This is a genomic window from Rhodococcus sp. HM1 (assembly GCF_023218075.1).
Taxonomy (GTDB): Bacteria; Actinomycetota; Actinomycetes; order Mycobacteriales; family Mycobacteriaceae; genus Rhodococcus.
Map to the genome: position 1 here is coordinate 1 of NZ_JALPTB010000034.1, position 57,671 is coordinate 57,671.

Consider the following 57,671-nt stretch of genomic DNA (forward strand, 5'->3'; position numbering starts at 1 on the left):
CGAACAGCTTGCGGATCTCGTAGAGCTCCTTGCTCGAGCACTGCAGGATGTCCGTGCCGTCGATGACGATCGATCCCTGCTCCGGGCGGAGCAGGCCGATCAGCGACTTCAGGAACACCGACTTACCTGTACCGGACGGGCCCAACAGCGCGCTGACCTCACCCGCGGGCAGCGTCAGCGTCACATCACCCCAAATTCGTTGTGAGCCGAACGACTTCGTGAGTCCTTCGACCGAGACCTCGACACCCATCGGTTCCCTCCCGTTCGCCGCTGCTTCGGCGCGTGCCGTCGGCAGCGACTGTCAGCGAATCATCATGTGTTGACACAGGTTCGGCACTCTTGCGGCCTCGCCGGGCTTCACACGGGCCGCGCGCTGGGACTCGATGTGACCAAAGTCCCGATCGCCGATAACTGTGATTCAAAATACGAATATTGTCAATCGTTGCGTCGTCGTGTCTCACCCCCGAATTCACCCCGTCTCAGGAGAACTGGACAAGTCGCCATGAAGCGGACATTTCGACGCTCTGCCGACCGCCACTAGCGGCCCAGAGTCGCCGGCTCACCCCGCGCCACCGACACCATGTCTCCGACGCTCACGACCTTCACCCGGGGCCGTCCGGCCGAGCGTCCCTCCCCTCGCTCGAACGCGTCGATGCGACGCCATCCCTGCAGGTCGATGTAGTCGGGGTGGCGGGCGCACACAAGCTCCGCAAACGCCTTACGGTCACCGACCGGCGGTGTGTGCAGGCCGTTTACGAAGTCACCGACGATCGCAGCGGCGGTCTCCGCCGAACACACCTTGTTGGATCCGATCACACCGCTCGGCCCACGCTTGAGCCATCCGGCCGTGTAGACGCCGGGAACGCGGTCGCCGGACTCCGGATCGATCGCCGCGCCTGCCGCGTTGGGAATCACCCCGCGGTCCTCGTCGAACGGCACGCCCGACTGACGCATGCCCCGGAATCCGATCGACCGGAGCACCAACCCGGTCTCGATGTTCTCGAATTCGCCGGTGGCGCCCTCGAGCGTATTCACCGCGGTTCTCAGAGACTCGACGCGTCCGTTTCCGAGTACTTCGACGGGCGATCGCAGGAACTGGAGATGGATGCGGCGCCGGCCCGGCGCGGGTTCCGTCGCGGCGTACCGCGTGAGAATGTCGGCTCGAATCCGTTCGAGCGCAGACATTTCGGCACTTCCGGTGCCGATATCGGAGGCCGTCACGTCGACGCCCGGGAGGTCGCCGAGGCCGAGCAGTTCCGGTGTGCTGAACGCCGCCGCGCCCGCTCCCCTGCGCCCGAGCACGACAACCTCCCGAATCCGGCTCGCAGCAAGCGTTTCCAGCGCGTGTGCGGCGATGTCCGTCTTCAGCAGCCGGGACACTTCCGACGTGAGAACGCGGGCGACGTCGAGCGCGACGTTGCCGTTGCCCACGACCACCGCACGCTCACACGACAGATCCACCCGCAGGTCCGCATAGTCGGGATGACCGTTGTACCAGGCGACGAACTCGCGAGCGGACATACTGCCCGCCAAGTCTTCTCCCGGCACTCCGAGTGCACGATCCCCGGTGGCGCCGTTCGCATACACGACGGCGTGGTGGTGGCGCAGAAGGTCCTCGTGCGTGAGATGACGGCCGACCTCGACGTCGAGGTAGACGTCGATGTTCCGGCGCCCCATCATCCGCGTGAACGGGCCGGCGATGCTCTTCGTGGAACTGTGGTCGGGTGCGACGCCGTAGCGGACGAGTCCACCGGGCACCGGGAGCCTCTCGATCATCGAGATCTCGACGTCGAGGCCCCGGTGCGACGTGAGTGCCTCCGCCAGGTAGCACGCCGACGGCCCGCTCCCCACGATCGCGACGCGCAGCACACCCGCCCCCGCGGACACCTTCGGCAGCTCGACGGCGGGCATCGGATCAGGCGTCGGATTGTCTTGGTAGTAGGCGGCATTCATGTCGACGAACGGCTGCATCTCGGGCGTGAGATCCTCGGGCGGCACGATCGCGTCGACCGGGCACTCGTCCAAGCAGGCGCCGCAGTCGATGCAGGCCTCGGGGTCGATGTAGAGCATCTCGGTGCGACCGCGGGTTCGCTCCTCCGGGGTCGGGTGGATGCAGTTGACCGGGCAGACCGCCACGCATCCCGCATCGTTGCAGCACGGTTGTGTCACCACGTGCGCCATCGTTGATCACTCCTCGTCACAGCTGTTGTTCTTCGTGTCCGGTCGGTCTCAGACGATGCGGCGGGCCCGCATGTCGGGGAAGACGTCTCCGATGCGGACCACGTCGCCGGTGGTCGGCGCGTGGACCATCTGTCCGCCACCGATGTAGATGCCGACGTGTCCGGGGCCGGCGGACTGCCAGTTCCCGAAGACGAGGTCGCCGGGGCGGGCCTCCGCGAGCGGAACCTCGACGCCGACGTGCCACTGCGTCTCGGACGTGCGCGGCAGCGCGATACCGGTGGCGGCGTGCATCGCGAACGACGTGAGCCCGGAGCAGTCGAAGCCGCCGCCGGACGGTCCGTTGATGTTGCCGCCACCCCACACGTACGGCAGGCCCAGGTAGCGGAAGGCGGCGTCGATGACCCTCTGACCGATGTCGTTCGCGGCGGGCAGGCCGAGTGCCCCGAAGGGTGCGAGGAGCCGCTCGAACACGGGCCGGGCGGCGAGGATCCTCGCGACGTAGGGCTTGGTCTGGTTCTCGTAGTCGGGCAGACCCGACGGCATCCCGCCCGAGCGCAGGACCGCGCCGAGCCCGGCGTTGTACGAGGCGAGCGTGAGTCCCAGGGTGTCTCCGGTGACGCGACCCTCGCTCTTCCATGCCTCGATGCGAGACCAGTTGTCGCACAGCAGGTGACCGGACGCCATCACCGGGTCGGCGACGCCCAGGACGTCGGCCTTGCCGTCGCCGTCCGCGTCCTTCCCGTAGGCGTCCCACGTGCCGGGCATGAACTGCCCCGGTCCACGCGCCCCGACCGGCGAGACCGGCGCGGTGGGGCCGTAACGGAAGCCGTTCTCGACCGAGTAGAGCGCGGCGAGTACGGGTGCGGTGACACCCTCGCAGATCGAGCCGGCCTTCTTCAGCCACGGCGCGAACACGGCGATGGCGCCGATCGGGGCGAGTGACGTGCCGGGGACGATCGCGGGAATCTGCGGGAGAACCGCGGAGGCACCCGCAGCGGGCGTACCGGTCGAGGTGCCGAAGTCGATGCCCCACGGGTTGGGTCGCGCCGCGGGGGCCGCGATCGTGGGCGCGCCGTCCGGCGCGGGCGATACGGCGACATCGGTCTCGGTGGCCGACGATTCGGGCGTGTGCGGATCGGTCACGCCGGCGAGAAGCTCCTGGGTATCGGCCACAGCCTGCCGGGCCGGGGCCTGCACCTCCACGGGCAGCGAGGCGAACGCATCGTCGAGCTGTGCGCCGAGGTCGGCCGCGCCCTGCTCGATCGACGCGGCGAGCGCGGCCGCGGGTTCCTGAACTTCCTCGGGTACATCGACGCCGAGCACTGCGGTGCTGACGGCGGAGGCCACTGCCACGATCAACGACGACGGATCCACTGTCATGGTGGGGTAACCCTCTCGGATCGATGGAGTCCACGTCGTCGATCTCCGCCTGCGGGGCGGGCTGGGATTCTCCGCTGATTCTCGTGGTCGACCGGACGTCGTGGATAACAAGATACAAAATTCGTATTTTGTTATACAATATGTGAGCTGGACCACGCAACCAATGCTGTGCCATGAAATGGGAACGGCCCGTGGACAATACGTCCACGGGCCGTTGAAATTCGAACCGGAGGTTGCGGGATTGCTAGCGCATGACCTCCACCGGAGTGGAGACGATCCCGGGCAGAAGGAGGTTGGTGAGCAGGCGCTTGTTCTCGGGACCGGTCGGATCGCCGAAGTCCATGCGTCCCACCAGAATCAACTCGACCAGAGTGATCCAGTTGCAGATCTCGATGTCGGTGATCCCCTCCCGGATCTCCCCGCGCTCGCGAGCCGCATCGATGAGCGGAGCCCACATCTCGTACGTCAATCGGGAAGCGAGACCGGAACTTCCGGCGAGCGCGGTCCGCCGGCCGGCATGCTCCGGGCTGACGATCAGGCGGATCACCATATCCCGGCGGCCCTGGTCCACGAGATACAGCAGGCCGTCGACCACCTGTTCGGCGAACGTGTCCCGATCCGAGACATATTCGCGGGCCTGCTCGAAGAGCCTGCGGGATCGGGCCTCGATCATGGAGGTCATCAGGGTGTCGCGATCACGGAAGTACCGGTAGATCGTCGGTCGCGACACACCGGTTTCCTTCGCGACGTCGTCGATCGTCGTCTTCGCGATACCGAATCTCTGGATCGCGGTTTCGGCTGCCCTGAGGATCTGCGAACGTGCAGCCTCCGGGTCCTCGCTGAGGACACCGTGACGTCGCGCCATGTGTCCTCCTCGGCCGATCGATTACCCAGTGCGCCCCGCACGATACCGCAGCCGTACCGGTCGGCACGGCGGCGGCACCGCCGTGAGCGGTCGCTCGCCTACCGGGTCCGTCTGCCCTCGGAGCCGGCAGGCGAGCGGTGGGTCAGGCGGTCGGTGTGAACCTGATGGGCAGGCGCATGCAGCCGCGGACCTGGCTGGCATGGAGGACCGGCGGATCCTCCGCGATCAGCGAGTAGTCCGGGATCCGGCGGTGGAGTTCCTCGAGCGCGATGGTCAGCTCGATGCGGGCCAGGTGGGATCCGAGGCACCGGTGCGGACCGCCTCCGAACGACAGGTGCCGGTTCGGGCGACGATCGAGGATGAGCTCGCCCGGATCGTCGAACTCCTCGGCGTCGCGATTGGCCGAGCAGAGGGTCAGGATGAGCTGATCCCCCTCCTTGATCTGCACCCCGCCGAGCTCGACGTCGCGGGTCGCGCGCCGTCCGGGAGTCACGGGTGCTTCGAAGCGCAGGATCTCCTCCACCGCGCTGGGGATGAGGGTGTCGTCCTCGATCAGGGCCTGACGCTGCGCGGGGTTGTTGTACAGGTGGATGATCGACCACGCGAGCGCGCCCTGCGTCGTGTGCAGGCCGGCGATCAGCAGCAGGAAGAACATCCGGTACAGCTCTTCGTCCGTGAGGAGCCGCTTGCCACCCTCGAGCTCCACTTCCGTGTGGATGAGCGTGGAGGTGATGTCGTCGCCCGGGTTCTCCCGACGCTCCTGCACCATCTTGTGGAAATAGCCGAACATCTCGAACCCGGCCGCGACCTGCGCCTGCTGGTTCTCCTCCGGGCTCAGCCCGGGCTTGCCCAGGAGGACGGTGTCGGTGGCCTCGGTGAACAGCGGCGCGTCCTCGAGGGGCCAGTCCATGAGCGCCAGGAACACGCGGGTGGGCAGCTCGTGAGCGAACTCCGTGATGAATTCCGCCTCGCCCTTACCCGCGAAAGCGTCGATCAGGTCGTTGGTGTGGGCGCGGATCTGCTCCTCCAGCGCCTTCATCCGGTTCGGGCTGAACAGCGGCTGCATCGCCAGGCGGTAGCCGGTGTGCTCCGGCGGATCCAGCTCGATCGGGATGAACTTGCCCATGCCACCGGGGCCGGTGACGAGGTTGTTCGGGTAGCTCGAGAAGGTCTCCGGGTCGCGGAGAATTTCGTGGATCTCCTTGTAGTGCGTGACGATCCAGTGTCCGCCGTGCGCGGTGGAGTACACGACCGGGCCCTTCGCCGCCAGCTCGGCAACCCGCTCCTGCACGGTGTCGACAGGCTGCGCGAGCGTCTGGTCGTAGATGTCGAAGTCGACGACGAGTTCGTCGGGTACCGACTTTTCGGTGGTTGTCATCAGGTGTTCCTCGGGCCGGAATCCTCAGCGGGATTCGATGGTCAGCGCTCGCTCGGGGCAGACGACGGCCGCGGCTTCCGCGGCGGGCACGTCGTCGTCGGACAGAAACTCCTTCAGGAGAACGGGATATCCCTGGTCGTCGCAGTCGATCAGCTGCGGGGAGGTCGAGTAGCACAGGCCGTGACCGGCGCAGGCCGAGCGATCGACGACGAGCTGCCGCGTCTGTTGCCGGGTATCGGACACGATCCGATCCCTCCTTTCGAAAGCCTCTGCGCGCGAAATCAGTTGGATTCGAGCGTGGGCTTCAGTTCGTCCTCGGGGAACATCATCGCGACGCGGGAGAGCGTGCCGCCGTCCGTGGCCGGCAGGGTCAGACCCGTGATGTACGCGGCGTCGTCCGAGATGAGGAACAGGGCGGCACGCGCGTTGTCGCCGAGTGACGGCGGGCGGTTGAGCTTGAGCGGGATCGGCGAGATGCCCGGATCCCAGGGGCCGGCGACCTCTTCGTAGGACTTGCCGACAACCGGAGTTCCCGCGGGCGCAAGGAAGTTCGGGGACATGCCGTGGGTGGGAGCGACGGCGTTGACGCGGATGCCGTACTTGCCGAGGTCCAGGCTCAGGCCGCGCACCAGGCCGTTGACGCCGGCCTTCGTCGCCGAGTAGAGCGCGATGCTGTGGTAGGCCGCGAAGGACGCTGCCGAGGAGGTCGCGAGAATGACACCGCCACCGTTGGCGCGGAGCGCGGGCACCGCAGCCTTGGCGGTGTACACGACGCCGCTGAGGTTCACGCCGAGGACTTCCTGCCAGTCGGCGTCGGTCAGGTCCTGGAATTCGACCTGCTCACCACCGGCGACGGACGGAACGCCGCCGCGCGAGACGATGCCCGCGTTGGCCCAGGCCACGTCGAGCTTGCCGAAGCGATCGACAGTGGCGGCGACCGCGTCGATGACCTGCTGTTCCTTGCTGACGTCGGCGGTGATCGCGATGGCCTCGCCACCCTGCTGCTCGACGAGTTCGACGGTGCCCTTGGCGCGCTCGGGGTCGATGTCGACGACGGCGATCTTGGCGCCTTCGGAGGCGAACAACTGGGAGGCCTCGCGCCCCAGTCCGGAACCCGCACCGGTGATGAGAACGACCTTGCCTTCGAGTTTCATGCGAGCTCCTCTGCTCATGGGCTGCTGGGAATTCGGTAAATACACTGGGCGGCAAGCGGTTCCGACCCTCCTGCCGTTTCAGGGCCCGGAGTGGATGCCGTCGTCCCACCTCAGCGAGGGGGCTTGCCGCGTGTGACCCAGATTACCGCCAAGCTACAGCTGACGTCAATCGAAATTTGTAAAGTGCTTTGTGAGCGATCGAAAAAAGCGGCCGGCCCCGTCCCGTGGAGGGAAGGGGCCGGCCGGGTGGTCGCGGACCGAAAGCCGCTGGGCTGCTTCGAAACCTACCGATCGACGACGGCAGAGGCCGTCACGCGGACTGCGCCACGATGCTGGGCAGCAGGAAGTTCGTGAGCATCCGCCGATTCTCGGGGTCCTCCTCCGAGCTGAAATCCATGCGCCCGACCAGGACGAGCTGGACGAGCGCGATCCACTCGCAGATCTCCTCGTCGGTCAGACCCTCCCGGATCTCGCCGCGCTCGCGCGCCTCCGCGAGCAACGGTGCCCACATCTCGTATGTGAGCCGCGCCGCCAGACCGGTGCTGCCGACCAGCGCGGTCGCGAGATCCATGTGCTCGGGGCTCACGATGAGCCGGACGATCGGATCGTGACGGCCCCGTTCGACCAGGAAGATCAGGCCGTCGACGATCTGATCGGCCAGTGTCTTCCGTTCGCGGAGATACGCGCGCGCCTTGTCGAACAACCGACGCGATCGCGCCTCGATCAGGGCCGTGATCAGTGAGTCCCGGTCGCCGAAGTAACGGTAGACCGTCGGCCTCGAAACACCCGCTTCCTTGGCGATGTCGTCCATCGTCGTCTTCGAGACGCCGTACCGCTGGAACATCGACTCGGCGGCCTTCAGGATCTGCGCGCGCGCCTCCTCCGTGTCGTCACTGAGGACGCTCCCCCTCCGTCGCGCCATTGCATTGCTCCTGAAATGTCGATTCCCGGCAGAAAAGTTTCGTTTGATGATACAAGATGCGTCACTTGTCAACGAGTCGGCGCGGGCCTGCCCGGACCACCGCACCCTGTGACACAAAGCGAAACGCCCCGGGAGGTCGACCCCCCGGGGCGTTCGCGACCCGCACAGGCGGGTTCTGTTCTCGTCGGCTACTCGAACAGATCGGGCAGTCCGTCGGACACCCTGTTCGGGAACTCGGGGTCGCGCTTGCCGAGAAACGCCTCGACCCCTTCCTTCACGTCGTCCGACGTGCCACGGACGTAGATGCCGATCGATTCGGCACGATGCGCGATCTCGGGTTCGGGTGCACCGAGCATCCGCCACATCAGCTGACGGGTCAGCGCGACCGAGACCGGCGCGGTGCCGGTCACGAGTTCGCGGGCGAGCTCGACCGCCCGGTCCAGCACCTGATCGGCCGGAACCAGCTCACGGACGAGCCCACGCTCGAGTGCTTCCTGGGCCGGCACCATCCGGCCACCCACCGTCCACTCGACCGCGGTCGAGATTCCCACCGCCCGCGGCAGGAACCACGTCGAGCAGGCTTCCGGCACGAGCCCGCGCCGCGCGAACACGAAACCGAATTTGGCTGTGTCCGCTGCGATTCGGATGTCCGCCGGCAGTGTCATGGTGACACCGACCCCGGCGGCGGGTCCGTTGATCGCCGCGATCACCGGCTTGAGCGACCGGTAGATCCGCAGCGAGACCTGTCCTCCGGTGTCCGGCGGGGCCCCTCCCGTCTCGGGATCGTCGCCGAGGACGAACGTGTCGCCACCGGCCGCGAGATCGGCGCCGGCGCAGAACGCACGTCCGGTTCCGGTCAGGACGACCGCCCGCACCGAGTCGTCCGCATCCGTCTCGTCGAAGATCGCGCCGAGCTTGTGGCACATCTCGTTGGTGAATGCGTTGAGCCGATCGGGTCGGTTCAGTCTGACGATCGCGATCTCGTCGCGACGTTCGAGGACGACGATGTCGTCGATTCCTGCTTCGGGCACTTGATTGCTTCCTTCCGGGGCCCGCGGACCTGTGTAGGTCAGCGCACCTTGTCGAAACGCTCCGACACGTCCTTGTACTCGGACCGGATCGCGGTCTTCGACAGCTTGCCGCTGGGGAGCCGCGGCAGCGGCTCGTCGCGGATCACGACGTAACGCGGAACCTTGTAATCGGCCATCAACCGGTCGCAGTGTTCGATGATCGTCGCCTCGTCGACACCGTCGCCGACGGTCACGATCGCTGCCGGGGTCTCGCCGAACCGCTCGTCGGACGCCGCGATCACCGCGACCTCCTGGACACCGGGGATCTCGCCGATGACGCGCTCGATCTCGACGGGCGAGACGTTGATGCCGCCGGTGATGATGAGGTCCTTGAGACGATCGACGAACTTGACGCGTCCCTCGGCGTCGAGGGTGCCGAGGTCGCCGCTATGCAGCCAGCCGTCGCGCAGCGCGGACGCGGTGGACTCCTCGTCGTTCCAGTACCCGGGGGTCACGCCGGGACCGCGCAGCAGGATTTCGCCTTCCTCGCCCGGGTCGGCGTCGGTGCCGTCGTCACGGACGACCTTCAGTTCGGTGAAGATCGAGCCGGAGCCGCACGAGTCCGGGTGATCGAACGCCTCGGCGACGAGCGTCGCGGTCGCGACACCACCGGCTTCGGTCATGCCGTAGATCTGGCGCAACGCGACGCCCTTGTCGGCCCAGCGCTTCAGCAGCGCCGGCGCGACCGCGGCGCCACCGACGATCGCGGTGCGCAGCGAGGACAGGTCGGCCTTCTCGAATTCGGGTGCCCGCGAGATCGCCTCGAAGATGAGCGGCACACCGAAGATCGCCTGCACCTTGTGTTCGCCGAGGAGCGTGGCCGCCCGTCCCGGATCAAGTTCCTTCTCGATCACGAGGGTGCCGCCGAGGACGGTCGTCATGATCAGGCCCCACACCAGACCCGGGGTGAACACGAGCGGAAGCACCAGCAGCGACGTGGAGCCGGGCCGGAAGCCTTCCTCGGTGAGAGTGGCCTCGAAGACGATGTTGAGCAGGGTGCGGTTGGTGCAGATGACACCCTTGGACAGCCCGGTCGAACCGCTGGTGAACAGCAGTGCCGTCGGCTCGTCGGGGTCGAGGTCGACACGGAAGTCGTCCTGCTCGCCCTCGCGGAGCGGGGTGATGTCGTCGAACGTGAGCGTGGCGAAGGTGTCGCCGAGCTCTCGGGCCTCCTCGACCGTGCCGGTGAACTCGGCCGGTCCGATGACCAGGACGGCGCCGGCATCGTCGACCACCTTGCGGAGCTCGGCGGGCTTGAAACGCGGGTTGAGCGGAACGAGCACCGCACCGGCCTTGAGCACACCGAGCGCGACGACCGGCCAGGTCAGCGAGTTCGGGCCGAGCACGCCCACCCGCTCGCCGGGCTTGATTCCGCGATCGACGACGGCGCGAGCGATGCGGCTCGACCAATCCTGGAGCTCGCGATAAGTGAGGGCTTCGCCCGCGACGATGATCGCGTTCTGCTCGCCTTTGGTCTTCGCCCACCAATGCAATGCCGAGCCGACGGTGGTAGCCATGTCTCCCTTGCCTTTCCCGTACCGAGAAGAATCCGAATCGGGTTTGTCCCCAGAAGTTTTCAGCGCGAATGAATCGAGGAGACGGGGTCCTCACGTCGCGTGTGATCCACGCTATCCGCATTTCTGTGAGACGTCAATCAAAATCTGTTACTTGCAAAGCGCGGGACGCTCGCGACGAGTCCCGCAGCCAGTGCCGTCACTCCCCCGACCACGAAGACGGCCACATACGCTCCTTCGGAGGGAATGCCGGTCTCCGCGATCGTGTTCGACGCAAGCAGCGTTCCCACCAGCGCACCGGCCAGCGAACTGCCGAACGTCCGCGCGATTGCGTTGACACCGTTCGCAACACCGGTGTCCCGCAGCGGCACGTGCTCCACGAGCATCGCCGGCAGCGCGCCGTACGCGACGCAGACGAATGCATTGAGAATCGCCACCGCCGTGATCATCTGCCAGGTATGGTCGTGGGCCAGAATCAGGAACACGAACCCGCACACGCCGACGGCACACGCCGTCGCGAGAACCCGGTCTGCACGGAACCTGCGGACCAGGAACCCGCTGATCGCGGCCGCGACGACGCCCACGACCTGCCCCGGCAGCAGATACACCAGACTCGTCACGAGGACCGACGCGCCGAACCCGTACCCCGCGTCGCCGCGGGAGACCTGCACGAACATCGCAATCGCCAAGAACTGCACGAACATCGCGATGCCCACCAGGAACGCGGCGAGGTGCGCCGGTGCCACCGCGCGAGCCGTGAGAAGGGCCGGAGCCACCAGTGGTTCGGCGCACCGTCGTTGGCGCCGGTACCAGGCGACGAGCACGAGGACACCGCCGGCGGCACAACCGAGCGTCGGTACGGACACCCAGCCCCAGGTCCCGCCCTGCGCCGGTGCCAGCAGTAGCGCGGACAGGCCGATCGCGAGCCCGAGTGCGCTCCGGACGTCGAACCCCGCTCCGGCACCGGAACCGGCGCTGCGGGGCACCACCGCCCAGGCGATGACAAGAGCGAGCAGCGCGAGCACCACCAGCAACCAGAACACGCGGCGATAGTCGTCGCCCTCTCTGTAGAGCAGTCCGGCCGCGATCATTCCCGCACCGCCCCCGACGCTCATCGTTCCGGACATGACGCCGAGCGCGGGCGTGAGCCGATGCGAGCCGAGTGCGCTGCGCAGGACGGCAACCCCGATCGGAAACAGAGCGAACGAAGTCCCCTGCAGTGCACGGCCGGCGACGAGCACGGGCAACGAGTCCCACGCAACGCACAGCAAGGACCCCACGAGCACCACGCCGAGAATCCCGAGCAGTACCTTCCGAGGCCCACGCCGGTCGGCAAGCCTCCCGAGCAGAGGGGTGGAAACGGTGGCGGCGAGGAGATTCGCCGTCACGATCCACCCGGCGGCGTTCGTACCCACCTCCAGTTGCGTCGCCATCGCCGGCATCAGCGGCACCACGGCGGTCTGCATGACCGCCGTGATCATCACGACGAAACACAGTGCAGGAATCAGCACACCGGGCGGGACGGTGGGGTTGCGTACCCCTCCCCTCGCGGTGGCGAGTCGTTGGGTCACCATAGGCCGGATCTAGAGGTCCAGGGTGAGTTTCGCTGTGCAGCTGCGGGATACGCAGATCATCATGCAGTCGTTCTCGGCCTGCTCGTCTTCGGTGAGCACCGAGTCGCGATGATCCGGCACGCCGTCCAGCACGGCGGTTTCGCACGTGCCGCACGTCCCCTCGCGGCACGAGAACGACACGTCGACACCGGCGCGGAGTACCGCGTCGAGAAGGGTCTCCGACGCGTCGACGGTGATCGTCCTGCCCGATTGCCGGAGCTCGACGTCGAACGCCTGGTCGACGGCATCGGCCGGACGCTCCTTGGCCGCGAACCGTTCGACGTGCAGGGCGATACCGGCACGGTTGCGGCACTCGTTCTCGATGGCCTGCAGGAGCGGCTCCGGCCCGCAGCAGTACACGCCGGTGCCGGCGGCCACGGCGTCGAGCTCGCCCGCCAGATCGAGGAGGCCGTATTCGTCCTGGGGACGGAGCAGGACCCGGTCGGGATACCGGGCGGCGAGGTCGTCGGCGAAGGCCATGCTCGCGCGGGTGCGCCCGCCGTACAGCAGGCGCCAGTCGGCGCCGACCGCTTCCGCGGCCCGCACCATGGGCAGCAAGGGGGTGATGCCGATTCCGCCCGCGACGAAGAGGTACGACTGCGCGGGCTCGAAGCGGAAGTTGTTGCGGGGACCGGCGATGCTGACGAGGTCGCCGATCTGCAGCGAGTCGTGGACCCACCGCGAGCCACCGCGCCCGTTCTCCTCGCGCAGGACCGCGACGGTGAGGCAGGTGTCGTCGGCCGGGTCGCCGCACAGCGAATACTGCCGGACCGTCGACTCGTCGATGATGATGTCGATGTGCGAGCCGGGATCCCATGCGGGAACGCGCCCACCGTCGGGGTCGGCGAATCGCACTGCCACGACGCCGTCCGCGACGACGTCCTTGCCGATCACCTGCATCTTGTCCTGCTCCGAGTTGCTGTGTGCGGCCATCAGTGCTCCCACTCCCCTGGACCTCGCCTACGCGCTAATCTTATGTAATTAGTTTTAGGGCGCGCAAGGCGCACCCGCGACCACACCGCACGCAGCACCGGGAGAACACCGCATGACCTCGACAGATACCGCCCACCCCGCCGACTCGGTCCTCGACCTCTTCAGGCTCGACGGGTCCGTCGCCGTCGTCACCGGCGCCGGCAGCGGCCTCGGGGCCGGCTTCGCGCGCGCCCTCGCCGAGGCCGGCGCGGACGTCGTGATCGCCGCGCGCCGGCGCGACCGCCTCGAGGCCGTCGCCCCGGCGGTGGAGGCCACCGGCCGCCGCTGCCTCGTCGTCCCCACCGACGTCACCGACCCCGAGCAGTGCACCGCACTCGCCGAAGCCACGATCGCCGAGTTCGGCCGCCTGGACATCCTGGTCAACAACGCCGGCGTCACCCATTCCGCACCCTCGACACGCGAGCGGCCCGAAGATTTCCGCGCCGTCATGGACGTGAATCTGTTCGGCGCCTACTGGGCGGCGCAGGCGTGCGGCCGCGTGATGAACCCCGGTTCGAGCATCGTGAACGTCGCGAGCATGCTCGGCCTGATCAAGTCGGTTCTCCCCCAGGCCGCCTACGCCGCGAGCAAGGCCGGTCTCATCGGCCTCACCCGGGATCTGTCCCACCAGTGGTCGCAGCGAAAAGGCATCCGCGTCAACGCGATCGCACCCGGTTTCGTCGAGACCGACCTGATCTCCGAGATGTCGTCGGATACGCTCGCGGAGTTCCTGCGCGGCTGCTCGCTCGGTCGCACCGCCACGCAGCGCGAGATCGACGCCGCTGTCGTGTTCCTCGCCAGCCGTGCCTCCGGCTACATCACCGGATCGACGCTCGCCGTCGACGGTGGCACCTCCGGACACTGATTTTCTCGGACACCGATTCCGACGACCAAGGGACGACACACCGATGACGATCTCCACCAGCACGACAAGACTTCGCGGCGACCGGGTTTCACTGGCCGCCGATCTCTGGGAACCGGCCTCCGAGCAGAAGGGCACGGTCCTGTTGCTGCACGGGGGCGGGCAGACACGGCACTCGTGGCAGCGCACCGGAATCCGCCTCGCAACTCGAGGCTGGCGGGCTTACGCCGTCGACGCGCGCGGGCACGGCGACAGCGACTGGGCCCACGACGGCGACTACAGCAGCGATGCGCACGCCCGCGACATCCGCACGATCGCCGACGAACTCGGGGAACCACCGGTACTCGTGGGTGCGTCGATGGGCGGAATGGCCTCGCTCATCGCCGCGGGAGACGACCCCGGACTCGCCCGGGCACTGGTGCTGGTGGACATCACCCCGAAATCCGAACCCGAGGGCCTGGCCAAGATCACCGGATTCATGCGGGCGGGACTCGCCGGCTTCGACAGCCTGCACGACGCGCTCGACGCGGTGATCGCGTACAACCCGCACCGGAGCCGTCCCCCGCGGCTGGAGGGACTGCGCAAGAACCTGCGTGAACGGGACGGCCGCTGGTACTGGCACTGGGACCCGCGGATGCTCGCCCACCGGACGAACCTTCCGGAAGCCGCCGCCGAGCGCGAAGCACGTGCACGGGCCGCCGCTCGCGGGGTCACGGTGCCGACCCTGCTCATTCGCGGGGCCCAGTCGGATGTGGTCAGCACCGAGGGTGCGCGCGAACTGCTCGAACTGATCCCCGGGGCACGGCACATCGACGTCGGCGGCGCGGGGCACATGGTGGGCGGCGACGACAACGACGTGCTGAGCCGGGGCCTGGTGGAGTTCCTCGAAGAGGCCGTGCTCACCGCGTGACCGCCGGGTCGACCGGAACGGATACGATTTCTTCCACCCTTCGAGCGGACCTGCCCGGAGGACCGTACTAGCCGAAAGCGAATGATGGCCCGACCGTCGAAGCCTCTCATCAGTCGCGCGTCCGCGGTGGCCGCGTCCATCGAGATCATCGACTCCGAGGGACTCGATGCGTTCAGCCTGCCGCGCCTGGCGAAGCACCTCGGGGTGCGGGCGCCGTCCCTCTACCACCATTTCGCCGACAAGTCGGAGATCCTCGCCGCGGTCGCGCAGGAGATCGCCGGCAACATCCCGCTGCCACGGCGCAAGCCCGGCCCGGGATGGCCCGAGTACTTCGTGACCCTGAGTTCGAACTTCCGCAAGTCGATCCTCAAGCATCGCAACGCCGCACCGATCCTGCTGCAGTACCTTCCCCGCGACCTGCTGATCGGCAGCTACGAGGACACCGCGCAGTTCCTGGAGAAGTCCGGGGTACCGGCCCGCCTGCACGTCCAGATTCTCGACGGCATGGAGCGGCTGACCCTCGGTGCGGTGCTGACCGAGGCCATGCGCAAGCCGAGCACGAAGAACACGATCTTCCCCCACGTCGATCCGGAATCGCAGCCGCTGTTGGCCCGGGCGCTCGCCGAGAACGAGTTCACCTCTCGCCAGTTGTTCGAGGAGATGATCCGCAGTTTCCTGTACGGGGTGATGCGCAACGAGCCGGCCGGGCAGACCGAGGAACTGACCGTGTCGGCCAACTGACGGTTTCGGCCAACTGAAGAGGGCGACAAGCACAACGACGCCCCCGCGGATCGAATCCGCGGGGGCGTCGCCTTTGTGGAGCCCTGTCAGGCAGGCATGTGGACGGTCTTGGTCTCGAAGAACTCCTCGAGGCCCTCGATGCCGCCTTCCCGGCCGAGGCCGGACTGCTTGTAGCCGCCGAACGGCAGGGTGAAGTCCATCGTCGCGGTGTTCACGCTGATGGTTCCGGTGCGGATGCGCCGCGCCACGTCGAAGCCGTGGTCGATGTCCTCGGTGTACACCGCACCCGACAGGCCGTACATCGAGTTGTTGGCGATCGCGATCGCGTCCTCCTCGTCCTCGTAGGTGATCACCGAGATGACCGGCCCGAAGACCTCTTCCTGCGCGATGCGGGAATCGGGTGCCACGTCGTCGAGCAGCGTCTGTGCGACGAAGAAGCCCTTGTCGAAGCCCTCCGGACGTCCGCCGCCGAGGACGACCTTGGCGCCTTCCTCCTTGGCGATGTCGATGTACCCGAGGACGCGGTCCTGCTGACGCTTCGACGCGAGCGGGCCGAGGAAGTTGGTCGGCTCCCACGGGTTGCCCATCGGCAGGGCGCCGTACGCGGCCTTCAGCGCCTCGAGCACCTCGTCGTGCCGCTTACGGGAGACGAGGACGCGGGTGAGGGCGATGCAGGCCTGACCCGACTGCATGCAGCCGCCCATGGGCAGCGTCTGCAGCACGTGGTTGATGTCGGCGTCGTCGAGGATGATCGCCGCGGACTTGCCGCCGAGTTCGAGGGAGACCCGCGCGATGCGCTCGCTCGCCAGCGACATGATGCGACGGCCCGCGGCGGTGCTGCCGGTGAACGTGATGTGGTCGACGTCCGGGTTGGTGACGAGGGTCTCCGACACCTCACGATCGGCGCACAGCACGCTCACGACGCCTTCGGGGATACGGCCTTCCGCGACCAGCTCGGCGATGACGTCCGCGAACACGGACGGTGAGAGCGGTGCCTCCGGAGCGGTCTTGAGCACGACCGAGCAGCCGGCCGCGAGCGCCGGGGCGAGCTTGAACGCGATCGTGCCGACCGGGCCGTTCCACGGGATGATCGCCGCGACCACACCGGTCGGTTCCTTGACGATGCGGGACACGCCACCGCCGGCGCGGGGACGCTCCTCGCTGGTCTCGAACGTGCGGGCCACCGCGGCAACCGCCCGGAACAGACCACCGATCATCTGCTGGGTGGGTCCGCTGACACTCACGGGGACGCCGACCTCGACGACGCCGATGGTGGTCAGTTCGTCGAGGCGCCGCTCGAGGCGGTCGGCGATCTCGTCGATGACATCGGCGCGTTCGGCCATGGTGCGCGACGCCCACTCGCCCTTGTCGAACGACTCACGCGCCGCTGCAACCGCTTTGGCTACGTCGTCGACGGTAGCGGTGCGTACCCGCGCAACCTTCTCCTCGGAGAACGAGTCGACGACGTCGACCCATTCGTCGCCGGTCGAGTCGACCCAGCGACCGCCGATGAACACCTGCTCGCGGTCGGCGATCGCCGGGATCGTCGATGTCGTGGCTTCGGTGGTGGACATGCGTGAAAGCTCCTTCGCTTCAGCGGATGTTGTAGCCGGCGTCGACGGGGAACGTGACACCGGTGACGTAGCGAGCCTCGTCGGAGGCGAGGTAGACGACGGCGTTGCTGATGTCGACGGCCTCGACCAGCTCGACCGGCATCGGGTTCTTGTAGGACTCATCCGCGGCCACATCGGGATTGGCGGTGAGGAATTCCCCGTATTCGGCGTTGGCGACCATCGGGGTGTTCACGCCGGTCGGGTGGATGGTGTTCACCCGAATGCTGTGCGGAGCCAGCTGTTTCGCGTAGATGCGCATGAGTCCGACGACGCCGTGCTTGGCGGCAGTGTATCCGACCTGACCGGGCAGGGTGTTCAGGCCGATGCTCGTGAGGCCGGCGGCGGAGCTCGTGATGATGATCGATCCGCCCTCGCCTCGCTGGACGAGATCCGGCACCGTCACCTCGAGCACATGCCACACACCGGTGAGCATGGTGTCGATCGCGTCGTGCCAGGCCTGGCGCTGCTCACCGGGTCCGATGACCGGCATGATGCCGGCGTTGGGCAGCACGATGTCGACCTTGCCGAACTGCGCGATGCCCGCGTCGTAAGCCCGCTGGACATCCTCGAGATTGCGGACATCGCCCACCGACGTGACGATCGAGCCGCCGGCCTCCTTGACCAGACGCTCGGCCTCGGCGAGATCGTCGCTGGTGGCCATCGGATAGAACACGGTGGGGATCTGATCGCAGATGTCCATCGCGATGATCGACGCGCCCTCTTCGGCGAGCCGGACGGCGTGCGAGCGGCCCTGGCCCCGCGCAGCACCGGTAATGAAAGCGACCTTGCCTTCGAGTCGACCCATGATTGTTCCTCTGCGGATTGCACGTCCCGACTGCAGTGCGGGACAACGAATGAATGCGATGAATGCGGTGACTCACCTCATCGCCTGTGAACCACACCACAGACGGTAGTTGCCTACACCCTTTAGGTCAACACCGAACATACTTCGTAATTTGTCTCGTTGCCGCGGAAGGCGGTCGAGAGGGAGGTTGTGTGCGATATCCCCGAGGATTTCGCGCACAACCTCCCTCTCGTCAGGGACGCAGGATCAGAAGCTGGGCACCTCGGCCCACTCGCCGACCTGGTAGCAGGAGTGCTCGTCCTCCTGCTCGAACGCCATCAGCCGGCACATGCGCACCGCCGACGGGTCGTCGGGATCGATGCGGATCAGGGCGATCTGCGCCCGCGCCTCGCGGAGCGCTCCGAGCGCGGTCGTGAGCAGGGCCGTCCCGACGCCCGCGCCCCGGGCGGCCTCGGTGAGGACGAGGGCTCGGATCGGGGCCGCATCCAATTCGTTGTGCGTGAACAGGGCGGGGTCGTACCAGACGAATCCCACGCACGCCCCGGACGGATCGGTCGCGACGACGACGCTGCCGGACCCGAGGCGGATCTCGTCGGCGAGACGTTCACGCTGGGCGGGCACCAGCGACGCCGAGTCCAGCACCTCGTCGATCGCCTTCGACACCGCCGCGTCCCCGAGCGACCGCGGCTCGCCGATCGTGATGTCCTCGCGCGCAACCGCCTCGTCGAGCGGGACCGCGAACGGCCCGGACAGGTGCCGGAACAGCGTCCAGAGCCTGCTCACCGCCGGGATGCCGAACCGTCGCGTGAGCCGCTCGGACGCAGGGTGGGTGCTGTACGCCCAGCAGCGCAGGGCCACGGCGCCGGTGCCTTCCCAGCCGCCGTCGCGCGTCGTGTCCAGGCCGATCTCCTCGACGAGCATGGTGGCCACCCCGCGCGACCGGTAGTCCGGGTGGACCACGAACTGCACGGTGCCGAGCCCCTCGTCGTCGACGTGCAGGTGCAGGTACGCCACGATCACCAGCGGGGCGTCCTCCCGGGCACTCAGGTCGCGGCGTGCCTTGATCGGCAGGTGGTACACCCGTGCGCCGTCACGGCTCGTCGAGGTGACGTCGGCGGCGTGGATCCGGGAGAAGCCCGCTTCCTCGTCGTACTCGGCGGCCGTGGCAACCAGCGCCAGCACCTCGTCGCGATCGTCGGGATCCAGTTCCGAACACCACTGATACGAGATCATCCTGTCCGCTCCTCATCTGCCGGTTCGTGTCGTAAATCTAATGCCCATCGGTATACGGCCGCAATGACCGTAACGCTTCCGTGAGCATCCCCAGGGTTTACACTTAAACCTACATGAGTTAGATTTAGCGCCATCGATCCGAACCACCGCCTGGAGGCAGCCATGACAGAGGTCGGAATTCCCCGCGAGGAGCGCATTCGCCGTGCGCTCGACCACCTGCGCAACGACACCACCGACGAATACGAGCACCTCACCTGGTTCGAACCGGGCGAATTCGTCGACCCGGCAACGGCCAAGCTCGAACGTGACCGCGTGTTCGGTCGCGTTCCGACCATCGTTGCGCACGGGTCCGAGATCCCTCGCGCGGGCGACTTCTTCACCCTGCAGATGCCGCGGAACAACGTCATCGTCGTCCGTCAGCGCGACGGCAGTGTCAAGACCCTCGTGAACCAGTGCCGCCACCGCGGGGCCATGGTCGAGAAGGAGGAGAAGGGCCGTTGCCGCCTCTTCTCCTGCCCGTACCACCGCTGGTCGTACGACACCGACGGCACGCTGCGCACGATCACCCGTGACAACACCTTCGGTGAGGCCGACCGGGACCAGCGCAACCTCGTCCAGCTCCCCACCGAGGAACGGCACGGCTTCATCTGGGTCGTGGACGACGCCGACGCCACCATCGACGTCGCGGATTGGCTCGGACCCGAGATGGATGCCATCCTGGCCTCGCAGAACCTCGACAAGCTGGTGAGCACCCGCGTCCAGGTGTTCGAGGAGCCCGTCAACTGGAAGCTGATGCAGGACGCGTTCCTCGACGGCTACCACATCCAGTACGCGCACCCGAACACTGCCGCCAAGCACATCCACACCAACGTGATGTCCTTCGAGGACTTCGGCCACCACTGCCGGTTCATGAACCTGCGCAAGACCATCGACCGGTGGATCGAGGAGGATCCCGGCGACCGCAGCCTGGCCGAGCACACCACCGAGACCCACTTCATCGGGCCCAACAGCACCCTGCTCCGCCAGCCCGACCACTTCCAGCTGCTCACCTTCCGGCCGCATCACAGCGACCCGCAGAACTGCCGCATGGAGATCCGCCTGATCTGCCCGACGGTCGAGGACAGCGGAATGACCGAGGAGCGCTGGAACCGGCTCTGGGACAAGAACGTCGAGATCCTCATCGCCGTCCTCCACAACGAGGACTTCCCGATCCTGCGCGATTCGCAGCGGGCCATGGCCAGCGCCAACGCCGGCAACATGCTCCTCGGCCGGAACGAGGTCGCCAACCAGGTCTTCCGCCGCGAGATCCAGAAACTGGTCAGCGAGAACTGATCCCGAACACGACGGCGGGGCGCCTGCGGGCGCCCCGCCACCAGGAGGCTTTACGTGGAGAGCGATCTCTTCGAACACGACCATGAACTGTTCCGCGATTCGGTTCGGGGTTTCGTCGACAAGCACGTCGTCCCCAATCTGGAGAAGTGGGATGCCGACCGGCTCATCGACCGGGACACCTGGCTCGCCGCCGGCAAGCAGGGCCTGCTCGGACTGAGCGTGCCGGAACAGTACGGCGGCCCCGGCGAGTCGGACTACCGCTTCCGCGTCGTGATCCAGTCCGAGATCGCGCGGGTCGGTGCGTCGGCCCTGCAGTCCGGCTTCTCGACCAACGACGACATCGTCCTCAACTACCTGCTCCGGCACGCCAACGACGAGCAGAAGCAGCGCTGGCTGCCGGGGTTCGTCACCGGTGAGACGATCGGCGCGATCGCGATGAGCGAACCCGCCGCCGGAAGCGACCTCCGCGGCATCACCACCAGCGCGGTGGCCGACGGCGACCACTGGATCCTCAACGGCTCCAAGACGTTCATCACCAGCGGTATCCTCGCGGACCTGGTCATCGTCTTCGCGAAGACCGATCCCCAGGCGGGATCCCGGGGATTCAGCCTCTTCGTCGTCGAAGAGGGCATGCCCGGCTTCACCCGCGGCCGCAAACTCGACAAGGTCGGTCTGCACGCCCAGGACACCGCCGAACTCTTCTTCGAGGACGTGCGCGTTCCGAAGGAGAACCTGCTCGGAGAGCTCGGTCAGGGCTTCGGATATCTGATGCAGAGCCTGCCGCTCGAGCGGCTCGGGATCGGAATCGCCGCGCAGATGTCCGCGGAGGCCGTCATGGGCTGGACGCTCGACTATGTCAAGGAGCGGACCGCGTTCGGCAAGCGCATCGGCGAATTCCAGGGCATGGGTTTCACCCTCGCGGAATTGCAGACGGCAGTGGAGGTTTCCCGCACCTACATCGACCGGTGTGTGCGCGAGTACAACAAGGGCACCCTCACCGCGGTGGATGCGTCGAAGGCGAAGCTGTGGGCCACCGAGCTGCAGGGCCGTGTCATCGACGCCGGCGTCCAGTTCCACGGTGGCTACGGCTACATGATGGAGTACCCGGTTGCCAAGGCGTTCATCGACGCCCGGATCCAGCGCATCTACGGCGGCACCAACGAGATCATGAAGGAAATCATCCATCGTGATCTGATGAAGGCCTGATCCTTTCAGGACCTCCATACGGACACGAGAAAGGGGACCGATCGTGATCGGTCCCCTTTCTCGTGTCCGGTTCAGTAAGCGATGAACAGGATTTCGTCGCGCGAATATTCCATTCCCGGATGCGACTCGGCCAGGTGCGCCTGGGTCTTTTCCACCAGGTCGTCCTCGTCGGCGCCGGTGATCGCGGCGCCACACGGGCAGTTCAGTCTCGTCTTGACTCTCATGCCTATCCACCTCTCATTCGTGGCCCGCGAAGCACGGAGCCTACAACGACGAAGGTCCCCGGAGAAGCTCTCCGGGGACCTTCCGGTTCTTACACTCAGGAAGCAACCGGCGCCAGCGCCGGATCGTCGGCGGGGGGCTGCAGCACCCCGTCACGCACGAGTGAGTCGATCTCCGCCGTGCTCAGGCCGAGCAGCGTCTCGCAGATCTCGCGCGTCTGCTGTCCGGCCGACGGTGCTTGCCGCAGCGGCCACTCCGGCAACGCCGAGAAGTGCGCCACCTGCTTCGCCGTCGGTAGCGAGGCCGGCAACAACTCGTGGGTGAGTTCGGTGTACGCACCGCGGGCGACGAGCTGCGGATTCGTGAGCAATTCCGGCAACCGGACCATCGCCCCGGCGGGGATGCCGGCTGCCTGCAACGCCTCCATCGCCTCGGTCGGCGTGCGCAGCGCCATCCACTGCGCGAGAACCTCGTCGGCCTCGGCACGGTTCTCGATCCTGCGCTCGGCGGTCGCGAAACGCGGGTCGTCGGCCAGCTCGGACCGTCCGAGGACCTCGCACAGCCGGACCCAGTCCTCGTCACCGCGGACGGTGACGGCACACCACTCGTCGTCACCCGCGCACGAGTACACCCCGGACGGCGCCGAGTACGGATCCGAATTGCCCGGTGCGTGAATCGATCCCGGCTCGAGGTACTCCGCGACGAGCTGATTGGCCAACTGCACGATCGCGGTGTCGGCCTGGGCGACCTCGATTGCGGCGCCGCGCCCGGTACGAAGCCGGTTGATCAGCGCGGCGAGGATCGTGGTCGCGGCGACCTGCCCGGCGATGTGATCGGGGTAGACGGTGGAGCCGTCGCACAGCCCGTCGGAGGTGTCCGAGTACCGCCAGAGCGCCGAGACACCGCAGGCGGCCCGCACCAGCGGCCCGTAGCCGAGGCGCTTGTTCCACGGTCCGACGCTGCCGAACGCGCTGCTCTCGGAGACGATGATGCGCGGGTTGATCGCGGCGAGCTCGTCGTACGACAGGCCCATCGCGGCGAGGGTGCCGGGCTTGAAGTTGGCGAGCACGAGGTCCGCCTCGGCGGCGAGCTTCTTGAAGATGCGGATGCCTTCGGGGCTGCGCAAGTTGAGCCCGAGGCTGCGCCGGTTGCGGTGGCCCCACGCCACGGACGCGGCCAGAGCGGCGCCGCGCTTGGACTGGCGCAGGCCGTCCGGGAAGTTCGAGTTCTCGATCTTGATGACATCGGCGCCGTTGTCCGCGAACTGACGCCCGAGTTCCGCGCCGAACACGACGACACCCATGTCGAGAACCCGCAGGCCCTCGAACGGGCGTGTGCCCGGTTCGTGGCGCGGCGCGGGGATAGGGTCACGCGCATCGTCGGTGGCCCCGAAGACGTGTTCGTTGTGTTCACCGGGTTCCGGTGCGCGAGTGCGGATCCCGGCCCGGTCACCGTTGATCTTCGCGTAGCCGGACGGAACCCGTGCGGTCAGGCCGGGCGCGATCTCGGTGTCGACGAAGGTGCCGGACGCGTCGAAGTGCTCGGTCGTCAGCACCTCGGCGACGGTGTTGAGCCCACCGATCGGGATACCGCGGGCAGCGCCTTCGGCGACGAGTTGGTCGCGGGTGTAGGTGCTGAACAGCTGCTCGATGAGGGGGTTGAGGCGATCGGACGCGGCGAACCGGGCGGGGATCGTGTCGTACTTCGGATCCGCGAATTCCTCGGGCTCACCGAGCCATTCGAACATCGCCCGCCACTGACGCTTGGCGAGCAGGCAGATGCGCACCTGACCGTCGCCACACCGGTAGACCGGATAGAAGTTGGCGGCGTCGGGCCGGCCCCGCGGGAAGTCCTCGGAGCGGCCGGCGGCAGCGGACCCCTGCACACCGAAGCCGGGATCGAAGCCGTGCGTGACGACCTCGAACGCCGAGACGTCGACGGTCTGTCCCCGTCCGGTGTGCAGGCGGTCGAAGTAGGCGAGCAGAGCCGACCACGCCGTGTGCACGGCCACCGACTCGTCGATCAGGCCGTTGGGTGGCAGCAGCGGCTCCTCCCCCGGTTCACCGGACCGCGACAGCACGCCGCTGAGCGCGTAGAGAACCTGCTCGGTCGCCGCCCAGTCGCGGTACGGACCGTCCTGCCCGAAACCGGTGATCGACACGGCCACGAGCGCGGGATTGATCCGGCACAGATCCTCGGCGCCGATGCCCCGAGCCGCCAGGAAGCCCGGCGCGAACGAGTCGAGGAGAATGTCCGATCGCCGTGCCAGTGCGCGCAGCCGGTCCCGGTCCTGTTCGTCGTCGAGGTCGAGGACGACACCGAGCTTGTTGGCGTTGCGCAGCGCGAACGGAACACTCACTCCGTTCCGGACCGGCTGCGCCGATCGCCCGGCCGATCCGCCGGGAAGTTCGACCCGGACGACCTCGGCCCCGAGGTCGGCGAGAAACCTGCCTGCGGCGTCGCCGAATCCGTCCGTCAGTTCCAGTACCCGGACACCCTGCAGTGGAAGTGCCATCATGTGCTCCAAAGTGTGTGCTTGCCGCGAGATCCCGCGCGCATCAGCGAGTTCCGAAGTACACCGACTTCGCGTTGAAGTACGGCGCCAGTCCCTCGGGTCCGAGCTCGCGGCCCAGCCCCGACGACTTGACGCCGCCGAACGGCGCCGCGAGATCCAGGGCGTAGTAGTTGACTCCGACGGTGCCGCTGTGGATGCGTGCGGCCAGGTCGAGGCCGTGCTGTTCGTCGGTGGTCCAGACCGTGCCGCCGAGGCCGTATTCCGAGTCGTTGGCGATCGACACCGCTTCGTCCTCGTCGCCGTACGGGGTGATGGTCAGGACCGGGCCGAAGATCTCCTCCTGCGCGATGCGCGCGGAGTTGTCGACATCGGTGAACACGGTCGGCTCGACGAACCAGCCCACGGACTGCGACGCGGGGCGCCCGCCACCGGTGGTGATGCGGTAGCCGTCGGCGCGACCGGCCTCGATGTAGCCGAGCACGCGCTCGCGCTGCGCCGCCGACACCAGCGGCCCGATGTTCGTCGCCTTGTCGAGCGGATCGCCGACGGTCAGCGCCCGCACCGTCTCGGTGACCGCCTCGACCACCTCCGCGTACCGCGAGCGCGGCGCGAGGATCCGGGTGCTCGCGTGGCAGGTCTGGCCGTTGTTCACCAGCGACACCTCGAGCAGGTTCTTCGCGAATACGTCGAGGTCGGCCTGCTCGGTGACGATCGCCGCGGACTTGCCGCCCAGTTCGAGGGTGACCGGGCGCAGCAGCCGGCCGCAGACTTCGCCGATCGCGCGGCCCGCGGCCGTGGACCCGGTGAACGCCACCTTGTCGACGCCGGGGTGCGAGACCAGGTAGGCACCGGCTTCCCGGCCGGCCGGGACGACGCTGAGCACGCCCTCGGGCAGACCGGCCTCCACGGCGGCGTCGGCGAAGGCGAACGCGTCGAGCGCGGTCTCGGGTGCCGGCTTGAGGACCACCGTGCATCCCGCCGCGAGCGCGGGGGCGAGTTTCATCGCCGCCAGCGGCTGCGGGTAGTTCCACGGCGTGATCGCCGCGACCACACCGACGGGTTCGCGGCGCACGACGGTCCGGCCGCCGAACGCGCTCGGCCGCACGTCCTCGTCGGCCGCGTCGCGGATCAGGCCTGCGTAGTACGAGAACATCGCCGCGGGGCCGAAGCCGTTGACTCCGTTCGACAGTGCGATCGGCATGCCGTTCTCGCGGGTCACCAGCCGGGCGGTGTCGCGACCCCGGGCCTTCAGCGCTGCGGCGAACCGGTCGAGCAGGTCGGCACGTTCTGCGTTGGTCAGCGCGGCCCACGGGCCGGTCAGCGCGGCGCGCGCGGACGCGACCGCCTCGTCGATGTCGGCCTCGGATGCCAGGGCCGACGTACCGAGCACCTTCTCGGTGGCCGCCTCGATGACGTCGGTGGTGGCACCGGACTTCGGCGCGACCCACCGGCCGCCGATGAACAGTTCGTTCCTGTCCAGGTCGTTCATGTCGTGCCTTTCGCGGGGGTGACGGTCAGAGCGTGTCTTCGTGGCCGAACAGCACCGAGCTCACGAGCGGCGCCATCGGGCCGCCGATGAACAGCGACGTCTTCGCGTTCGCCACCGGATTGGTCGAGGTGCCGCGGATCTGGCGGACCGCTTCGACCGCGAGGTTCAGGCCGTTGACGAACGAGTCGGCGAGGTTGCCGCCACTGGTGTTGATCGGGAGTTTGCCGCCCGGTGCGGTGAGGTTCTCGACCGTCATGAACGTGCCGGCCGCTTCCCCCGGGGGACACAGGCCGTGATCGATCAGCGCCGCCACTGCGGGGCCGCTGAAGTTCTCGTACACCTGCACGACGTCGACGTCGTCGGGACCCAATCCGGCTCCGGCCCAGAGTCGTTGCGCAACACCGGGTTTTCCGTTGTTGGCGGGACCGAATCCGGCGGACATGTACTGCTCGCCCAGGTCGTTGTCGATCAGCTCGGAGAAGCCACCGGGTGCCCCCTGCGCACCGGCGAGCAGGTACGCCGGATCGGGCCGCAGGGTCTTGGCGCGTTCGGCGGAGACCAGCACCAGCGCGACCGCGCCGTCGCTTTCCCGGGAGCAGTCGAACAGGTGGAACGGTTCGGCGATCAGCCGGGACTTCTCGTAGGTGTCCTCGTCGAGGGGCCTGCCGTAACCCTGCGCGGTCGGGTTGTTCTGCGCGTGCTGGTACGCGGCGAGGACGAGCGCGCGCATCGCGCTGCGCGGCACGCCGCCGTGCTCGAGCATCCGCTGGGTGCGCATGGCGCAGATCTGCGCGGGCGAACCGATGCCGTGGGCCAGGAAGTGACTTCCGTAGTGGTACTTCGCATACCCGAGCCGGCCCGTATCCTCCTGCGACATGGCGCGGTACACCACGACGCACTCGGCCTGGCCGGTGGCGATCGCGGCGGCCGCGTTCGTGATCGCGGCGGCGACACTGCCACCGCCACCGCCCCACATCATGTTCGACCAGCGGAGTTCGTCGATCAGCAGCGCGCCGCCGATGATGGCGCCGTCGTTGGGACCGCCCGCATAGGAGACGAAGCCGTCGATCTCGCGGGGGTTGATGCCCGCGTCGACGCACGCTTCGAGAATGACCTCGAGGATCATCCGCTTCTCGCTGTGGGGTGCCTCGCCGCGACGGTAGTGCTGTTCGGCGACGCCGACGACCGCAGCGGCCCCGCGCACGTTGCCCGCGCTCATCGCTGTTCTCCTTCTTCGGTCGTGCCGGTGCGACGCCAGCGCAGCAACGGCCAGGTCGCGCCCTCGGTGTGCTCGAACACCCCGACGACGGGGTCGCCGATCTCGGGGTTCGTGTCGATGTCGTCGGTGAGGATGCCCAGTACCCGGCGTCCGCCGGCGTGGGGCAGTTCGACGAGCACCGTCACGTAGGGAAGCTTGTCGGCGTATTCGTCCATGTAGGGGTACCAGCTGCGATTCCAGCTGTAGACGGTACCGACGGGTTCCACTGTCTCCCAGCCGATGTCGAAGCCGTGGCAGGTGCCGCAGATGGCCTGCGGGCCCCAGATCCAGGTGCTGCACCCGGTGCAGCGCTGCAGCCGCAGCTCACCTTCGAGGAGGCCTTCCCAGTAGGGCCGGTCGAGCCCGTCGGGAGCGGGCCCCCATGGTTCGGTCGTCGTCATGCGTTCGCGTCCGTTCCTGTCGGAAAGTTCTCGAGTTTCGCGGCCAGCCACCGTCCGTCGCGGAGTTCCCAGATGGAGCGCAGCCCGATCGAGCGGTCGCCCATGTCGTAGACGGTCTCGCCCACCATCAGGTCGCCCTCGGCACGCACGTCCCTGATCTCGAAACCCTGGGCGGCCGCGCGCGGGGCGTCGACGCCGTCGAAGACCTGCGGAATGTTCTCCTGCACCATGTCGGCCAGGGCGGCCTTCATGTTTCCGGCGACGACGTAGCCCACGTGCTGTTCGTACAGGGCGCGGAAGTCTTCGACAGACATTGTGAACTCCTCGCTTTCGTGACACGAGACCGTCGTGTCAGTGGCATTAACCTTATGTCTTTAGATAAAAGCCGTCAACGTCGGGCGAACCGGAACTGCCCGTCCTCCGAGACGACGACCTGCCTGCCTGCGACATCGTCCTCGACGAGACGCGCGAGATCGTCGGCGTCCGTGGTCGCGGCAAGCGTCCGCTCACCACCGGCGGTGCGGGCTGCGAGGAAACCGCGCTCCGGGGCGCCGTCGCGGCCGTACACCACGGTCCACGACTCCGCCGACGCCGTGCCCGCACAGGACAGCAGCGCCTTCGTCGTGGGGAGCGCGTCGACCTCGGCCTGCACATCCAGACGACGGAAGCCGCCGGCCGGCGGTTCGGACCGGTACACGCCCATGGCGTGCTTGGTCAGGTACCCGCTGTTGGCGGTGACCAGGCCGTACGAGCCGGGAGACTCGCGCAGCCGCGCCGCCATCGTCGCGATCGAGTGGCTGACGTAGTTGTTCCACGGTCCGCCGCCGAACGTCAGGCCACCGGTCACGGTGAGGGGCCGACCCGGGTCGTCCAGGGCGAGACCGAGTTCGTTCGCCGCGACCTGCACCGCCGAGGGGAAGCACGAGTACACGTCCACGTGCGCGACGTCGTCGAGCCCGATCCCCGCGAGCTCGAGGGCCCGCGCGCCCGCGATGCGGATCGCCGGGGACCGGTCGAGCGCACCGCGTTCGGCGATCGCATAGGTGTCGTGCGATTCGGTGCCGGACTGCGGAAAGACCCAGCACTCCTGCGGAATTCCGAGCCGGGTGGCGGTCTCCACCGAGCACAGCAGCAGCACCGCGCTCTGATCGACCATGTTGTTCGAGTTCAGCAGCTTCGTGTAGGGCGTGGAGATCATCCGGTTGTCGGGCGACGGGGTCGCGATCTCCGCGGCGGTGTACTCGCGCTGCACCCAGGCGTTCGGGTTCGTCGCCGCGATCTTGCTGAACCGCGACCACAACCCGCCGATGAAGTCCTGGTGCTCCGCGACCGAGCGCCCCGCCGACACGCGCAGCGCCTGCTCGAACAGCGGATAGACGTACGACGGCCGGTCCAGACCGATCCGGCGTTCGCTCTCGTCGGCCATCGGCACGTCGGTGACCATGATTTCGGCGGCCGGCACCGACTCGTCCTGCACCGTCCATTCCGGACGCTGCTTCTGCGCGCGCAACTTCGTTCGGGTGCGCCAGGATTCGGCACCACCGATGAGCACGACGTCGGCACGCCCTGCGGCGATGTCCTCGGCGGCACCGTTGACGAGGACCTGCGGCGTGCTGCCCCCGTTGCCCGAGTAACCGGTGTGCCGGACGGTCGCGCCGATGCGCTCCCCGACGAGCGCACCCGGATCCCGGTAGCGCCAGGACAGCAACCCGACCACACGGACCGAATCGACAAGCTCGAGCAGTCGCGCCGAACCGGCATCGTCGGCCGCCGCGCGCGCGGCACGCACCATCAGATCGACGGGTTCGATGCCACCGTCGCGCTCGTTGACCTGGCCGACGCCGACCAGGATGGGGGTTCTCGGATCCAGACTCACGACTGCACCGCCTCCAGAATGCGCTTACGGTTCTCCGGCTTCGGCCACCCACCGAGGATGAGGGTGGTGAGACACGTCGGCTTCCACTTGGTTTCGATCTCTTCGATGATCTTGTCCGCGGGACCGACGAGCGCGACGTCCTCGACCATCTCGGTGGGCACGGCCTGCGCGGCGAGATCGGCCCGCCCGCTCAGGTACAGCTCCTGGATCTCGGCACAGACCTCACCCCAGCCCATGCGCGCGAACACGTCGTTGTGGAAGTTCGCGCCCTTGGCGCCCATGCCGCCCGCGTACAGGGCGACCGTCGGCTTGAGCCGGGACGCGGCCTTCTCCACATCGTCGTTCTCGACGAGCCAGCACACGTTCGCGACCTCGAAGTCGTCGGCCGTGTGGCGTGCGCCTTCCCGGGCGAACCCCTCGGCGAGTGCCTTGCGGTAGAACTCGTCGCTCTTGGGCGAGAACCACAGCGGTGTCCAGCCGTCGGCGATCTCGGCGGCCAGCGCCACGTTCTTCGGTCCCTCGGCGCCCATGTAGACGGGAATGTCGTTGCGCAGCGGGTGCACGATCGACTTGAGCGGCTTCCCCAGTCCCGTTCCGCCTTGCAGGGGAAGCTGATAGTGCCGTCCCGAGTAGGTCACCGGTTCGTCCCGCGCCCACACCTGGCGCATGATCTCGATGTATTCGCGGGTGCGTTCGAGGGGCCGCGGGTACGGCTGCCCGTACCAGCCTTCGACGACCTGCGGTCCCGAGGCGCCGATACCGATGATCACGCGGCCGCCGCTGAGGTGGTCGAGGGTCTGCGCAGCCATCGCCAGCGCCGTCGGTGTGCGGGCGGACATCTGGCACACCGAGGTGCCCAGCTTGATCGTCGACGTCTGCGCGCCCCACCACGCCAGCGGCGTCAGCGCGTCGGACCCGTACGTTTCTGCGGTCCAGAAGCTGTCGACCCCGAGCGTCTCGGCCTCGGCGAGCATCCGCTCGACGTGCCGCGGCGGGCCCGACCCCCAATAACCTGCGGCGATTCCTACTCTCATGCTGCCTCGCTACTTCTGCTACGTGTGTTCTGGTCGAGCCGGCGTCGGCCGATGGTCAGTGGTTCCGGAACTCGGGGGGACGCTTCTCGAGGAAGGAGACGACGGCCTCCCTGTGGTCCCGGGTCAGCGAGCTGAGGATCTGGGTGCGGTTCTCGAGGTCGATCGCGGCACGCATGCTGGGCACCTCGAGGTTCGACCACATGACCTCCTTGGTCATCCACACCCCGAACGGGCTGTTCTGCGCGATGGCCTCGGCGGTGTCCAACGCGACGTCGAGCAGTGCGTCGGCAGGTTCGACGGACGAGACGAGGCCGATGCGTTCGGCCTCGCCGGCGTCGATCGAACGGCCGGTGAGCATGATCTGCGCGGCCCGGGAGAACCCGATCATGCGGGGCAGCAGCCAGCTCATGCCGATATCGCAATTGGACAGGCCGCGGCGGATGAACGCGGCGTGGAACACCGCGGATTCCGACGCGATACGAATGTCGGCCATCAGTGCGAGCGACATGCCGCCGCCCGCCGCAGCCCCGTTGACCGCGGCGATGACCGGCGGCCGCGCGCTGCGGAAGTCGTCGACGAGACCCGCGATGTGCTTCTGCACGCGCAGTCCGAGTTGCGCACGCCCCTCACCCTCCGTGGTGCCCGACGGCGTTCCGTATCCGCGCAGGTCCAGCCCGGCGCAGAAGGCCCGGCCTTCGCCGGTGAGGACGATCGCGCGGGTGGTCGAATCGTCGCGAACCTCGGCGAGCACCTCGTGCAACGCGTCGATGAGGTCGACGTTCATGGCATTCAGCTCGTCGGGGCGATTCAGCCGGATCACGAGCACACCTGGCCGCGGTCGCTCGGTCAGGATCGGTTTCACATCGGACATATGACTCTCCAAGGGACTGAGTGCTCGACACACGCAGGCTAATGGCTTTAGATTAAAAGCTCAAGGAAACCGCGCACGGACGACGACCGAAGGAGTCCCATGACGAACCTCGACGGCAAGGTAGCCCTGGTGACGGGTGCCGCCAGCGGAATCGGTGCGGCGACTGCGCACACGTTCGCCCAGCGCGGGGCCCGCGTGGTCGTCGCAGACATCGACGACGCACGCGGCGAGGCCGTCGCCTCCGCACTCGGCGACCGCGGCGTCTACCTGCACACCGATGTGCGCAACGAAGCCGAGGTGGAAGCCGCCGTCGCGCTCGCAGTCGACCGGTTCGGCCGGCTCGACTGCATGGTCAACAACGCGGGCCGCGTGGGAGCGTGGACGTTCCTCGAGGACACCACGCTCGAGGAGTGGGAGAACGGATTCGCGGTGCTGGCACGCAGCGTGTTCCTCGGGACCAAACACGCCGCACGGGTCATGCGCGAGCAGGGATCCGGCAGCATCATCAACGTCTCGAGCGTCGCGGGCGTCCGCACCGGGTTCGGTCCGCACCCCTACAGCGCAGCGAAAGCCGCTGTGCTGCAACTGACCCGAACCGCAGCAGTAGAGCTGGCCGAGTTCCGGATCCGCGTCAATGCTCTGGTCCCCGGCGGCGTCGCCACCCGCATCGTCGGCCACGGCGCCGGACTCGAGGACGACGCGCTCGATCGCAGTGTCGAGGCCGTGCGGCGCAGCCTGACGAACTTCCAGCCCATCCCCCGCGCGGGTGAACCCGAGGACCTCGCCCACGCCGCGGCGTTCCTCGCCTCCGACGACGCCGAGTTCGTGACGGGCCAGACCCTCGGGGTCGACGGCGGCCTGACCCTCGGCAAGAAGTGGCCGTCCAACTATCGAGAGGAAGCCCTCGCGGCGTCGTCGCGCGCCGCGACGGTCGGTGGATGACCGGATGACCGCGCGCCGGGTCCACACCTTCTGCCGCATCTGTGAACCGGGTTGCGGTCTCGTCGCCGATGTCGAGGACGATCGGGTCGTCCGGTTACAACCGGACCAGGACCATCCCGTCCACAAGGGCTTCTCCTGCCACAAAGGTGTGCACTATCTCCGGGTGCACGACGATCCGAACCGCCTCGACCGGCCACTCAGACGCACGAATCCACGCAGGACCGAGGCCGGCGACTTCGAACCGGTCGACTGGGACGATGCCGTCGGCGAGATCGCCGCCCGCCTCGAAGACATCCGCCGACGGCACGGACGCAACGCACTGGCGATCTACCAGGGCAACCCGTCGGCGTTCAACGGCACCTACTACGCCAACGCCGCGGCGCTCGCACGCGGATTCGACACCCGGATGCGCTTCAGCGCCGGCACCCAGGACACCTCCGCGAAATACGCTGCGAGCGAGGCGATCTACGGGGCATCGATGGCCCACCCGATCCCGGATCTGCTGCACACCGACTACTTCCTCTGCCTGGGCAGCAATCCTCAGGTCTCGCACATGACGCTGATGCACGTCTCGGACCCGATGGGGAAGATCAAGGCGGTGAAGCACCGGGGTGGGACCGTGCTCTTCGTCAACCCGCGGCGGATCGAGTCGTCGGGACCGGACACCGGCGACGTGCTGTTGATCAAACCGGACACCGATTTCTACTTCCTCGCGGCGATGCTGCACGAGATCGTCTTCCGGATCGGATACGACCGCACCGAGGTGGAGAAGTACGCACGCAACGTCGACGGACTGCTCGAATTCGTGCAGCGCTATCCGGCCGAGCGGGTGGCCGCGGTGACCGGCATCGAAGCCGACTCCATCAGGCAGGTCGCCGACGACTTCTGCGCCGCGCCCACGGCGAGCATCTATATGGCGACCGGCGTGAACCAAGGACGTCAGGGTGCGCTGGCGTACTGGATGCTCAACATGATCAGCTTGTTCTCCGGCAACCTCGGCAGGCGCGGCGGCAACATCTACTCGCGCGGCATGACCGACGTCGTGCAGAACTCGAAGCGCAGGCGCGAGGATCCGTTCTTCTCCAGCAGCCTCGGAGAGACCCGCACCGTCGGCGGGGATCTTCCCGCGGCGCGGCTCGCGGAGTACATCGAGAATCCGGACGATCCCATTCGGGCGTTGATCGTGATCTCCGGCAACCCGCTGTTGTCGGTGGGCGGCGAGCAAGAACTCCGCCGGGCTCTGGCGAGTGTCGAGCTGATCGTCACCATCGACCTGTATCGCACGGTCACCGGGGAGATCTCCGATTTCGTTCTGCCCGCCACCGACTGGCTCGAGCACGAGGACGTCAACTTCCTCAACACGATGGGCGTGGCCTTGGAGCCGTACGTGCAGTACACCCCCGCGGTGGTGCCTCCGAAGGGTGAACGTCGCGACGACTGGTGGATCCTGTCGCGGATCCAGCAGGAGATGGGGGTCACGACCCTGCTCGACGCCCCGGATCCCGATCCTCTCGCCGCGGCCGATGCAGCGATGCGCGATGCCGGTTTGAGCATCGAACTCCTGCAATCGATGCCGTGTCAGACGGCGGTGCTGCCCGAGGCGGTGCCGTCCCACGTGTTCACCATCGCGGTCCAGCACGACGACGGCCTGATCGATTGCTGCCCAACTATTTTCCGGCGCGCCTACCGCACCGCCGAGGACATCCTCGAGGAGCTGCGCGCCGAGAGCGCGGACCAGCTGAAGCTCGTCACCCGCCGCACCCCGTACATGGTGAACAGCTGGCTTCACAACCTTTCGATCTTGAAACAAGGTGTGCACCAGGATAATCCGCTGTGGATGAACCCCAAGGATGCGGAACGGCGCGATCTGGCCGAAGGCGATCACGTCACCGTCCACAACCGGTACGGCTCGATCGACGCCGTGCTGGAATACGACGACGGGCTGCGACCGGGCGTGGTGGCGATGACGCACGGCTGGGGCCAGCGCACCGCTCGCAGCCTCGACGTGGCGCGGCGTCACCCGGGCGTGAACGTGAACAACCTCTCCCCCACCGGAATCGGTGCGTACGACATCCTCAGCAATCAGTCGCACCTCACCGGAATCAACGTCGAGGTCACGCGGAGCGAGAGCAGCGCACCCGATAGACAAATCTAATCACTGTAGCTAATGTGGTCGGCGTCACTTCACGATCGGCCTCTCGCCCACCATCCCCCAACGCGAGGTTTCGCATGACCGAACGTACAACTGTGCCTGCAGACTCCCCTGCAGGCACCCATCCCGGACACTCCCGCGCGGACTCGCGACGCGCGAGCCGCGCCGCATTCGTCGGGACTCTGCTCGAGTACTACGACTTCAGCCTCTACGCCTCAGCAGCGTCGGTGGTCTTCGCCAGCGTGTTCTTCGCCGGCTCGAGCCCCCTCCTGGGAACGCTCCAGGCGGTCGGCACATTCGCCGTCGGATTCCTCGTCCGCCCGTTGGGCGGAGTGATCCTCGGCAGCCTCGGCGACCGCCTCGGTCGCAAGCGCATCCTCGTCTTCACCCTCGTTCTGATGGGTGTCGCCACCCTGCTCGTCGGTCTGCTGCCGAGCTACGCCCAGATCGGCTGGGTCGCACCGGCTCTGCTGGTGTTCCTGCGAATCCTGCAGGGCATCGGCGCCAGCGGTGAGTACGGCGGTGCGGCCCTGGTCGCCGTCGAGTTCTCACCCGAGAAGCAGAAGGGCCTGATGGGCTCGTTGCCCGGTATGGGCGCGGCGCTCGGCGGTGTGCTCGGAACGCTCTCGCTGCTCGTGGTGTCGTCGCTGATGTCCCAGGAAAACTTCCTCGCGTGGGGTTGGCGCATCCCGTTCCTGTGCAGCGTCGTGATCCTCGCCTACGGCCTGTGGCTTCGCCGCAGCCTGCCCGAGACACCCGCCTTCCGTGAGATCGAGGAGAGCGACACAGTCTCGAAACGTCCGCTCCTCGACGTTATCCGGCAGCAGCCGCGCGCCCTGCTGACCGTGCTCGTGATGACCATCGGCCAGACCGGCATCGGCTACTTCTACATCGTGTTCATGGGCACCTTCGGCAAGAACCAACTCGGCTACGGCGGCACCGAAGTCCTCGTCGGTCTCATCGCCGCGCAGCTCACGAACGCCGCTCTGATCCCGATGTTCGGCTCCCTGTCGGACCGGGTCGGGCGAGCGCCTGTGATCATGTTCGGCTTCCTCTACAGCGCCGCGTTCGCCTGGATCGGCATCTCGCTGCTGTCGGGCGTCGGCACTCCCCCGCTGCTGTACTGGGTGGTCATGGCCGCCGGCAACGGCATCGGCGTCGCCGCCATCTTCGGCCCGATGGGCGCATACGTCATCGAGCTGTTCCACACCCAGCACGCATACAGCGGGCTCGGTCTCGGCCGTGAGGCCGGCAATGCGCTGGGTGCGGCGGTCGTCCCGGTCATCGCGGTCGCGCTTGCCTTCGACGACACCACCGTCTGGCTCAGCCTCCTGGTCTGCGTCGTCTCACTGCTCGGCTTCGCGGCCACCTTCCTGTCCCGCAGCCGACGGTCCTCGGTCCGCACCCAGGACGACGCCGAGGCCCCGGTGTCGGTGTAACGCACGGTTCGAGGCGGGGCCCCGGTCGATACGACCGGGGCCTGTCCTCGTTTCGGCGTAGGCTCGCCGGTGCGGCCGGCTCCACGACGACACAAAAGAACTGCGACCCATGCCGATCGAATCGGCATGGGTCGCAGTGTGTTCGAGTTTCAGACGCCTACGGGGCCGCCCCGCCATACCCCGATCTCCTCGCCGGAGACGTCGGCGGCGTTGTCGCTCACCAGGAACGACACGGTCGAGGCGATCGACTCGGGCGGGATCGACGGCCAGTGCTTCGTCAGTGCTTCCACACCCGCTTCGCCGCCCGACGACACGATGTCGGTCGCGACGAACCCGGGCATCACACAGTTGACCGTGATGCCCCGCCGCGCCACCTCCTGGGCCATCGTCTTGGCCATGCCCACGAGACCCGCCTTCGCCGCGGAATAGGCGCTCATGCCGGGCGCGGGGCGACGACCACCCGACGGACTGTTGACGAAAACCACTCGGCCCCAGCCCGCTTCATACATGGCCGGGAGCGCGAAGTGCGTGCAGTAGAACGCCCCGTTGAGATTCACCGAGACGACCTCGTCGAATTCCTCGGGGCTCTGCTTCCGGGCTGCACCGGCCTTGTTCATCCCCGCGTTGTTGACGAGGACGGTCGGTGCACCCAACTGCGCGGTCGCGTCGGCGATGAGCCGTTCGGCGTCGGCAGCCTTGGAGATGTCGGCCTGTATCGCCACGGCCCGTCCGCCGTCCGCGACGATCTTCGCGACGACGTCCTCGGCGTCGCGCGCACTGCGCGAATAGTTGACCGCGACGGCGAATCCGTCGGCGGCGAGGCGTCGCGAGACTGCAGCACCGATACCGCGACCGCCGCCGGTGACGACGGCAACTCTCTGCGAGTCCACTACTCGATCACCGGACCTTCTCGTAGTTGTCGGGCACGTCCGCGAAGGTATCGCGCAGCTCTCGCTTGGCGATCTTCCCGCTGGCCATCCGGGGCAGCGGTTCGTCCAGGAACACGACGTAGCGCGGCACCTTGTAGTCGGCCAGCCGGTCGTTGCAGAAGTCCACGACCTCGGATTCCTTCATCTCCGTGGTGGCCCTGACCAGCGCGGCCGGCGTCTCACCGAACTTGGCGTCGGGAACGCTGATCACGGCGACCTCTTCGACGCCGGGGATCTGGTTGATGACGGACTCGATCTCGGCGGGCGAGATGTTCAGGCCACCGGAGATGATCATGTCCTTGAGACGATCGACGTACGTGAGGTAGCCGTTCTCGTCGAGCTTGCCGAGATCGCCGGTCTGGAGCCAGCCGTCGACGAGGGCGGCGCGGGTGGCCTCCTCGTTGCGCCAGTACCCCGGCATCATGCCCGGCCCGCGCAGCAGGATCTGCCCGGTTTCGTTGGGCTGGAGGTCGTTTCCTTCGGCGTCGACGACCCGGATCTTCGTGAAGATCCCGCCCCAGCCGCACTTGTCGGGATGCTCGGCAGCCTCCTCTCGGGGCATCGCCGTCGCCGAACCGCCGATCTCGGTCTGACCGTAGATCTGCCGCAGCGCCACTCCCTGCTCCTGCCACTTGCCGAGCAGGTCGACCGGGACGCGGGCGCCACCGACGTGCGCGGTGATCATGTGACTCAGGTCGGCCTCGGCGAATCCGGGCACCTTCGCGATCTGCTCGAACAGGATGGGCGGCCCGGTGAGGGTGTTGGCCTTGTCCTCGGACAACACCTTCAGCGCCTTCGCCGGATCGAATCCGGGCTGCAGGAACAGGGTTCCGCCCTGCAGGACGACGCGCGAAATGCCCCAGATGATCCCGGCGGCGGTGAAGAGCGGCAGCACCAGCAGCGGCCGCAGGCCGTTGGGCTGGATGGGCTCCATGAGCGACCACTCGTGCATCTCGCCGGCGATCGTGGCGTGGGTGAAGATCACGCCCTTGGGTCGTCCGGTGGTGCCGCTGGTGAACACGATGGCGGTGGGGGTATCGAGATCGACGACCGGCGTGCGGTACCGCTCGTGTCCACCCCCGCGCAACGGGCGAACATCCTTCTCGAACACCGCGATCGAGAACGTGTTGCGCGCCTGCTGCACCTCTTCGAGGCGAGGAAGCAGCGCTTCGTCGCAGTAGACGACAGTGGGCTCGCAGTCCTCCACGAGGGTGGTGAGCTCACCCGCCAGCATGCGCTGGTTGAACCCCACCGAGATGGCACCGACCTTCATCGCGCCGAGCGACGCCACGGCCCACTCGAGGCTGTTGACGCCGAGGAAACTCACCCGATCGCCGGGGACTACGCCGCGGGACGCGAGGTCGTGCGCGACCCCGTCCGCCCAGGTGGACAATTCCGCGTAGGTGACGACGTCGCCGTCGAAGTCGATCGCCGCCAGATCCGGCTTCGACCGAGCCCAGTAGGTCAAAGCATCTACCACGGTGCCGCTCATGCAAACCTCCAAGATGTATGCGTCGATCGCGGGACCCGACCCGGTGAGACGTAGGTCACATCCGCGCGTTAAATCTAATGTTTGTTGTTTATTGGGGCAAGTCTCACCTGCCGCCCGGACCGCCCGCCACCGAGAGCATCGACTCGACGTCGACCAGCTTCTGCCGGGCACGGCCGAGCCGTCGCCCCTCGACGCGTTCGTGCCGGTCGATGCGCCTCCAGCCGTCGACTTCGATGGCCGTCGGGCAACGGCTCTCGACCAGCGACGCCAGCTCGTCACGTGCCCGGCTCGGCCGAGGAAGCAGCGCACGCGAGTGATCGGCGACCACAGCCTCGACCGTTTCCGCGGCACAGTACCGGTTGGTGCCGATGACCCCCGTCGGACCCCGTTTGATCCAGCCGGCGACGTACAGGCCCGGCACCGGACGGTCGCCGGCCGGATCGATCACCCGACCGGCGACGTTGGGCACCGTCCCGCGCTCGTCGTCGAACGGAAGACCCGGAAGCGGGCGGCCACGGTAGCCCACGGCACGCACCACCAGCGAGGCCTCGAGGTCGGCCTCGGTCCCCTCCCGTCCGTACGGCGCGATCCGGATGCCCTCGACGCCGTCGCCGCCGAGAATCTCGACCGGCGCTCCGTGGAATCGCAGCGTGATCCGCCGGCGGCCCTGCCGCGGAACCCGTCGCGCATACTCCGCGATCGTCCGAAGCTTGACCGACGCGCCCTCGGGTGCCTCGTACCCTCCGTGCACGGTGACGTCGACCTCCGGCAGCGACCCCAGCGCGAGCAGCTCGGGGGTCGTGAACGCCGCGTGTTCGGGACCGCGGCGACCGAGCACCACCACTTCCTCGATCGCGCTGTGCCGCAGCGCTTCCAGTGCGTGCTCGGCGATGTCACCCGGCACGAGGCGTTCCGGATCGCGTGCCAGGATGCGCGCCACGTCCAGCGCGACGTTGCCGTTGCCGACCACGACGGCCCGGCGTCCCGACAGGTCGAACGTGCGGTCTGCGTGGTCCGGATGCCCGTTGTACCAGGCGACGAATTCCCGTGCGGCCACACTGCCCGGCAGGTCCTCGCCCGGAATTCCGAGCTTCCGGTCGCCGGACGCTCCGCTCGCGTGGATCACCGCATGGTGATGGTCGAGCAATTCGTCGACGCCGATGTCGCGGCCGATCTCCACACCGAAGAAGGCGTGGAACCCGGTGCGGCCGGCGGTACGGGCGAACACCCGCTCCACCGCCTTCGTCGTCTGGTGGTCCGGGGCCACCCCGTAGCGGACGAGCCCGCCGGCAACGGGGAGCCGTTCGAACATGGAGACCTCGACGTCGACGTCGCGCCGCTTCAGCAGCTCCTCGGCCGCGTAGAAGGCCGAGGGTCCGGACCCCACGATCGCCACCCGCAGCGGACCCGGCCGGTCGGTTGCGGTGGCGGGTTCCGCCGGCACCTCTCGGGGGCCGGACGCGGTCGGGTTGTCCGCGAAGTACGAGGCATTGAGTTCCCGGTAGATCTCGGTCTCGGCCGTGAGGTCACTGTCGGGAACGATCGCGTCCACCGGGCACACGTCGGCACAGGCGCCGCAGTCGATGCAGGCATCGGGGTCGATGTAGAGCATCTCGGTGCGGGCGTACTGCGCTTCGTCGGGGGTCGGGTGGATGCAGTTCACCGGGCACACCGCGACACACGTCGCGTCGTTGCAGCAGGATTGGGTCACTACGTATGTCATGGCCACTCCGGTTGTTCGTTGAATTGCGGACCCGGCTCGGGCGGGAGGAAACGGTCGCCGTAGCGATCGGCGAGTTCGTGCGCGCGGGCCGTGAACCCGTCGACGCCCCCTGGATAGGCGCGGGCGAACGAGACGACCCCGCCCGTGTGTGCGGGAAACCCGATGCCGAGCACCGAACCGCTGTCCGCGTCGGCGGCGGAAGCGACGACACCCTCGGCGAGACACCGCAACGCTTCGACGACCTCGACGAAGAGCAACCGGTCGCACATGTCGTCGATCGAGATCTGCTTCACCGGACCGAACGACTCGCGAAGACCGGGCCACAACCCGATGCGCGCGCCGTCGGCGTCGTAGTCGTAGAACCCGCGGCCCACCGATCTGCCGCCGCGGTCGTGGTCGTCGATCATGCGTGCCCGGACCCGGTCCGCACGGGTGCCGTGCCATGTGCCGCCCGCGTCCTCGACGGCGATCCGGTTCTCGCGCTGCACGTCCCGGTTGAGCGTCAGCGAGATCTCGTCGAGCAGTTGCAGCGGTGGGACCGGGTATCCGGCGTCGGTCGCCGCGCGTTCGACGACGCCCGGATCGATTCCTTCCCCGACCGCGATCATCGCCTCGTCGAGGTAGCGTTCCATCACCCGGCTGGTGAAAAATCCCCGGCTGTCGCGCACCACGATGGGTGTCTTCCCCAGCTGCCGCGCGTAGGCCAGCGCGCTGGCGAGGGCGCTCTCGGCGGTGCGCGCGCCGACCACGGTTTCCACCAGGGCCATCCGGTCGACCGGGGAGAAGAAGTGCATCCCCACGAAACGCTCCGGGCGCGCCAGCGCCGACCCGATGGTGGTGATCGGCAGGGTCGAGGTCGTAGAGGCGAGCACGACGTCCGGCGCGGTGACCGATTCGACCGCCCGCAGGACCTGCTGTTTGACCGCGACGTTCTCGGCGACCGCTTCGACGACGAGCGCCGCCTGCGCCAGATCCTCGGCGCGTGCGGTGGGCCGGATGCGGTCGAGCAGTGCCTGCGACACGGCTTCGCTCGTCGTGCCCGCACGGAGGGCACGTTCTTCCCGTCGCGTGGCATACGACTTGCCCCTGCGTGCGCCGTCGTGCGTCCGCGCGAACAGGACCACGTCGGCTCCCGCCCTCGCGCACGTGTAGGCAAGGGCGGCCCCGATCATCCCCGCCCCGACGACTCCGATCGTGGTGCCCGCCAGGGTCCCCGGCTCCGCGGTCATGCCGGCACGCTCTCGATGCGGGCGACGTCGACGGCGAATCCGTTGAAGATCGGGGTACCCGTCAACGGCTCGACCACCATGTCGTCGACCAGGGCGTTGACGTTGGCGCCGGGCGCCGCGGCCGAGCGGGTGGTGCGCAGCCCCGCACCGTCGTGTCCCCACCCGTGCGGGTGACTGACCACGCCCTGCCGCATCGAGTCGGTGACGTGCAGTTCCGCGACGATCGATGCGGTCTTCGACGTGACGCGCACCGTATCGCCGTCGACGAGGTCGCGCGCCGCCGCGTCGACCGGGCTCATGAACAGGGCGCACTGCCCCGAATCCGGTTGGGGCAGCGCATTGTGCAGCCAGGAGTTCATGCCGCGGCGCTGACGCCGGTTGATGAGGACCAGGTCGGGGACGGGTTGCTCGAGCGCATCGCGCAGGCGGGACAGATCGGCCACCAACTCGTCCGGGGCAAGGTCGATCCGGCCGTTCGGCGTCCGCAACACCTCGGGTACCCGCGGTTCCAGAGGCCCGTAGTCGACGCCGTTGGGGTTGCGCTCGAGCAGTTCGAGGGTCAGGCCGCCGGGCACGGCGCCGAACCGGTCACCGTACGGGCCGCTGCGCAGCCGCAGATCGAGCAGCCGTTCGGGGCCGGTGCGATCGCCGGTGGCCCGGACCACGTCGTCGAGATCGCGGCCGGCGAGTCTCGCGGCGCGTCGGATCGCGGTGGCGGCGACCTCCTCGTCGAGCTCGGCGATCGGGCGGTCGGGTTCGCCCCTCACGATTGCCGTGAGCCGCAACAGAATCTGCCATTCGGGCATCTGTCCCGGGCCGGGCTCGAGCAGAGGCGCCGAATAGCGGGCCACGTTGCGCACCTGGAAGTGAGTGATCGCAAGGTCGTGGTGTCCGCGGGTGGTCAGCGGCGGGGGCGGCAGGATGACATCGGCGTGCCGGGTCGTCTCGTTGAGATAGCCGTCGATGCACACCATGAAGTCGAGGTCGGCCAGCGCAGCCTCGACGGCTCGGCTGTTCGGGAGTGACCGGGCCGGGTTGCCGGAGATCGTGATCAGGCCGCGCACCTGTCCCGGCCCGGGGGTGAGGATCTCCTCGGCGAAACACACCGCGGGAATCTCCCCCATCGCCTCCGGCATGCCGCGCACTCGCGATCGCCATCGATCGAAGACACGTGGTGCCTTCGGGTTTGCGGGCCACGTGGTGGGTCCGCCGGCGGGCGGGACCGGGAACATCGCTCCGCCCGGCCGATCGAGATTGCCCGTCACGACGTTGAGAACTTCGATCATCCAGTTCGCGATACTGCCGAACTCCTGTGTGCACGAACCCATTCGGGAATGCGCAACGGCGGCGTCCGCAGCCGCGAACTCGCGGGCGACCCGGCGGATCTCGTCGGCGTCGAGTCCGCAGATTCCCGCGACCGCTTCGGGGGTGAAGGGCTCGGCGAGACGGAGGACGTCGTCGATGCCGTCGGTGTATTCGCTCAGGCGGCCGGGAGCGGCGAGACCTTCCGCGGCGATCACCGACACGAGCGCGAGCAGGAAGAAGGCGTCGGTTCCGGGCCGGATGGCAAGGTGGCGGTCGGCGATCTCCGCCGTGCGGGTGCGTGCCGGATCGACCACCACCAGCGTGCCGCCGCGCGCACGCAAGGCGTCGAGCCGCTTGCCGATGCCGGGCGCTGTGATCGTACTTCCGTTCGATACAAGCGGATTCGAACCGAGGATCAACAGGTAGGACGTGTGGTCGATGTCGGGGACCGGCATCCCCAGTCCGGTTCCGTAGAGCAGCATGTTCGCGTAGTTCTTCGGCAGGGTGTCGATGCTCGCGGGCGAGTAGACGTTGCGGGTGCCGATGGCAGCGATCAGCGGGTGCGCGTACAGCGACGGGTCGAGGTGGTGGGCGGCAGGGTTGCCCGAGTACACGGCACAGCTGTTCGGGTCCGCCGCGATGATCGGAGGCAGTCGTCGGCCGATCTCGGCGAAGGCTTCGTCCCACGTCGCCTCGCGGAAGCCGTCCCCGTCGCGGATCAGGGGCGTACGGATGACGTCGGGGTCGTTCTCCAGCCGCGCGAGGCCCAGTCCCTTGGCGCAACTGTGTCCGGCGCTGAACACGTCGTCGGGGTTGGACGTCACCGACGTCACGGTGCGTCCGTCCAGTTCGAACAGCAATCCGCACGTGGCTTCGCACAACGGGCAGATGCGTACCCCGACGGTCTTGTCAGCGAGCACTTGCACACACCTCACGTTCGATGGTCACGGGTACTGCGGTCAGTCTGGGCATTGCGTTGATGGTCTGGACCCGGTCGTAGCCGGTCAGGTCGTTCACGTTGCTCCCGGCGACCCGAGGGTCCGCCTCGGTGTCGGAACCACCCCAACAATGGGTCATCGACACCGTGCCCGGGCCGACGCTCGGGTCGGTATGTGCGACGGCCCGGATCCGTCCGTGGGCCGAGCGGATCCGGACGATGTCGCCGTGTTCGATGCCCAGTCGCTGCATGTCCTCCGGATTCACGCCTGCGGGGTTGTACCCGTGGCGTGGTAACCCGCCGATCTCCCGGCCCAGCGAGTTCATCAACTCCCGCATTCGCCGCACCGTCAGGCGCATCGGAAACTCGTTGATCCGGATCGATTCGCCGAGTGCAGCGGCGATTTCCCCGGCGACGTCGTCCGGGCACAACGAAAGACGATGCCCTGCTGCGTCTTCGGACGGTGGTCCCACCACCTTGTCGTCGGGAGGCGCAAGCATGCCACGCGGCGCCTTCTTCAACTCGTCCACGGGAATGCGCCCGCGCTCGGCGAACATCGCGAGCAGTTCCTCCGAGGGCGGCGGTCCAGCCGGATCCAGCACGCGCCCGGCGAACTTGATCGACCGACCGGACGCGGCGGCGAGACGGAAGTAGAACTCCCAGTCCTCGATCACGCCTTCCGGCGGCGCCACGATCCGCGGGGTGTACTGCGCGAAGGGCCGCGCGAAGAAGAACTCCATCAACAGCGTGTGGTCGGGACGCTCGTATGCCATCGTCGGCGCGATCACGAAGTCGGCGAGCCGCGCGGTATCCGACATGCGGGTGTCGACACACACCAGCAGGTCCAGCGCACGCAGTGCCCGTTCGGCTTTCACCCGGTCCGGCAGTGCCCGTGCGGGATTGCCTCCCGAAACCACCAGGGCACGCACCCGGTCGGGGCCGGGCTCGAGGATCTCGTCCGCGAGAATCCCGGACGGCAGTTCCCCGTTCATCGTTCCGATTCCGCCGATGCGGCTGCGGAACCCGGACTCCCAGGTACGAGCTGCAGGACGAACCTCGGCGCGCAACGGGACGTCCCGCGCGAGCACGTTGTGGTTGGGTGTCATCTCACCTTCGCGCAGGTACCGGCCGCAGACGACGTTCAGGCACGCCACGAGATGCTCAGCGAGGTTGGAATGGGGGCCCATGCACACCCCGGTGCCCGTCGTCGCCATGCCCCGGGGTCCCGCCGCGAACAGCCTGGCTGCCCGGATCACGTCGACGGCGGGAACACCCGTTGCTTCCTCGGTGCGCTCGGGAGTGGCCGGCGCGACCGCGGCGGCGAGGGCGTCGAGGCCGTCCGCGAAGCGGTCGCAGAACTCCCGGTCGTGGCGGCCTTCGGACAGGATCACGTGCAGCAATCCGGCGAACAGCACGGCGTCGGTCCCGGGCCGCAGCTGCAGGTGCAGATCGGCGCGAACTGCGGTCTCGGTGCGTCGCGGATCGACGACGATGAGCTTCAGTCCGCGGGCCCGCGCGTCGCGGATCGAGACCGACGGGTTGCGGGTGATCGCGCCGTCGCCGTCGCCTCCGTTGAGGGAGACCATCGGGTTCGTGCCCGCGAGCAGCCACACGTCCGCCGTGTCGAAGCGCTGTCTTCCACCGAGGTACTCCCCCATCCGCGCCTGCACGACCCACTTGGCGGACTGGTCGATCGTCATGGTCGAGAAAAGTTTGGGAGATCCGGTGGTGCGGAACCACGCTCGCGCCATCGGTCCGGTCAGCGCTGCGAAGTTCTGCTGGGTGCCCATGAAGAGACCGAGCGAGTCCGGGCCGTACTCACCGGTGATCGCGGCGATCCGCTCGGCGATCTCCGCGATCGCGGTATCCACCGGAACGGGCTCGTAGTCGCCGTTGCGGGTTCGGCGCATCGATGTGGTGAGCCGGTCCGGGCCCTGGAGGAAATCGCCGCCCCGACGGCCCTTCGGGCACGAGTAGCCGCCGGACAGCGGGTGCAGGCCGTCGCCGACGATGCCGACGATGCGGTCGCCGTCGACCTCCACCCGCACCCCGCACGACGCGGGGCACAGACGGCAATAGGACAACTTCACCGGCATCGGCTGCTCCCTCCGCGGTTTCGGGCAGAGACAATCGCCCTGCAAAGACGTGAGCACCACCACAATGGGCTTAATCTAACATCTGTAGTTAAACACTGCAAAAGGCGTCGGGCGGGCAACGTCGTCGTCGAGACTGTACAAGGCCGTTCACCGACAACGTGATGTCGGTGAACGGCCTTGTGGTCCAGTTCTATTCGGCTTCGACCAGGCTTGGAGTTGCGGCCGCCGCGACGCTGTCGTCACGCCCTGGTCGCCGACTTCGGAGCGCCAGGACGCCGAGCGTCACCACAGCCAGCAGCGTCGGCACGATCGTGAGCAGGAAGATGCTCTTGGCATCCAACCCGGCCGCGATGAGCAGCGCACCGATCGCCGGCCCCGCGATCGAACCGACTCGTCCGATGCCCATCGCCCAGCCGACACCCGTTGCGCGGACCGCGACGGGATACACCGTTGCCGCGATCGCGATGATGCCTGCCGAACTTCCCGACATGCCGAACCCGACGAAGAAGACCGCCACCAGGAGAAGCCATCCGCTGCCGAGCAGCAATGCGACCGCTGCGGTGAACACGGCGCCGAGGGTGTAGCCGGCCATCACGACGACGAATCCGTTGCCGATCCGGTCGGTGATCCGCCCGAACGTCAGCGCACCGGTCATCCCACCGAGATTGAACAGCGACGCCGCCACGAGCGCGGTCGATGCACTCCGGCCGCCCTCCCCGAACAGGGTCGGCATCCAGCTGAGCAGGAAGTAGATGACCAGGAAGTTGATGACGAACACGCCCCACAGCAGGACCGTGTCGGCCGCGCGGCCGGAGCGGAACAGGGCGCCCACCGGCGACTTCGTCGCGACCGCCGCGTCCTGGGTGAACCGGGTCGCGGCGTCGATACGCGCCTCGGGTGCGATCTCGCCGACGATCTGCACGGCCTCCTCGTGGCGCCCGCGGGCCACCAGGAACTTCACGGATTCCGGCAGCCATCGCAGGGCCGCGACCACCAGGATCAACGGCAGCACACCACCGAGGACGAACAGCGACTGCCAACCGAACCTGGGGATGAGGAGTGCAGCGCCGAAGCCACCGATGAACCCACCCAGCGACATGCCCGCGATCGTCACCGTCACCATCGTCGCGCGGATCCGTGCAGGGCTGTATTCACTCACCATGGCAACAAGATTCGGTGTCACTCCACCGAGCCCGAGGCCCGCGATCACCCGCAGCACGATCAGCGCCGGCATCGAGGTCACCACCGCAGTGGCCAGCGTGAACACCGCGAAGATGACGGTGCACACAATGATGATCTTGCGCCGACCGTAGCGGTCGGCCAGCGGGCCGAACAACAGACTGCCCACCACCATCGCGCCTGTGCTCAGCGCGAGCGCGAAGCCGAACGATGCCGGTGCGATGTCCCAGTCCTTGGAGATCGCCGGAATGACGAACCCGATGAGTTGCGCGTCGATGCCGTCCAGGATCGCGAGACCCAGGCACAGCGCCAGCACACGCTTCTGCAGGGACGACAGAGACGAACGGTCGATGAGCGCGGTGATGTCCACATCGCGAGTACCGCTCACGTGCGTGTCCTCTCGGAGAAGGGATGGAGCTCAGGACCGGGACGTGGCAGCGTCCGCGGTGGATACATCCTTGGGCACCGGGATGGCGTCGACCGGCGGCGTCTGGAATCGCTCCCGCAGAACAGCTTTCGCCAACTTGCCGGAGAAGGTGCGGGGCAGCGGCTCGTCGAGGGCCACCGCGTGCACCGGTCGCTTGAACTTGGCGAGGTTGCCGCTCGACACCGAGGTGATGTCGCGGACGATCTCCTCCGCCGGACGTTCGCTGTGGAAGACGACCATGGGAACCTCACCCCACCGGTCGTCCTTGACGCCGATCACGGCGAGATCGACCAACCCCTCGATGCCGTGCAGCACCTTCTCGATCTCGGCCGGGTACACGTTCAGGCCGCCGGAGATGAGCATGTCCTTGCTGCGATCGACCACCTTGAGGAAGCCCTCCTCATCCTGCAGGCCGAGGTCGCCGGTGTGCAGCCAGCCGTCGACGAGCGTCGCCGCCGTGGCCTCCGGCTTGTTCCAGTACTCGCGCATGACGTGCTCACCGCGCACCAGGATCTCGCCCACCTGGTGCGGCTCGGCGAATCCACCGTTCTCGCCCGCGATGCGCAGCTGCGTTCCGGCCAGGGCCAGCCCGGCAAATCCCGGACGGGTCCGAGCATCCTCGTAGTTCAGCGTCGATGCCATGCCCGACGCCTCGGTCAGTCCGTACGCCTGCGTCATCGGAACGCCACGACTCTGGTAGAAGTCGAGCAGGTCCAGGCTGATCGGTGCGCCGCCCGCACCGGCGAACGTGAACTTCGCGAGCTTGCGCCTGCCGAAGCCGGGCAGCTGCGTCATGCGCTCCCAGATGACCGGGACGGTGGTGGTCGCGGTGATCTGTTCGCGCTCGAACGTGTCGAGGGCGATCGCCGGGTCGAACTCACGCAGCAGCACCATGGTGGATCCGGGCAGCACCACGAGCTGCGCGAAGATGGACAACACCGAACCGGTGTAGACCAGCGGAGCCGAACACATGACGCGGTCACGACCGGAGATGCCATGGCTGAGCACCTGCGCGATACCTGGGGCGAGCGCATTGCGGTGCGTGATGAGCGCGCCCTTCTGGACCCCGGTCGTGCCCGACGTGTAGCAGATGAACGCCGGATCCGAGGGGTGGATCTCCACGGTGGGAGCCTCACCGGGTTCGAGCAGATCGCTGTACGGCCGATGATCGGTCCCACCGATCGCGAAGATCTCGAAATCGGTTTCCGATGCTGCGACTTCGAGCAGGGGTGCAAGCTCGTTCTCGACGATCACCACACGCGGTGACGAGTCGGCGATCATCGGCGCCAACTCCTTGCCGACCAACCGGAAGTTGAGCGGGACGCTGATCGCTCCGAGCTTGAGCGTAGCCAGAACGACGTGTGCCAGCTCGGGACGGTTGAGCATCATCACGGCGACACGATCGCCCTTGCGCACGCCACGGGCTGCGAGCCCCCGCGCAAGCGAGTCGGTGACCGCATCCACCTCGGCCCAGGTCTGGGAAGTGTCCCCGAAGACGATCGCTTGCTGGGTGGGACGAGTCTTGCCCCAGTATCGAACCAGATCGGCCAGATTCATTCTGTCTCCTCGTGCCGGCCGTGGCGGCGTAGCCCGCTCTCGCTCACGACTGTCGAAATGTGCGGCTCCTGCCGAGCCTGTCCACCCGTCCAAGATCCCCGGGCGCGGGATGCACACTCACCGAGAGTGTGAGCGCGGTCACCGGGGACGGGACGAATCTAACATGCGTAGGTAAACGGTACAACCGAATCTGCCGGGCATTTTCTCGGCTAACCGCGAGCGGCCGCGCTCCTGCCGGACGGATCGCCGGAACCGTCGTGGCACGACAGGCCGGCGAGCACCTCGTCGGTGTCCGCGCCGAACTTCGGAGGCAGTGCCGGCGCGAATTCCTCCCCGGACACCCGGATCGGGCTCGCAACGAATTCGAGTTCACCCACGCCCTCGTACTCGACGCGGTAGGTGTTGGAACGGCTGGCGAAGTGCGGATCGGCGATCATGTCGCTGACCGAATTGACTGGCCCACCTGCGATCTCGTGCTCGAGGAACAGCGCGAGCCATTCGTCGCGCGTGCGCTGCAGGAAGATCTCCCGAAGCTCCCGGTACACGTGATCAGCGCGCGCCGACGCCTCGGCATCGGTACTCACGAGATCTATCTCCAGCAGATCCGGGCGGTCCACCGCGAGACAGAAGTTGCGCCAGAACTTCTCGACGTGCGAACCGAACAGCATGGCTTCGCCGTCCTTCGTCCGGTACGCCTCGAGACGCGGCCAGTCGGGCAGGCGCCCGTCCGGCAGCCAGGTGGGACGCGGGATCGACCGGTCCTTGTTGAGTTCGGCATCGATCAGATCGGGCATCCACGCTGCGGCGACGTCGATTCCCGCCACCTCGAGCCGGCAGCCCTCCCCGGTGCGGCCCGCCCGGTGTACCGCGGCCAGCAGGCCCATCGCGCCGTACGCACCGAGCGCGTACATCGCCATCGGTGGCGTTGTCCCACCGGCGATCCCGTCGATCGGCGGCTCCTCGGGCGTGCGAACCTCACGGAGCCCCGCATAGGCGTCGAACACCGGCCCGCCGGTGCCGAGTTGGCTGTACGGGCCGTCCGACCCCATGCCCGACACCGTGCAGAAGACGATCCTCGGATTCACCTGTCGCAGTCGGTCGTATCCGACGCCGAGCCAATCCAGGTAGCCGCCGCGCATACCTTCGACGACGGCATCGCACGTGCGGGCGAGTTCCAGGAATGTGCGTTTTCCCTCGTCGGTGCGCAGATCGAGCGCCACGCTCTTCTTCCCGCGGTTCCACCGCAGATGCATGAACGAGGGTCCGTCCTCGTCACCGATCGCGCGGCTGCCGCCCACCCGCACCGGATCTCCCAGCGGACCCGACTCGATCTTGATGACTTCGGCTCCCAGATCGGCGAGGTGACCGCCGACCGACGAAGGTGCCAATTGTGCGACCTCGAGGATGCGCATTCCCTCGAGGAGGGAGTATCCGCTCATTCCGTGCCTCTTTCGGAAATATTCAGTGTCTGTTCGGGTTTCAACTCGACCCACAGGCCGTCGGCCTCTGCGACCAGTGTGTCGCCGTGGTACATGGCTCCGCGCATGAACCGCTTGCGACCGTCCTGTCGCACGAATTCCGCCTCCACCCGCAGTTCGACGTGGAGCGGAGCAGGCGTCCGGAAGTCCACATGGAGATAAGCCGTGCGAGCCCACGGACGCCCGAAACCGTTCGCGAGCCGAGCCATGATCTCGTCGAAGATCAGCGGCGTGACACCGCCGTTCATCGCGTAGCGGCCGGAATGGAAGCGGCCGACCGTGACCCGTCCCCGAGCGGTCGTTTCCGTCACCTCGTCGAGGTGCAACGGGGGCGCAAGGGCCTGGCCTCGTCCGGCCAGATCCCATCGACGGCCCGGGATCTGGTCGTCCTCGCCGACCTCGTGCTCCTCCAATTCCGTTGCCACGGAACGGATTTTCCCGGCGATGGCCGATGCGGTCGCGGGGTCGGGACGCGATCGCGTGAAAGCCTCCTGCACCGCACGCACTGCGGCGACCAACTCGGCGAACTCGTCGTCGGCCTCGGCCGTCGGGGTGAACGGATCATCCCAGTTCGGGTCCCAGACATCTATCGATGAACTCGCACGATTCAGAACGTCCATGATGCCCCCTCTCACACGGTTTCCTCACGGGCACCGAAGAATTCCGTGAACATGTCGCCGACGGCGCGCGGCCGCAAGGTGGTGCGCGCGACCGTGTTCTCGCGGTCGTAGCGACTGCGCAGATCGCGTCCGTGTCCGGCGAGCAGGAGCGATTTGATTTCCCTGATCGCCTCGGGCGGTTGCGCCGCTATCTGCGCTGCCGCCTCCAACGCGGCCTCGAGCACGTCGCCGTCCCTCGCGTAGCGAGTGAGCAGGCCGATGCGGTAGGCCTCGTCACCGGCGACCGCGCGCGACGTCATGAGCAGATCTCGCGTCTGCCCCGCTCCGATCAACGTGTCGAGAATCCACGTCAGGTTCGCGCCACCGTATTTGGCCGCGGTCACGGTGAACCGCGTCGACGCGCCACCGACCCGCAGGTCGGAGCACGCCGCGAGCAGGGTTCCCCCGCCGTACGAGATGCCTTGAACTGCAGCGATCGTAGGTTTGGGGAATTCGAGGTATCGCCACAGCAATTCCTCGCGCTCGAGCATCGCCTCCAGGTTCTCCTTCGACGACAGCGCGGCGAGTTCCTTCAGGTCGTACCCCGCCGAGAAGGCACGATCACCCGCCCCCGCGATCACGACGACCCGGACGGCGTCGTCGCCTGCGGCCCGCGTGAGTGCCGCGTCGAGTGCTCGTTGCATCGACAGGGAGATCGCGTTGTGCGCCTCCGGACGATTCAGCGTCAGCTGCAGTACGCCCGGCCCGGGCGGCGACTCGAGTAGCTCGCTCGTGGTCATGCCGCCCGTGGTCATGCCTTGGCGCCGGCGTTCTTCCGGCGCTCCTCCGCCATCGCGGCGGCATCGCTCATGATCATCTTGTGGAACACCTGTCCCGGAAGCTCGTTCCGCCCGTAGATCAGTTCGTCCACCTGCCCGTGCGAGACATTGTCGGCGATGGTCTTGGTCACGAACCAGTCCTCCGCGTGGAGCGTCTCCATGAGCAGTTCCCAGTTCTTCTCCAGGACCCGCTTCTCACGAGGAGTGGTGGGCTCGGACGGCGAGAGCAGCCGGATCGTGCAGTACGACACGTTGGGATCGTCCACGTCGGGGACGATGGTCCAGATCTCGAAGTGGTTCGGCTCGGTGACGAGCATCGTGCCGGGATAGATCGTGTAGTTGGCGAGCGAGTAGTCGCGCACGTCGAACGAATCCGGATCGGCGTCGCGTACGTCGGTAATCGACCTGCGCGCCACCACGATTCGCCACGAACGGTCGACGAGATCGAACGCGGTGATGTTGCCCTCGAGGTAGTTGCACACCGTCTTGGTGTGCAACTGGCACAGGTGGTACGAGTCCTGCACCCCGTCCACCGCGATCTTCCAGTTCATGTCGAGCTTCCAGGTCTCCTTGCGGACCTGGAACGAGTCCCCGATACCGGTATCCGCGACCTCGGCGTCGTGCTTGTCTCCGAGTACCTGGGCGATGTCCAGGTCGGCCCCGACCGTCGGCACGACCCAGACGAGACCGTGCCGCACCTCGCACGGAAACTCCACCAGACCGTATTGCGAGCGATCCATCCCCTCGAAGCCCTCGGCGTGCGGCAGGCCGCGCAGCGAACCGTCTCGGCCGTACGCCCACTTGTGATAGGGGCAGCTGAAGATGCGCTTGCATCCCGAATCGTCGAACTCGACCTTGGCTCCGCGGTGCCGGCACACGTTGGAGAACGCCTTGACGCTGCCGTCGGACTGCCTGACCACCAGCAACGGCGTGCCGATGAGGTCGGTGGTGATGAAGTCGCCCGGCTGCTTCAGCTCGTCGACGTGCGCCACGATGTGCGGAAACCGACGCACGACGTCGCGTTCGAGGCTTGCCAGCTCGGGGTCGTTGAACACGGAGAAGGGCACATGCAACAGGTCGTCCGCGTAGTCGGTGGTGTTGTTGTCCTTGTGCGCGATCAAGCGCCGAGTGAGTTCGATCTTGTCTTCACGCTGCATGTCCTCAGGATGGCACATGAGACATCAGGCGTCTAGTGTCTCAGTGAGACTACTCGGCGGTATTGTTCATGCGTGGCACAGAAGACCGATGCAGAGACCGTGGACGTCACCGCGGCGATCCTCGTCGCTGCCGAATCGTGCTTCGAGCGGTTCGGCATCACGAAGACGACCATGGCCGATGTGGCCCGGGCAGCGAACATCTCCCGGGCGACGCTCTACCGATACTTCTCGGACCGCGAAGCGCTCATCATGGCCTCGATCGTCCGCCGCGCACGCATGAACATGGAGCCGTGGCGAGCTCGCATCCGGGAGTACCCGACCTTCGGCGAACGCATCGTGGAGGGCCTCTGCGCCAACATCCGTCGAGGCATTCGAGATCCGATGATCCACCTGCTCGTGTCTCCCGCCGAGGCCACGCTCGCCAACACGCTGCTCGCGACGTCCGGCAAGGCCGTCGAGCTGACCCGCGAGCTGTGGGAGCCGATCCTCACCGAGGCACAGGAGTCCGGCGAGTTGCGCACGGACATCGATCTGGACCTGCTGTGCGAATGGCTGTCCGAGCTCGAGATGAACTACATCAGTGCCCTCGGCGCCGATGCCGGCTCGCTGGACCGGCTGCGGGACAAGCTCCGCATGTTCGTGGTTCCCGCCCTGGTGGCACCAGGGCGCTGACACTGGATCACCGACAATGCTGGGTCGCCGATCCCGCACGGAGGTCCTGCAACATGCGGGACCGTGGGATTCATGAACGCATTCGACCTGAACCACTCGCTGCGTGAGCAGTGGGAATTCCACTGGAACCATCAGATCCGAGCCAGGCTCGATGGCCTCACCGACGACGAGTACTTCTGGTCCCCGGTACCCGATGCGTGGAGCGTGCGACCGCGGGGCACGTCGACGGCGCAGATTCAGGCGGGATCGGGTGACTTCACCATCGACTTCGCCTTCCCCGAGCCCGTGCCGGCACCGTTCACGACGATCGCGTGGCGGCTCGGCCACGTCATCGTCGGGGTGCTCGCCGTCCGCAACGCGGCGCACTTCGGTGCCGCACCGGCGTCGTACGAATCGTGGGAGTACGCCGGCGACGCCGCCACCGCGCTCGACCAGCTCGAAACGCAGCTCGACGTGTGGCTCGCCGGCGTCCGGGATCTCGGCAACGACGGGTTACTGGTCCCCGTTGGCGACAAGGAACCGTATCCGGAGCTGACGAGGGCGGATCTGGTGCTTCACATCCACCGCGAGCTGATCCATCACTTGTCGGAAGTCTCGCTGCTGCGCGACCTGCATACGCACACGCATCGCTCCTGAGCCGGGGTCAGAGTGACCATGTGGGCTCGGTCCGATCCACGACTCGAGTCGGAATCCGCCCACACTGTAGCGTGAGCGAATCCGCACTCGCCCGCGTAGATCGTCGGGCGGCCGCGCACGAATCGCTGTGCGGCTGTCCGGCCGGCGCGCGAACCCCGCCCTACGAAGGCACTACACCGGCCGCGCGATATACCGTCCGCTCCCCCGGCGCGGAGATCTCGTCGACAACCCCCTTGGCGACGAGGTCCTCCAGCACCGCAAGCACGATCGTCCAGTCCACATCGAGCCTGCCCGCGAGTTCGACGACCGGATGCGACTCGTTCCCGAGTGCATCCACGATCAGTTCGGCGAGCCGCGCCGACACCGCCATCGCAGGCGAAGCAGCGAGTCCGGGGAGCTCGAGGGACGAAATCTCGACCATCGGAATCGGCTCGGTGATCGCAGAGTCGACACCCGGTGCCGGAATGACTTGGGTCTCAGCAAGGTTGGGCGTGATACCCCGCCGCTCGAGCTCGCCCCACAGGCCCGCCATCGACGCGACCGAATCGAAGTAGTAGTCGGATTCGCGGATCCGCCAGAACCTCCACCCGGACCGTTGCAGTTCACGTTCCCGTTCGAGCTCGGCGCGCTGCCGGTCGGGGCCGGCATGCCAACGATCGCCGTCGCACGCGACCGCCAGCCTGCCTGCTGAACCGGTCACCACCAGATCGATGAAGTGGCCGTTGACCTCGACCTGCGGGTTCACGTGATATCCGCGAGCAACGATGTCGAGGAAGACCTCCTGCTCGAAGAGGCTGCCGAACGCCTCGTGCCGCTCGTCGCGTGTCACGCCCTCCGGCATCGGCGCGGCGGGTGTCGGGGACGTCGACTGCATGTAGGAGAGCAGCGAATGCCGCAGGTCCGTCGGCCGCAGCGTATCGACCGTCCGCGAATGGAACAACCACAGCTGGTCCTGCGCCCGCGACGCGGCAACGTTGAACCGCCGCTGGTATTCGGTCCGCGTCATCGCCGCGATGTTCTGTTCGGGTGCGACGACCATCGACAGGAACACCACGTTCCGCTCGTCGCCCTGGAAATCCGGGGGCGTGCCGACGCGGAGCCGGCATTCCTCCCACTGCTCCGGGGTGAGCCTGTCCAGCAGTTCGTTCTGGATGACGTCGACCTGCGACTGTCCCTGCAGAACCACCACACCGAACGTCTTCCCGTCATAGGCCTCGTCCTCGAGGCACTGCACGAGCGTGTCGACGAGGGCACGTGCCTCGACGCGGTTCGTCAGCGACGAATTCTGCCCGGTCACGAAGCCGTCTTCGACGAAGGTGGTGCGCAGCGGCGGCAACCGGTCGGACCCGAACTGCCGCACCGGAACCAGCGGGTCGTCCGCATAGAACTGGTCGCTGGACCAGGCGATGATCTCGGGCATGGACCGGAAATGCTCCCGCAGCCGGACGACGCTCCCGAATCGCGATCGCAGCAGCGAGAACATGCTCGACCGCGGAGTGAAACTGTCCCGCAGATAGTTCGGGATGTCCGGCAGGTAGGAGTCGAGACGACTGAACACACCGTCGAGCGCACCCAGCGACACCGCACTCGGCGCACACTGCTTGTCGTCGCCGACCACGATGACACGCGGCGCCAGCCACAGCAGGAACAGGCTGCTGATGTCGGCCTGGCTCGCCTCGTCGACGATGACGACGTCGAACGAATTCTGTTCCGGCGGAATCGAAGCCAGCACCTGTTGCAGCGGCATCACCCACGCGGGCACCGCGCCCTGCGCGACCTGCATGGCCTCACGTGCCGCGGCACGATAGCGCTCGGCGTACCTGCCGGTGCCCTTGCCGATGCTCGCCACGTGGTCGCGGTACGAATGCAGCGCCTGGACCTGCTCGGCGGTCGTGCGATCGAGACACGCGCTCCACGCCTTCTCCGCGGCGAGCTGCGCGGTGAGCCGCGCGATGTCCTGCTCGACTTCATCGAGGTCACGGTCGAGCTGCAGGTCGTCGCGGTTCTCGTGATGGTCTCGCACCCATTCCTCGGCGCGACGCCACGCCCACGCGTTCTCGATGTCGGCGAGGCGGGCAGGCCATGGCGGTTCCGAAGGACCGTTCCCGAGAGCGTGCGCGAGAGCCGGTGCGGCGTCGGTCAATCGCGCGTGCAGGGAGACGAGGTCCAGTTCCTCGCGGTGTTCGCCGGCGGCACGGTCCCACGCGTCCAGAGCCGCGTTGATGCCGTCCAGGTCCGCGTCGTGGAAGGCCCGGGCCAGGGCACGTCCCTCGGGTGACGCACCCCCCGAAATCTCACCCCGCACATACATGCCGATCGATTCGAGCCAGGCCTTGCTCGCCTCGGCGGTCCCGGCCGCGGCGATGGCCCGCGCCGACTGCGCAACGGACCGTGCCTGTTCGACGTTCGCGATCCGCGGCGCACCGGGGTTGATCTCCCGCAGCGCCGACTCGACGTCCCGTGCCCGGGCGACGAGGTCGGCGACGATGACGCGGTCCCTGTCGATGAAGGCCAGCGCGCCGACGGCACGGCTGCGCGGCTCGTCGAGCGGGATGTCGATACCGAGATCGCGGAGGGCGATTCCCACCACCCGGACCGCGTCGAGCGCGCGTAGGTGTTCGGCGACGATCCGGGCCGTCTGGGCGGTGGTGGCCGCGACGCCGTCGACGGTCGCGAGCTCACCGAGTTCCTCCACCGCGGATTGCTCGTCGCTCCTGCGGAATCGGGTGAAACCGCTGCGCCACGTGTCGCCCGCTTCCAGCTTGTTCGCCAGCGCGTCGTAGGCCTCGAAGGCACGCTGCCCCGTCACCGGTGTCTCCACCGTGTGGGCGCCGACGAACCGGTCGGCCTCCTGCGCTGCCTGCACGAGTTTCGCGAACTCGGCGGCCTTTCCCCACAGATGCTGCGCCTGCCCGGACAGGACGTCGTCGGCGAGGCGCTGGAATCGCGGATCGAGCCGTTCCGCATCCTGCAGGGCCCCCTGCAGTTGCCGGCAGAGTTCGTTGATGCGGGCGAGCGCCTCGGGTGACGCGCCCTCGAGAACCCACAGAAGTCCCGACGCGTGACCCTCCGTCGCCTCGGACGGTGCCTGGGCGACCGCGTTGCACGCGTACTGCAGCTCGCGCTGGGTGGGAAGGCTCAGTTCCGGGAAGACCTGGAATCGGCGCCGCGCGCGGTCGACGTTCGACCGCTGGTGGAGCATGAGGAGGATCTGGAATTCCTCGGGGGTCAGCGGTGGGGTGTCGGTGAGGAGCGGGCCGGGCAGCCATCCGTACCGCGTTTCCTGTGCCCGGACGCGCCGGACGATCGACGCGACGGTCCCGCCGTAGCCGGCCGAGACCTCGGGGTGGACGACCGTCTCTTCCGCGCGGCTCTGCCGGATCTGTTCCGTCAGCATCGCTCGACGGTTCAGTGCCTCGTCGCGTTGCGCGGTGAGGTCACCGATGCGCTGCGCCGCGCGCCGTGG

47 protein-coding genes (1 of these 47 running past the window's edge) are annotated in these 57,671 nt (G+C 67.5%); 10 read left to right on the forward strand and 37 right to left on the reverse strand.

Annotated features, from left to right (window positions below; all coding sequences use genetic code 11):
- From M1M07_RS17995 to M1M07_RS18050, 12 genes are all read right to left on the reverse strand, one after another.
- On the reverse strand, positions 1-250 hold a 250-nt coding region (locus M1M07_RS17995; RefSeq protein ID WP_248675061.1), incomplete at its 3' end, for an ATP-binding cassette domain-containing protein.
- A gap of 287 nt (positions 251-537) precedes the next feature.
- The gene (locus M1M07_RS18000) at positions 538-2,181 is read right to left on the reverse strand and encodes an FAD-dependent oxidoreductase (protein WP_248675062.1); all 1,644 of its coding nucleotides are present in this window, start codon (positions 2,179-2,181) and stop codon (positions 538-540) included.
- Positions 2,182-2,229: 48 nt separating this feature from the next.
- Positions 2,230-3,561 carry an NlpC/P60 family protein gene (locus M1M07_RS18005; RefSeq protein ID WP_248675063.1) on the reverse strand — a complete coding sequence of 444 codons (1,332 nt, stop codon included), beginning with the start codon at positions 3,559-3,561 and terminating at the stop codon, positions 2,230-2,232.
- 244 nt (positions 3,562-3,805) lie between these two features.
- Positions 3,806-4,426 (reverse strand): TetR/AcrR family transcriptional regulator, encoded by a 621-nt coding sequence (locus M1M07_RS18010; RefSeq protein WP_248675064.1) that lies wholly within the window; start codon positions 4,424-4,426, stop codon positions 3,806-3,808.
- 142 nt (positions 4,427-4,568) lie between these two features.
- A complete protein-coding gene (locus tag M1M07_RS18015) occupies positions 4,569-5,804 on the reverse strand; it encodes a cytochrome P450 (RefSeq protein ID WP_248675065.1) in 1,236 nt (411 codons plus the stop codon).
- A gap of 24 nt (positions 5,805-5,828) precedes the next feature.
- Positions 5,829-6,047, reverse strand: a complete 219-nt coding sequence (locus tag M1M07_RS18020; protein WP_248675066.1) for a ferredoxin — start codon at positions 6,045-6,047, stop codon at positions 5,829-5,831.
- A 38-nt stretch (positions 6,048-6,085) separates the two neighbouring features.
- Positions 6,086-6,958 carry an SDR family NAD(P)-dependent oxidoreductase gene (locus M1M07_RS18025; RefSeq protein WP_248675067.1) on the reverse strand — a complete coding sequence of 291 codons (873 nt, stop codon included), beginning with the start codon at positions 6,956-6,958 and terminating at the stop codon, positions 6,086-6,088.
- 310 nt (positions 6,959-7,268) lie between these two features.
- Positions 7,269-7,880 (reverse strand): TetR/AcrR family transcriptional regulator, encoded by a 612-nt coding sequence (locus M1M07_RS18030; protein WP_248675068.1) that lies wholly within the window; start codon positions 7,878-7,880, stop codon positions 7,269-7,271.
- A gap of 188 nt (positions 7,881-8,068) precedes the next feature.
- Positions 8,069-8,911, reverse strand: coding sequence for an enoyl-CoA hydratase-related protein (locus M1M07_RS18035; protein ID WP_248675069.1), 843 nt, complete (start codon positions 8,909-8,911; stop codon positions 8,069-8,071).
- Between the two features lie 38 nt (positions 8,912-8,949).
- The gene (locus M1M07_RS18040) at positions 8,950-10,467 is read right to left on the reverse strand and encodes a class I adenylate-forming enzyme family protein (RefSeq protein WP_197251381.1); all 1,518 of its coding nucleotides are present in this window, start codon (positions 10,465-10,467) and stop codon (positions 8,950-8,952) included.
- Between the two features lie 137 nt (positions 10,468-10,604).
- The gene (locus M1M07_RS18045; RefSeq protein ID WP_248675070.1) at positions 10,605-12,038 is read right to left on the reverse strand and encodes an MFS transporter; all 1,434 of its coding nucleotides are present in this window, start codon (positions 12,036-12,038) and stop codon (positions 10,605-10,607) included.
- A gap of 9 nt (positions 12,039-12,047) precedes the next feature.
- Complete coding sequence (locus M1M07_RS18050; protein ID WP_248675071.1) at positions 12,048-13,010, reverse strand: PDR/VanB family oxidoreductase; 963 nt, start codon at positions 13,008-13,010, stop codon at positions 12,048-12,050.
- A gap of 112 nt (positions 13,011-13,122) precedes the next feature.
- On the opposite strand from M1M07_RS18050, the gene M1M07_RS18055 reads away from it, so the two are divergent.
- The 3 genes from M1M07_RS18055 to M1M07_RS18065 all read left to right on the forward strand — a co-directional run bounded on the left by M1M07_RS18055 (position 13,123) and on the right by M1M07_RS18065 (position 15,562).
- On the forward strand, positions 13,123-13,914 hold the full coding sequence (locus M1M07_RS18055) for an SDR family NAD(P)-dependent oxidoreductase (RefSeq protein ID WP_248675072.1): 792 nt from the start codon (positions 13,123-13,125) through the stop codon (positions 13,912-13,914).
- Between the two features lie 43 nt (positions 13,915-13,957).
- Complete coding sequence (locus tag M1M07_RS18060; RefSeq protein WP_248675073.1) at positions 13,958-14,821, forward strand: alpha/beta fold hydrolase; 864 nt, start codon at positions 13,958-13,960, stop codon at positions 14,819-14,821.
- A gap of 84 nt (positions 14,822-14,905) precedes the next feature.
- Positions 14,906-15,562 carry a TetR family transcriptional regulator gene (locus M1M07_RS18065; protein WP_248675110.1) on the forward strand — a complete coding sequence of 219 codons (657 nt, stop codon included), beginning with the start codon at positions 14,906-14,908 and terminating at the stop codon, positions 15,560-15,562.
- Positions 15,563-15,648: 86 nt separating this feature from the next.
- Here the strand turns inward: M1M07_RS18065 and M1M07_RS18070 are convergent, their stop codons facing one another.
- The 3 genes from M1M07_RS18070 to M1M07_RS18080 form a co-directional block, all read right to left on the reverse strand.
- Positions 15,649-17,136, reverse strand: coding sequence for an aldehyde dehydrogenase (locus tag M1M07_RS18070; RefSeq protein WP_248675074.1), 1,488 nt, complete (start codon positions 17,134-17,136; stop codon positions 15,649-15,651).
- A gap of 19 nt (positions 17,137-17,155) precedes the next feature.
- Positions 17,156-17,980, reverse strand: a complete 825-nt coding sequence (locus M1M07_RS18075; protein ID WP_248675075.1) for a mycofactocin-coupled SDR family oxidoreductase — start codon at positions 17,978-17,980, stop codon at positions 17,156-17,158.
- A gap of 246 nt (positions 17,981-18,226) precedes the next feature.
- Positions 18,227-19,213, reverse strand: a complete 987-nt coding sequence (locus tag M1M07_RS18080; RefSeq protein ID WP_248675076.1) for a GNAT family N-acetyltransferase — start codon at positions 19,211-19,213, stop codon at positions 18,227-18,229.
- A 162-nt stretch (positions 19,214-19,375) separates the two neighbouring features.
- On the opposite strand from M1M07_RS18080, the gene M1M07_RS18085 reads away from it, so the two are divergent.
- Both M1M07_RS18085 and M1M07_RS18090 read left to right on the forward strand, forming a co-directional pair.
- Positions 19,376-20,545 (forward strand): aromatic ring-hydroxylating dioxygenase subunit alpha, encoded by a 1,170-nt coding sequence (locus M1M07_RS18085; RefSeq protein WP_248675077.1) that lies wholly within the window; start codon positions 19,376-19,378, stop codon positions 20,543-20,545.
- A gap of 54 nt (positions 20,546-20,599) precedes the next feature.
- On the forward strand, positions 20,600-21,751 hold the full coding sequence (locus tag M1M07_RS18090; RefSeq protein ID WP_197251389.1) for an acyl-CoA dehydrogenase family protein: 1,152 nt from the start codon (positions 20,600-20,602) through the stop codon (positions 21,749-21,751).
- Positions 21,752-21,822: 71 nt separating this feature from the next.
- Here M1M07_RS18090 and M1M07_RS18095 read toward each other — a convergent pair whose 3' ends face one another.
- From M1M07_RS18095 to M1M07_RS18135, 9 genes are all read right to left on the reverse strand, one after another.
- Complete coding sequence (locus tag M1M07_RS18095; protein ID WP_248675078.1) at positions 21,823-21,975, reverse strand: DUF1059 domain-containing protein; 153 nt, start codon at positions 21,973-21,975, stop codon at positions 21,823-21,825.
- Positions 21,976-22,070: 95 nt separating this feature from the next.
- A complete protein-coding gene (locus M1M07_RS18100; protein WP_248675079.1) occupies positions 22,071-24,491 on the reverse strand; it encodes a CaiB/BaiF CoA-transferase family protein in 2,421 nt (806 codons plus the stop codon).
- Positions 24,492-24,531: 40 nt separating this feature from the next.
- Entirely contained in the window at positions 24,532-25,977 is a 1,446-nt protein-coding gene (locus tag M1M07_RS18105; protein ID WP_248675080.1) for an aldehyde dehydrogenase, read from the reverse strand.
- A gap of 25 nt (positions 25,978-26,002) precedes the next feature.
- The gene (locus M1M07_RS18110) at positions 26,003-27,196 is read right to left on the reverse strand and encodes a transporter (RefSeq protein WP_248675081.1); all 1,194 of its coding nucleotides are present in this window, start codon (positions 27,194-27,196) and stop codon (positions 26,003-26,005) included.
- Positions 27,193-27,636 carry a Zn-ribbon domain-containing OB-fold protein gene (locus M1M07_RS18115; RefSeq protein WP_248675082.1) on the reverse strand — a complete coding sequence of 148 codons (444 nt, stop codon included), beginning with the start codon at positions 27,634-27,636 and terminating at the stop codon, positions 27,193-27,195. Before M1M07_RS18115 ends, M1M07_RS18110 begins: the two co-directional genes overlap by 4 nt.
- Entirely contained in the window at positions 27,633-27,950 is a 318-nt protein-coding gene (locus M1M07_RS18120) for a hypothetical protein (RefSeq protein ID WP_248675083.1), read from the reverse strand. The genes M1M07_RS18115 and M1M07_RS18120 overlap by 4 nt, the downstream gene beginning before the upstream one ends.
- A gap of 74 nt (positions 27,951-28,024) precedes the next feature.
- A complete protein-coding gene (locus M1M07_RS18125; protein WP_248675084.1) occupies positions 28,025-29,512 on the reverse strand; it encodes an acetyl-CoA acetyltransferase in 1,488 nt (495 codons plus the stop codon).
- Positions 29,509-30,546: an LLM class F420-dependent oxidoreductase gene (locus tag M1M07_RS18130; RefSeq protein WP_248675085.1), complete on the reverse strand. Its 1,038-nt coding sequence runs from the start codon at positions 30,544-30,546 to the stop codon at positions 29,509-29,511. The genes M1M07_RS18125 and M1M07_RS18130 overlap by 4 nt, the downstream gene beginning before the upstream one ends.
- Before the next feature lie 55 nt (positions 30,547-30,601).
- On the reverse strand, positions 30,602-31,417 hold the full coding sequence (locus tag M1M07_RS18135) for an enoyl-CoA hydratase/isomerase family protein (RefSeq protein WP_248675086.1): 816 nt from the start codon (positions 31,415-31,417) through the stop codon (positions 30,602-30,604).
- Positions 31,418-31,516: 99 nt separating this feature from the next.
- On the opposite strand from M1M07_RS18135, the gene M1M07_RS18140 reads away from it, so the two are divergent.
- The 3 genes from M1M07_RS18140 (at position 31,517) to M1M07_RS18150 (ending at position 35,950) form a co-directional block, all read left to right on the forward strand.
- The gene (locus tag M1M07_RS18140; protein ID WP_248675087.1) at positions 31,517-32,359 is read left to right on the forward strand and encodes a glucose 1-dehydrogenase; all 843 of its coding nucleotides are present in this window, start codon (positions 31,517-31,519) and stop codon (positions 32,357-32,359) included.
- Between the two features lie 4 nt (positions 32,360-32,363).
- Positions 32,364-34,514, forward strand: a complete 2,151-nt coding sequence (locus M1M07_RS18145; protein ID WP_248675088.1) for a molybdopterin-dependent oxidoreductase — start codon at positions 32,364-32,366, stop codon at positions 34,512-34,514.
- A 74-nt stretch (positions 34,515-34,588) separates the two neighbouring features.
- Entirely contained in the window at positions 34,589-35,950 is a 1,362-nt protein-coding gene (locus M1M07_RS18150) for an MFS transporter (RefSeq protein ID WP_248675089.1), read from the forward strand.
- A gap of 149 nt (positions 35,951-36,099) precedes the next feature.
- Here M1M07_RS18150 and M1M07_RS18155 read toward each other — a convergent pair whose 3' ends face one another.
- From M1M07_RS18155 to M1M07_RS18210, 12 genes are all read right to left on the reverse strand, one after another.
- Positions 36,100-36,840 (reverse strand): SDR family NAD(P)-dependent oxidoreductase, encoded by a 741-nt coding sequence (locus tag M1M07_RS18155; protein WP_248675090.1) that lies wholly within the window; start codon positions 36,838-36,840, stop codon positions 36,100-36,102.
- Positions 36,841-36,847: 7 nt separating this feature from the next.
- Positions 36,848-38,371, reverse strand: coding sequence for a class I adenylate-forming enzyme family protein (locus M1M07_RS18160; protein WP_248675091.1), 1,524 nt, complete (start codon positions 38,369-38,371; stop codon positions 36,848-36,850).
- Positions 38,372-38,474: 103 nt separating this feature from the next.
- A complete protein-coding gene (locus tag M1M07_RS18165) occupies positions 38,475-40,094 on the reverse strand; it encodes an FAD-dependent oxidoreductase (RefSeq protein WP_248675092.1) in 1,620 nt (539 codons plus the stop codon).
- On the reverse strand, positions 40,091-41,323 hold the full coding sequence (locus M1M07_RS18170; RefSeq protein WP_248675093.1) for a 3-hydroxyacyl-CoA dehydrogenase: 1,233 nt from the start codon (positions 41,321-41,323) through the stop codon (positions 40,091-40,093). Before M1M07_RS18170 ends, M1M07_RS18165 begins: the two co-directional genes overlap by 4 nt.
- A complete protein-coding gene (locus M1M07_RS18175) occupies positions 41,320-43,548 on the reverse strand; it encodes a molybdopterin-dependent oxidoreductase (RefSeq protein ID WP_248675094.1) in 2,229 nt (742 codons plus the stop codon). The genes M1M07_RS18170 and M1M07_RS18175 overlap by 4 nt, the downstream gene beginning before the upstream one ends.
- Complete coding sequence (locus M1M07_RS18180) at positions 43,538-45,661, reverse strand: molybdopterin-dependent oxidoreductase (protein WP_248675095.1); 2,124 nt, start codon at positions 45,659-45,661, stop codon at positions 43,538-43,540. Before M1M07_RS18180 ends, M1M07_RS18175 begins: the two co-directional genes overlap by 11 nt.
- A 190-nt stretch (positions 45,662-45,851) precedes the next feature.
- Positions 45,852-47,228 carry an MFS transporter gene (locus M1M07_RS18185; RefSeq protein ID WP_197251419.1) on the reverse strand — a complete coding sequence of 459 codons (1,377 nt, stop codon included), beginning with the start codon at positions 47,226-47,228 and terminating at the stop codon, positions 45,852-45,854.
- 30 nt (positions 47,229-47,258) lie between these two features.
- Positions 47,259-48,824 carry a class I adenylate-forming enzyme family protein gene (locus M1M07_RS18190; RefSeq protein ID WP_248675096.1) on the reverse strand — a complete coding sequence of 522 codons (1,566 nt, stop codon included), beginning with the start codon at positions 48,822-48,824 and terminating at the stop codon, positions 47,259-47,261.
- A 209-nt stretch (positions 48,825-49,033) separates the two neighbouring features.
- Positions 49,034-50,263 (reverse strand): CaiB/BaiF CoA-transferase family protein, encoded by a 1,230-nt coding sequence (locus M1M07_RS18195; RefSeq protein ID WP_248675097.1) that lies wholly within the window; start codon positions 50,261-50,263, stop codon positions 49,034-49,036.
- Positions 50,260-50,922 (reverse strand): PaaI family thioesterase, encoded by a 663-nt coding sequence (locus tag M1M07_RS18200; protein WP_248675098.1) that lies wholly within the window; start codon positions 50,920-50,922, stop codon positions 50,260-50,262. Before M1M07_RS18200 ends, M1M07_RS18195 begins: the two co-directional genes overlap by 4 nt.
- An 11-nt stretch (positions 50,923-50,933) precedes the next feature.
- Positions 50,934-51,701: an enoyl-CoA hydratase/isomerase family protein gene (locus M1M07_RS18205; RefSeq protein ID WP_248675099.1), complete on the reverse strand. Its 768-nt coding sequence runs from the start codon at positions 51,699-51,701 to the stop codon at positions 50,934-50,936.
- 11 nt (positions 51,702-51,712) lie between these two features.
- Positions 51,713-52,897, reverse strand: coding sequence for a Rieske 2Fe-2S domain-containing protein (locus tag M1M07_RS18210; RefSeq protein ID WP_248675100.1), 1,185 nt, complete (start codon positions 52,895-52,897; stop codon positions 51,713-51,715).
- Positions 52,898-52,969: 72 nt separating this feature from the next.
- Here M1M07_RS18210 and M1M07_RS18215 point away from each other — a divergent pair, with 72 nt between their 5' ends.
- Together M1M07_RS18215 and M1M07_RS18220 are read left to right on the forward strand one after the other, a co-directional pair.
- On the forward strand, positions 52,970-53,569 hold the full coding sequence (locus M1M07_RS18215; RefSeq protein WP_248675101.1) for a TetR/AcrR family transcriptional regulator: 600 nt from the start codon (positions 52,970-52,972) through the stop codon (positions 53,567-53,569).
- 72 nt (positions 53,570-53,641) lie between these two features.
- Entirely contained in the window at positions 53,642-54,205 is a 564-nt protein-coding gene (locus tag M1M07_RS18220) for a DinB family protein (RefSeq protein WP_248675102.1), read from the forward strand.
- A 160-nt stretch (positions 54,206-54,365) separates the two neighbouring features.
- On the opposite strand, the gene M1M07_RS18225 is transcribed toward M1M07_RS18220, so the two are convergent.
- Positions 54,366-57,671: the 3' portion of an AAA domain-containing protein gene (locus M1M07_RS18225; protein WP_248675103.1), read on the reverse strand. It continues 1,359 nt past the right edge of the window; only the last 3,306 of its 4,665 coding nucleotides appear in the window; its start codon lies beyond the right edge, outside the window; the stop codon is at positions 54,366-54,368.

Coding starts and splice junctions, on each gene's coding strand:
- M1M07_RS18010 (WP_248675064.1), bottom strand. CDS start 4,426: ATGGCGCGACGTCACGGTGTCCTCAGCGAGGACCCGGAGGCTGCACGT.
- M1M07_RS18105 (WP_248675080.1), bottom strand. CDS start 25,977: ATGAACGACCTGGACAGGAACGAACTGTTCATCGGCGGCCGGTGGGTC.
- M1M07_RS18070 (WP_248675074.1), bottom strand. CDS start 17,136: ATGTCCACCACCGAAGCCACGACATCGACGATCCCGGCGATCGCCGAC.
- M1M07_RS18165 (WP_248675092.1), bottom strand. CDS start 40,094: ATGACATACGTAGTGACCCAATCCTGCTGCAACGACGCGACGTGTGTC.
- M1M07_RS18030 (WP_248675068.1), bottom strand. CDS start 7,880: ATGGCGCGACGGAGGGGGAGCGTCCTCAGTGACGACACGGAGGAGGCG.
- M1M07_RS18085 (WP_248675077.1), top strand. CDS start 19,376: ATGACAGAGGTCGGAATTCCCCGCGAGGAGCGCATTCGCCGTGCGCTC.
- M1M07_RS18080 (WP_248675076.1), bottom strand. CDS start 19,213: ATGATCTCGTATCAGTGGTGTTCGGAACTGGATCCCGACGATCGCGAC.
- M1M07_RS18195 (WP_248675097.1), bottom strand. CDS start 50,263: ATGAGCGGATACTCCCTCCTCGAGGGAATGCGCATCCTCGAGGTCGCA.
- M1M07_RS18150 (WP_248675089.1), top strand. CDS start 34,589: ATGACCGAACGTACAACTGTGCCTGCAGACTCCCCTGCAGGCACCCAT.
- M1M07_RS18145 (WP_248675088.1), top strand. CDS start 32,364: ATGACCGCGCGCCGGGTCCACACCTTCTGCCGCATCTGTGAACCGGGT.
- M1M07_RS18210 (WP_248675100.1), bottom strand. CDS start 52,897: ATGCAGCGTGAAGACAAGATCGAACTCACTCGGCGCTTGATCGCGCAC.
- M1M07_RS18205 (WP_248675099.1), bottom strand. CDS start 51,701: ATGACCACGAGCGAGCTACTCGAGTCGCCGCCCGGGCCGGGCGTACTG.
- M1M07_RS18140 (WP_248675087.1), top strand. CDS start 31,517: ATGACGAACCTCGACGGCAAGGTAGCCCTGGTGACGGGTGCCGCCAGC.
- M1M07_RS18135 (WP_248675086.1), bottom strand. CDS start 31,417: ATGTCCGATGTGAAACCGATCCTGACCGAGCGACCGCGGCCAGGTGTG.
- M1M07_RS18170 (WP_248675093.1), bottom strand. CDS start 41,323: ATGACCGCGGAGCCGGGGACCCTGGCGGGCACCACGATCGGAGTCGTC.
- M1M07_RS18040 (WP_197251381.1), bottom strand. CDS start 10,467: ATGGCTACCACCGTCGGCTCGGCATTGCATTGGTGGGCGAAGACCAAA.
- M1M07_RS18050 (WP_248675071.1), bottom strand. CDS start 13,010: ATGGCCGCACACAGCAACTCGGAGCAGGACAAGATGCAGGTGATCGGC.
- M1M07_RS18160 (WP_248675091.1), bottom strand. CDS start 38,371: ATGAGCGGCACCGTGGTAGATGCTTTGACCTACTGGGCTCGGTCGAAG.
- M1M07_RS18190 (WP_248675096.1), bottom strand. CDS start 48,824: ATGAATCTGGCCGATCTGGTTCGATACTGGGGCAAGACTCGTCCCACC.
- M1M07_RS18075 (WP_248675075.1), bottom strand. CDS start 17,980: ATGGGTCGACTCGAAGGCAAGGTCGCTTTCATTACCGGTGCTGCGCGG.
- M1M07_RS18065 (WP_248675110.1), top strand. CDS start 14,906: ATGGCCCGACCGTCGAAGCCTCTCATCAGTCGCGCGTCCGCGGTGGCC.
- M1M07_RS18000 (WP_248675062.1), bottom strand. CDS start 2,181: ATGGCGCACGTGGTGACACAACCGTGCTGCAACGATGCGGGATGCGTG.
- M1M07_RS18025 (WP_248675067.1), bottom strand. CDS start 6,958: ATGAAACTCGAAGGCAAGGTCGTTCTCATCACCGGTGCGGGTTCCGGA.
- M1M07_RS18005 (WP_248675063.1), bottom strand. CDS start 3,561: ATGACAGTGGATCCGTCGTCGTTGATCGTGGCAGTGGCCTCCGCCGTC.
- M1M07_RS18060 (WP_248675073.1), top strand. CDS start 13,958: ATGACGATCTCCACCAGCACGACAAGACTTCGCGGCGACCGGGTTTCA.
- M1M07_RS18100 (WP_248675079.1), bottom strand. CDS start 24,491: ATGATGGCACTTCCACTGCAGGGTGTCCGGGTACTGGAACTGACGGAC.
- M1M07_RS18045 (WP_248675070.1), bottom strand. CDS start 12,038: ATGGTGACCCAACGACTCGCCACCGCGAGGGGAGGGGTACGCAACCCC.
- M1M07_RS18015 (WP_248675065.1), bottom strand. CDS start 5,804: ATGACAACCACCGAAAAGTCGGTACCCGACGAACTCGTCGTCGACTTC.
- M1M07_RS18130 (WP_248675085.1), bottom strand. CDS start 30,546: ATGAGAGTAGGAATCGCCGCAGGTTATTGGGGGTCGGGCCCGCCGCGG.
- M1M07_RS18120 (WP_248675083.1), bottom strand. CDS start 27,950: ATGTCTGTCGAAGACTTCCGCGCCCTGTACGAACAGCACGTGGGCTAC.
- M1M07_RS18200 (WP_248675098.1), bottom strand. CDS start 50,922: ATGGACGTTCTGAATCGTGCGAGTTCATCGATAGATGTCTGGGACCCG.
- M1M07_RS18110 (WP_248675081.1), bottom strand. CDS start 27,196: ATGAGCGCGGGCAACGTGCGCGGGGCCGCTGCGGTCGTCGGCGTCGCC.
- M1M07_RS18095 (WP_248675078.1), bottom strand. CDS start 21,975: ATGAGAGTCAAGACGAGACTGAACTGCCCGTGTGGCGCCGCGATCACC.
- M1M07_RS18180 (WP_248675095.1), bottom strand. CDS start 45,661: ATGCCGGTGAAGTTGTCCTATTGCCGTCTGTGCCCCGCGTCGTGCGGG.
- M1M07_RS18055 (WP_248675072.1), top strand. CDS start 13,123: ATGACCTCGACAGATACCGCCCACCCCGCCGACTCGGTCCTCGACCTC.
- M1M07_RS18115 (WP_248675082.1), bottom strand. CDS start 27,636: ATGACGACGACCGAACCATGGGGGCCCGCTCCCGACGGGCTCGACCGG.
- M1M07_RS18220 (WP_248675102.1), top strand. CDS start 53,642: ATGAACGCATTCGACCTGAACCACTCGCTGCGTGAGCAGTGGGAATTC.